Source organism: Gemmobacter sp. 24YEA27, from assembly GCF_030052995.1.
Lineage (GTDB): Bacteria > Pseudomonadota > Alphaproteobacteria > Rhodobacterales > Rhodobacteraceae > Pseudogemmobacter.
This window is the reverse complement of sequence record NZ_JASJPW010000003.1, coordinates 1-56,762: the sequence shown is the minus strand read 5'-3', so window position 1 is coordinate 56,762 and position 56,762 is coordinate 1. Positions and strand designations below refer to the sequence as shown.

General features: G+C 63.4%; 53 protein-coding genes and 8 pseudogenes (1 of these 61 running past the window's edge). 26 read left to right on the top strand and 35 right to left on the bottom strand.

What is annotated here, in order from left to right; genetic code table 11:
- Positions 1 to 286 carry the 3' portion of an amino acid ABC transporter ATP-binding protein gene (locus QNO18_RS20280; protein ID WP_283179337.1) on the top strand. It extends 473 nt beyond the left edge of the window, so 286 of the gene's 759 nt are visible here — the last part of the coding sequence; the start codon falls outside the window, past its left edge; its stop codon occupies positions 284 to 286.
- Positions 287 to 434: 148 nt separating this feature from the next.
- Complete coding sequence (locus QNO18_RS20275) at positions 435 to 1,103, top strand: GntR family transcriptional regulator (RefSeq protein ID WP_283179336.1); 669 nt, start codon at positions 435 to 437, stop codon at positions 1,101 to 1,103.
- Between the two features lie 545 nt (positions 1,104 to 1,648).
- Here QNO18_RS20275 and otnC read toward each other — a convergent pair.
- Positions 1,649 to 2,294: pseudogene (otnC, locus tag QNO18_RS20270) on the bottom strand (3-oxo-tetronate 4-phosphate decarboxylase).
- Complete coding sequence (otnK, locus tag QNO18_RS20265) at positions 2,291 to 3,553, bottom strand: 3-oxo-tetronate kinase (RefSeq protein ID WP_283179335.1); 1,263 nt, start codon at positions 3,551 to 3,553, stop codon at positions 2,291 to 2,293. The pseudogene otnC and the gene otnK overlap by 4 nt, the downstream one beginning before the upstream one ends.
- Before the next feature lie 419 nt (positions 3,554 to 3,972).
- Between otnK and QNO18_RS20260 the strand changes: the two genes are divergently transcribed.
- The 14 genes and pseudogenes from QNO18_RS20260 to QNO18_RS20195 all read left to right on the top strand — a co-directional run bounded on the left by QNO18_RS20260 (position 3,973) and on the right by QNO18_RS20195 (position 16,219).
- Positions 3,973 to 5,544: a sugar ABC transporter ATP-binding protein gene (locus tag QNO18_RS20260; RefSeq protein WP_283179334.1), complete on the top strand. Its 1,572-nt coding sequence runs from the start codon at positions 3,973 to 3,975 to the stop codon at positions 5,542 to 5,544.
- A 38-nt stretch (positions 5,545 to 5,582) separates the two neighbouring features.
- Positions 5,583 to 6,092: a hypothetical protein gene (locus QNO18_RS20255; RefSeq protein ID WP_283179333.1), complete on the top strand. Its 510-nt coding sequence runs from the start codon at positions 5,583 to 5,585 to the stop codon at positions 6,090 to 6,092.
- Positions 6,056 to 6,304 (top strand): hypothetical protein, encoded by a 249-nt coding sequence (locus QNO18_RS20250; RefSeq protein WP_283179332.1) that lies wholly within the window; start codon positions 6,056 to 6,058, stop codon positions 6,302 to 6,304. The genes QNO18_RS20255 and QNO18_RS20250 overlap by 37 nt, the downstream gene beginning before the upstream one ends.
- A 363-nt stretch (positions 6,305 to 6,667) precedes the next feature.
- Entirely contained in the window at positions 6,668 to 7,573 is a 906-nt protein-coding gene (locus tag QNO18_RS20245) for an ABC transporter permease (protein WP_283179331.1), read from the top strand.
- A 78-nt stretch (positions 7,574 to 7,651) separates the two neighbouring features.
- On the top strand, positions 7,652 to 8,866 hold the full coding sequence (locus QNO18_RS20240) for a sugar ABC transporter substrate-binding protein (protein WP_283179330.1): 1,215 nt from the start codon (positions 7,652 to 7,654) through the stop codon (positions 8,864 to 8,866).
- Between the two features lie 110 nt (positions 8,867 to 8,976).
- Positions 8,977 to 10,263, top strand: a complete 1,287-nt coding sequence (gene hisD, locus QNO18_RS20235; protein WP_283179329.1) for a histidinol dehydrogenase — start codon at positions 8,977 to 8,979, stop codon at positions 10,261 to 10,263.
- A gap of 17 nt (positions 10,264 to 10,280) precedes the next feature.
- A complete protein-coding gene (locus tag QNO18_RS20230; protein WP_283179328.1) occupies positions 10,281 to 11,321 on the top strand; it encodes a LacI family DNA-binding transcriptional regulator in 1,041 nt (346 codons plus the stop codon).
- The gene (locus QNO18_RS20225; RefSeq protein WP_283179327.1) at positions 11,318 to 11,896 is read left to right on the top strand and encodes a hypothetical protein; all 579 of its coding nucleotides are present in this window, start codon (positions 11,318 to 11,320) and stop codon (positions 11,894 to 11,896) included. Before QNO18_RS20230 ends, QNO18_RS20225 begins: the two co-directional genes overlap by 4 nt.
- 25 nt (positions 11,897 to 11,921) lie before the next feature.
- Complete coding sequence (locus tag QNO18_RS20220) at positions 11,922 to 12,152, top strand: hypothetical protein (RefSeq protein ID WP_283179326.1); 231 nt, start codon at positions 11,922 to 11,924, stop codon at positions 12,150 to 12,152.
- Entirely contained in the window at positions 12,085 to 12,810 is a 726-nt protein-coding gene (locus QNO18_RS20215; protein WP_283179325.1) for an MBL fold metallo-hydrolase, read from the top strand. The genes QNO18_RS20220 and QNO18_RS20215 overlap by 68 nt, the downstream gene beginning before the upstream one ends.
- Positions 12,810 to 13,751 carry a 3-hydroxyacyl-CoA dehydrogenase gene (locus QNO18_RS20210; protein ID WP_283179324.1) on the top strand — a complete coding sequence of 314 codons (942 nt, stop codon included), beginning with the start codon at positions 12,810 to 12,812 and terminating at the stop codon, positions 13,749 to 13,751. Before QNO18_RS20215 ends, QNO18_RS20210 begins: the two co-directional genes overlap by 1 nt.
- Positions 13,748 to 14,512 (top strand): SDR family oxidoreductase, encoded by a 765-nt coding sequence (locus QNO18_RS20205; protein WP_283179323.1) that lies wholly within the window; start codon positions 13,748 to 13,750, stop codon positions 14,510 to 14,512. Before QNO18_RS20210 ends, QNO18_RS20205 begins: the two co-directional genes overlap by 4 nt.
- Before the next feature lie 26 nt (positions 14,513 to 14,538).
- Positions 14,539 to 15,446 (top strand): annotated as a pseudogene (gene ltnD / locus QNO18_RS20200) (L-threonate dehydrogenase).
- Between the two features lie 5 nt (positions 15,447 to 15,451).
- Entirely contained in the window at positions 15,452 to 16,219 is a 768-nt protein-coding gene (locus QNO18_RS20195) for a TIM barrel protein (protein WP_283179322.1), read from the top strand.
- On the opposite strand, the gene QNO18_RS20190 is transcribed toward QNO18_RS20195, so the two are convergent.
- The 3 genes from QNO18_RS20190 to QNO18_RS20180 all read right to left on the bottom strand — a co-directional run bounded on the left by QNO18_RS20190 (position 16,209) and on the right by QNO18_RS20180 (position 17,976).
- Complete coding sequence (locus QNO18_RS20190; protein WP_283179321.1) at positions 16,209 to 16,490, bottom strand: nucleotide-binding domain containing protein; 282 nt, start codon at positions 16,488 to 16,490, stop codon at positions 16,209 to 16,211. The genes QNO18_RS20195 and QNO18_RS20190 overlap by 11 nt on opposite strands.
- Before the next feature lie 62 nt (positions 16,491 to 16,552).
- The gene (locus tag QNO18_RS20185; protein ID WP_283179320.1) at positions 16,553 to 17,203 is read right to left on the bottom strand and encodes a four-carbon acid sugar kinase family protein; all 651 of its coding nucleotides are present in this window, start codon (positions 17,201 to 17,203) and stop codon (positions 16,553 to 16,555) included.
- Positions 17,200 to 17,976, bottom strand: coding sequence for a DeoR/GlpR family DNA-binding transcription regulator (locus QNO18_RS20180; RefSeq protein WP_283179319.1), 777 nt, complete (start codon positions 17,974 to 17,976; stop codon positions 17,200 to 17,202). The genes QNO18_RS20185 and QNO18_RS20180 overlap by 4 nt, the downstream gene beginning before the upstream one ends.
- Before the next feature lie 147 nt (positions 17,977 to 18,123).
- On the opposite strand from QNO18_RS20180, the gene pdxA reads away from it, so the two are divergent.
- The gene (gene pdxA, locus QNO18_RS20175; RefSeq protein ID WP_283179318.1) at positions 18,124 to 19,137 is read left to right on the top strand and encodes a 4-hydroxythreonine-4-phosphate dehydrogenase PdxA; all 1,014 of its coding nucleotides are present in this window, start codon (positions 18,124 to 18,126) and stop codon (positions 19,135 to 19,137) included.
- Positions 19,138 to 19,179: 42 nt separating this feature from the next.
- Here pdxA and QNO18_RS20170 read toward each other — a convergent pair.
- Both QNO18_RS20170 and QNO18_RS20165 read right to left on the bottom strand, forming a co-directional pair.
- A pseudogene (locus QNO18_RS20170) lies at positions 19,180 to 19,278 on the bottom strand (IS110 family transposase); the annotation flags it as partial.
- A 229-nt stretch (positions 19,279 to 19,507) separates the two neighbouring features.
- Positions 19,508 to 21,067, bottom strand: coding sequence for an aldehyde dehydrogenase (locus tag QNO18_RS20165; RefSeq protein WP_283179317.1), 1,560 nt, complete (start codon positions 21,065 to 21,067; stop codon positions 19,508 to 19,510).
- Between the two features lie 280 nt (positions 21,068 to 21,347).
- Here QNO18_RS20165 and QNO18_RS20160 point away from each other — a divergent pair, with 280 nt between their 5' ends.
- From QNO18_RS20160 to QNO18_RS20135, 6 genes are all read left to right on the top strand, one after another.
- Positions 21,348 to 22,391: an extracellular solute-binding protein gene (locus QNO18_RS20160; protein WP_283179316.1), complete on the top strand. Its 1,044-nt coding sequence runs from the start codon at positions 21,348 to 21,350 to the stop codon at positions 22,389 to 22,391.
- Between the two features lie 73 nt (positions 22,392 to 22,464).
- Entirely contained in the window at positions 22,465 to 23,637 is a 1,173-nt protein-coding gene (locus QNO18_RS20155; protein WP_283179315.1) for an ABC transporter permease, read from the top strand.
- 3 nt (positions 23,638 to 23,640) lie between these two features.
- Positions 23,641 to 24,420, top strand: a complete 780-nt coding sequence (locus tag QNO18_RS20150) for an ABC transporter permease (RefSeq protein WP_283179314.1) — start codon at positions 23,641 to 23,643, stop codon at positions 24,418 to 24,420.
- A 39-nt stretch (positions 24,421 to 24,459) separates the two neighbouring features.
- Positions 24,460 to 25,569, top strand: coding sequence for an ABC transporter ATP-binding protein (locus QNO18_RS20145; protein ID WP_283179313.1), 1,110 nt, complete (start codon positions 24,460 to 24,462; stop codon positions 25,567 to 25,569).
- Entirely contained in the window at positions 25,570 to 25,830 is a 261-nt protein-coding gene (locus QNO18_RS20140; RefSeq protein ID WP_283179312.1) for a hypothetical protein, read from the top strand. It abuts the gene before it with no gap.
- Positions 25,831 to 26,125: 295 nt separating this feature from the next.
- A complete protein-coding gene (locus QNO18_RS20135) occupies positions 26,126 to 27,055 on the top strand; it encodes an aminotransferase class III-fold pyridoxal phosphate-dependent enzyme (protein WP_283179311.1) in 930 nt (309 codons plus the stop codon).
- Here the strand turns inward: QNO18_RS20135 and QNO18_RS20130 are convergent.
- The 11 genes and pseudogenes from QNO18_RS20130 to QNO18_RS20080 all read right to left on the bottom strand — a co-directional run bounded on the left by QNO18_RS20130 (position 26,961) and on the right by QNO18_RS20080 (position 36,639).
- A complete protein-coding gene (locus tag QNO18_RS20130; protein WP_283179310.1) occupies positions 26,961 to 27,674 on the bottom strand; it encodes an isochorismatase family protein in 714 nt (237 codons plus the stop codon). The two genes, QNO18_RS20135 and QNO18_RS20130, sit on opposite strands and share 95 nt — an antisense overlap.
- 1 nt (position 27,675) lies before the next feature.
- Positions 27,676 to 28,290, bottom strand: a complete 615-nt coding sequence (locus QNO18_RS20125; RefSeq protein ID WP_283179309.1) for an amidohydrolase family protein — start codon at positions 28,288 to 28,290, stop codon at positions 27,676 to 27,678.
- The gene (locus QNO18_RS20120) at positions 28,214 to 28,774 is read right to left on the bottom strand and encodes a hypothetical protein (protein WP_283179308.1); all 561 of its coding nucleotides are present in this window, start codon (positions 28,772 to 28,774) and stop codon (positions 28,214 to 28,216) included. The genes QNO18_RS20125 and QNO18_RS20120 overlap by 77 nt, the downstream gene beginning before the upstream one ends.
- Positions 28,775 to 28,782: 8 nt before the next feature.
- Positions 28,783 to 29,040: a hypothetical protein gene (locus tag QNO18_RS20115; RefSeq protein ID WP_283179307.1), complete on the bottom strand. Its 258-nt coding sequence runs from the start codon at positions 29,038 to 29,040 to the stop codon at positions 28,783 to 28,785.
- Between the two features lie 7 nt (positions 29,041 to 29,047).
- Positions 29,048 to 31,251: pseudogene (gene acnA, locus QNO18_RS20110) on the bottom strand (aconitate hydratase AcnA).
- 2 nt (positions 31,252 to 31,253) lie between these two features.
- Positions 31,254 to 31,667, bottom strand: a complete 414-nt coding sequence (locus QNO18_RS20105) for a hypothetical protein (RefSeq protein ID WP_283179306.1) — start codon at positions 31,665 to 31,667, stop codon at positions 31,254 to 31,256.
- A 303-nt stretch (positions 31,668 to 31,970) separates the two neighbouring features.
- The gene (locus QNO18_RS20100) at positions 31,971 to 32,744 is read right to left on the bottom strand and encodes a GntR family transcriptional regulator (RefSeq protein WP_283179305.1); all 774 of its coding nucleotides are present in this window, start codon (positions 32,742 to 32,744) and stop codon (positions 31,971 to 31,973) included.
- A 109-nt stretch (positions 32,745 to 32,853) separates the two neighbouring features.
- Complete coding sequence (locus QNO18_RS20095) at positions 32,854 to 33,594, bottom strand: hypothetical protein (protein ID WP_283179304.1); 741 nt, start codon at positions 33,592 to 33,594, stop codon at positions 32,854 to 32,856.
- On the bottom strand, positions 33,591 to 34,826 hold the full coding sequence (locus QNO18_RS20090; RefSeq protein ID WP_283179303.1) for an FAD-dependent oxidoreductase: 1,236 nt from the start codon (positions 34,824 to 34,826) through the stop codon (positions 33,591 to 33,593). Before QNO18_RS20090 ends, QNO18_RS20095 begins: the two co-directional genes overlap by 4 nt.
- A gap of 240 nt (positions 34,827 to 35,066) precedes the next feature.
- Positions 35,067 to 35,699, bottom strand: coding sequence for a GntR family transcriptional regulator (locus QNO18_RS20085; protein WP_283179302.1), 633 nt, complete (start codon positions 35,697 to 35,699; stop codon positions 35,067 to 35,069).
- A 34-nt stretch (positions 35,700 to 35,733) separates the two neighbouring features.
- On the bottom strand, positions 35,734 to 36,639 hold the full coding sequence (locus QNO18_RS20080; protein WP_283179301.1) for an isocitrate lyase/PEP mutase family protein: 906 nt from the start codon (positions 36,637 to 36,639) through the stop codon (positions 35,734 to 35,736).
- A gap of 202 nt (positions 36,640 to 36,841) precedes the next feature.
- Here QNO18_RS20080 and QNO18_RS20075 point away from each other — a divergent pair, with 202 nt between their 5' ends.
- Positions 36,842 to 37,084 carry a transposase gene (locus tag QNO18_RS20075; protein WP_283179300.1) on the top strand — a complete coding sequence of 81 codons (243 nt, stop codon included), beginning with the start codon at positions 36,842 to 36,844 and terminating at the stop codon, positions 37,082 to 37,084.
- Between the two features lie 26 nt (positions 37,085 to 37,110).
- A pseudogene (locus tag QNO18_RS20070) lies at positions 37,111 to 37,374 on the top strand (IS3 family transposase); the annotation flags it as partial.
- A 515-nt stretch (positions 37,375 to 37,889) separates the two neighbouring features.
- Here the strand turns inward: QNO18_RS20070 and QNO18_RS20065 are convergent.
- Together QNO18_RS20065 and QNO18_RS20060 are read right to left on the bottom strand one after the other, a co-directional pair.
- Entirely contained in the window at positions 37,890 to 40,976 is a 3,087-nt protein-coding gene (locus QNO18_RS20065) for a multidrug efflux RND transporter permease subunit (protein ID WP_283179299.1), read from the bottom strand.
- 4 nt (positions 40,977 to 40,980) lie between these two features.
- Positions 40,981 to 42,036 (bottom strand): efflux RND transporter periplasmic adaptor subunit, encoded by a 1,056-nt coding sequence (locus QNO18_RS20060; RefSeq protein WP_283179298.1) that lies wholly within the window; start codon positions 42,034 to 42,036, stop codon positions 40,981 to 40,983.
- A 415-nt stretch (positions 42,037 to 42,451) separates the two neighbouring features.
- On the opposite strand from QNO18_RS20060, the gene QNO18_RS20055 reads away from it, so the two are divergent.
- Positions 42,452 to 42,844, top strand: a complete 393-nt coding sequence (locus QNO18_RS20055) for a VanZ family protein (protein ID WP_283179297.1) — start codon at positions 42,452 to 42,454, stop codon at positions 42,842 to 42,844.
- 122 nt (positions 42,845 to 42,966) lie between these two features.
- On the opposite strand, the gene QNO18_RS20050 is transcribed toward QNO18_RS20055, so the two are convergent.
- From QNO18_RS20050 to QNO18_RS19980, 15 genes and pseudogenes are all read right to left on the bottom strand, one after another.
- Positions 42,967 to 44,298 (bottom strand): NtaA/DmoA family FMN-dependent monooxygenase, encoded by a 1,332-nt coding sequence (locus QNO18_RS20050; RefSeq protein ID WP_283179296.1) that lies wholly within the window; start codon positions 44,296 to 44,298, stop codon positions 42,967 to 42,969.
- A gap of 12 nt (positions 44,299 to 44,310) precedes the next feature.
- A complete protein-coding gene (locus tag QNO18_RS20045) occupies positions 44,311 to 45,330 on the bottom strand; it encodes a branched-chain amino acid ABC transporter permease (RefSeq protein ID WP_283179295.1) in 1,020 nt (339 codons plus the stop codon).
- A 3-nt stretch (positions 45,331 to 45,333) separates the two neighbouring features.
- Positions 45,334 to 46,245 (bottom strand): branched-chain amino acid ABC transporter permease, encoded by a 912-nt coding sequence (locus QNO18_RS20040; RefSeq protein WP_283179294.1) that lies wholly within the window; start codon positions 46,243 to 46,245, stop codon positions 45,334 to 45,336.
- Positions 46,242 to 46,946, bottom strand: a complete 705-nt coding sequence (locus QNO18_RS20035; protein WP_283179293.1) for an ABC transporter ATP-binding protein — start codon at positions 46,944 to 46,946, stop codon at positions 46,242 to 46,244. The genes QNO18_RS20040 and QNO18_RS20035 overlap by 4 nt, the downstream gene beginning before the upstream one ends.
- A gap of 42 nt (positions 46,947 to 46,988) precedes the next feature.
- Entirely contained in the window at positions 46,989 to 47,438 is a 450-nt protein-coding gene (locus QNO18_RS20030; protein ID WP_283179292.1) for an ATP-binding cassette domain-containing protein, read from the bottom strand.
- A complete protein-coding gene (locus tag QNO18_RS20025) occupies positions 47,404 to 47,676 on the bottom strand; it encodes an ATP-binding cassette domain-containing protein (protein WP_283179291.1) in 273 nt (90 codons plus the stop codon). Before QNO18_RS20025 ends, QNO18_RS20030 begins: the two co-directional genes overlap by 35 nt.
- Before the next feature lie 153 nt (positions 47,677 to 47,829).
- Positions 47,830 to 48,773, bottom strand: a pseudogene (locus tag QNO18_RS20020) (ABC transporter substrate-binding protein).
- Positions 48,774 to 48,928: 155 nt separating this feature from the next.
- The gene (locus QNO18_RS20015; protein ID WP_283179473.1) at positions 48,929 to 49,441 is read right to left on the bottom strand and encodes a hypothetical protein; all 513 of its coding nucleotides are present in this window, start codon (positions 49,439 to 49,441) and stop codon (positions 48,929 to 48,931) included.
- A pseudogene (locus QNO18_RS20010) lies at positions 49,438 to 50,999 on the bottom strand (hydantoinase/oxoprolinase family protein). Before QNO18_RS20010 ends, QNO18_RS20015 begins: the two are co-directional and overlap by 4 nt.
- Position 51,000: 1 nt before the next feature.
- On the bottom strand, positions 51,001 to 52,797 hold the full coding sequence (locus QNO18_RS20005; RefSeq protein WP_283179290.1) for a hydantoinase B/oxoprolinase family protein: 1,797 nt from the start codon (positions 52,795 to 52,797) through the stop codon (positions 51,001 to 51,003).
- A 318-nt stretch (positions 52,798 to 53,115) separates the two neighbouring features.
- Entirely contained in the window at positions 53,116 to 53,757 is a 642-nt protein-coding gene (locus QNO18_RS20000) for a PLP-dependent aminotransferase family protein (protein ID WP_283179289.1), read from the bottom strand.
- Positions 53,730 to 54,038, bottom strand: coding sequence for an aminotransferase class I/II-fold pyridoxal phosphate-dependent enzyme (locus QNO18_RS19995; protein ID WP_349293919.1), 309 nt, complete (start codon positions 54,036 to 54,038; stop codon positions 53,730 to 53,732). Before QNO18_RS19995 ends, QNO18_RS20000 begins: the two co-directional genes overlap by 28 nt.
- 82 nt (positions 54,039 to 54,120) lie before the next feature.
- Positions 54,121 to 54,606, bottom strand: coding sequence for a winged helix-turn-helix domain-containing protein (locus QNO18_RS19990; RefSeq protein WP_283179288.1), 486 nt, complete (start codon positions 54,604 to 54,606; stop codon positions 54,121 to 54,123).
- Positions 54,607 to 55,175: 569 nt separating this feature from the next.
- Positions 55,176 to 56,317, bottom strand: a pseudogene (locus tag QNO18_RS19985) (TRAP transporter large permease).
- A gap of 142 nt (positions 56,318 to 56,459) precedes the next feature.
- On the bottom strand, positions 56,460 to 56,762 hold a 303-nt coding region (locus tag QNO18_RS19980), incomplete at its 5' end, for a TRAP transporter small permease subunit (protein WP_283179287.1).

The window sequence follows — 56,762 nt, the reverse complement described above, 5'->3', positions numbered from 1 at the left end:
GAGGGCCCTGGCGATGGAGCCCAAGGCGATGCTCTTTGATGAGCCGACCTCCGCACTTGATCCCGAACTTGTGGGCGAGGTGCTGGAGGTTATGAAGGCGCTTGCGGCCGAGGGCATGACGATGCTGGTGGTCACCCATGAAATGGGTTTTGCCCGCCAGGTCGCCGATCGGGTGATCTTCATGGACCAGGGGCTAATCGTGGAAGAATCCCCACCGCAGGAGTTTTTCGACACCCCAAAAATGGAGCGGACGAAGGCTTTCCTGCGTGTGACACAACGCGAATAGAAGCAGGGTTTTGCGGTTTTTCAGGCTGCGCTTTTCATTTTGGTGCTGCCGCCGCATAAATGGCCCAAGAGTTCAGTACGTGTAACCTAGATATACTCAATGAGGGGTTCCCGGTTTGGAGACCAGAATTCGACCGCGAGATGCCCAGGTGACAGCCTCAGCGCGACCAAGCGCGCTTTCGGCCATTCCCCGGCCCCGAACCACCGCAGACGAGGTCGAGGAACGCATCGTTCTGGCCATTGCGCTTGGAGAGAAAAGCCCAGGCGACCGGATCACCGAAGCGGAGCTGGCAGCCACGCTGAATGTCAGCCGGATGCCCGCGCGTGAAGCGTTGCAGAAGCTTCATCTGCGGGGCGTATTGGTCGAGAGCGACCAGCGAGGCCTTAAGGTTGCCGATTACTCCGAAGCGTTCATTGATGATCTTTATGAAGTCCGCCATTCGATCGAACGGGTGGTATTGCGGCGCGTCATGTCTGAGAATTTCGACCGCTCTGAACTTTTGGAGGAACTGGAAGAGCATATTTCCATGATGCGTGACCTGGCGGGGTCTGACGATACTTTGCTGCTTGGGAAGACAGACCTTGCTTTCCACCGTGCCATTCTTAGGCATTCAGGCAACGAGCTGGCGGCAAAGATCTGGGAGGGCCTGGCCCAGCATTGCCTGATTGTCTTTCTGCGTGATTGGGCGCGTGTCGCAGATCGTACCAGCGAAGTTGCGCTCCACCGTCACTTTGCAGATTTCATCGCCAATGGCGAACTAGAGGATATCGATGGCCTTCTGAGGGAGCATTACACCCCGGCGCATGACCGGGACTAGAGGTTCTGCGGCACAAGCGCGGTTTCAGGGTCACCGACGAGACCAAGTGGTTCTGGTGGGGGCCATCGGCTTAGCCGGGCGTATCAGAGGAACACCACTTTTCAGATTATCTGGCAGTTACTCGAGCTTCCAGAATACGCAGGGCAACACGCCCAAGTCCTCAAGCAGCTTTATCCGGATGAGAGTCTGGACCGCTGCGCCTGGAGCTTCGCGGCTCTGCTCGCGGGGGGCGGGCTGGCTGTGCCACCGGGAATGTGCATGTAGATCGGCGGGTTGTAAGCGATCGCGCTGTGGGGCCGGACCTCGCTGTCGTAACTACGCCAAAGGGGCTTGCGACACGCCTCGCTGACGCACTGCGATCCTCAGGTGCGGCGCGGCGGCAAACACACCCATCCGCAAGAACGGGTAATGAGGGCGGGAGGACTGTCCCACCGCCAAGGCCCACAAGAGATCCTCAAAGCCACAGAATGCCTGGGGCGAGCGGCCTGAAAGCGCATGGACCGGCGCAGAAACACAGACCAACAGGAAACTCCCGAAGGTTGTCCTCAGTCGAGTTCGAGCCCGAAACGGCGCACGAGATCAGTGATCTGCGCCTCGGTCAGCAGGCGCGGCTGGCGGCCATGGGTCAGCAGGACCAGCTTCGCGGTCTCTTCCAGTTCCTCAATCGCATTCACGGCGGCGTCGAGATCCTTCCCGGCCACCACCGGCCCATGATGTGCAAGCAGCACCGCCGAGCGACGCCCGGCCAAGCTGCGCACCGCATCGCCCATCGCGGATCGCCGGGCGCAAAATAAGGCAGCAGCTTCACTTTGCCGAGTCGCATCACTGAATAGGCGGTGATCGGCGGCAACACATTGTCGGGTCGGTGTCGGGCAGCACGGAAAGCGCCACAGAATGCGTTGAATGCAGATGCACCACCGCGCCGGCGCCCTTTCTGGTGTCGTAAAACGCCTCGTGCAGGGCCATTTCTTTGGTCGGGGCATCGCCAGCTGTCTGGCGTCCATCGGCGTCGAAAAGCGCGAGACGGCCCGGCTCGAGCGATCCCATGCTGGAGCCGGTGGGCGTTACCAGCAATCTCCCATCCGACAGCCGGGCCGAGATGTTCCCCGAGGCGCCGCAGGTCAGGCCGCGCTCAAAGATCGAGCGGGCAAAGCGGCAGATGTCGTCGCGCAGGCGGGTTTCCTCGCTCATGTCGCGCCCAGGATTGTATCGGCTTCGGCAAAGAAATCGGGCCCCCCGAAATTCCCGGATTTGAGCGCGAGGGCAAGCGCGCTGCCATTTGGCAGGCCGCTGCGCAAAGCCGGTGCCCCGGGTGCGATTTCCGGTCCTATTTCCAGTGAATGCAGGCCCAGCCCCTCAACTACCGCTCCGGACGTCTCGCCGCCCGCGACGATCAGCCGGCCAATCCCGCCCGCAACCAACGCCCGGGCGATGGCCGCAAACAGCGCTTCGATCGCTCCGGCTGCGCGGTCGCGACTGTGTTTTTCCTGCGCCGCCCGCACCACTGCCGGATCGGCGGATGAGTAAATCAGCGGGCGATTGTCTTGCGCCAGTGCCCAGGCGGCGATTTCTTCGGGATTCAGTGCGCCGGCAACGGCGGCGTCGGCGCTGATCTCAAACACAGGAAGGCCCTGAGCCTGATGTCGCGCCACCTGGCCGCGCGTCGCGTTGGAGCATGATCCCGACAGTACCGCGCTTTTGCCGCTAACGCCCTGCCAGCCGTTCTGCCCGCCTGCCAGCAGCCCCCGGCGGCGGAAATTTCCCGGCAACCCCATCGCGACCCCCGAGCCGCCGGTAACCAGCGGAACCCCGTCCAGCGCGGTACCGATCTCGATCAGGTCCTGATCCGAGAGCGCATCGACGACGATCAGCCTGGCACCCGCCGCATCCGCGCGCGCCAGCGCAGCGGCGATCTCTGCCGCACCCTGGCGCACGCTGGCAAAGCCGATATGGCCGGTTTTCAGAACGGTCTGGGCTGCCATCCAGCGGCGAATATCGGGGTCAGTCATTGGGGTGAGGGGGTGGTTCTCCATCCCGCTTTCGCTCAGCAACCGGTCATTCACAAAGAGATGCCCCTGGTAGACCGTGCGGCCCGCTCCGGGAAAGGCAGGGCAGACCACCACCTTGCGGGCGGCCAGTGCCTCGGCCAGCGCGGCGGTGACGGGGCCGATATTGCCCTCGGGTGTAGAGTCAAAGGTTGAGCAATACTTGAACAGAAATTGCCGGCAGCCCTGCGCGCGCAGCCAGTCCAGTGCGGCGAGGCTTTGGGCAATCGCCGCATCAGCCGATATGGTGCGGGATTTCAGCGCAACCACACCGGCCTCGATACCGGGATCTGCGGGTCCTGCGGGCACGCCGCAGAATTGCGTCACCCGCATGCCCTGAAGGGCGAGGGTATTGGCGAGGTCGCCTGAGCCGGTGAAGTCGTCACCAATACAGCCAAGAAGCATATGGGCTTTCCGATGGAAGAGGGGTTGAGAGTGAGGGCGAGACAGGCACCTGCGGGGGGGACAGGCGCGGCGTTGGTCAGTGCCGGATCCCAGGCGGGGCGGGTTGCGCCGCGGAAGCAAGCTGCGGAGCCGGCATTTCTCCGGGCAGGCGGAAGGCAGGCCGCGACTCACCCGGTACGGATTTGTTAAGCCCGCGATCCGTTCTTCTGTAACACATGGAAAACATGTAATAATATTCCTCAGCACCCAGGTGTGCCGGATCTTGGCTTACGCGCTGTTCTGGCCCTGTGCCGTAGTCTGATCCGGGCACAAATTTAACAGCTTGACCCGAAGAATGGAATCATCCTTATATGCAAACGTTCCCAGAGAACGTTTGCATTAGTCTGACGCAAACGTCTCCGGGGCGAGGGAGGAGATCTATGTCTGATGCGACCGGCCGCGAAAGCGGCAGCCCTGCATTTGCGGGGGCGGTGGCGCTATGTGCCGAAAGCCTGCGTAAGGCTTACGGGGCGACCGTTGCGCTGGAACATGCCGATATTTCGCTGGCGGCGGGCCAGGTCCATGCGCTTCTGGGCGAGAATGGCGCTGGTAAATCGACGCTGGTTCGGATCCTGACCGGCGCGGTTCGCCCGGATCAGGGCGAGATGCAGATCGGCGCGGCGGCCTATGCGCCGGGCTCGATTCTTGCGGCCCAAAGCATGGGCGTGGCGACCGCGTTTCAGGAGCTGAGCCTCGTGCGCAACCTGACCGTGGCGCAGAACCTGCATTTGCCGCAGCAGCCAAAAGGTGGCTTTGGCATCAATTCCCGCCGCCTTGGCGAGGAAAAGGCGGCGGCCACCCTGGCTAAATACGATATGGGCCGCATCAGCCCGCGCAGTCTGATCGCCGATCTGCCGCTGGCCGAGCGCCAGCGCATCGAGATCCTGCGCGCGATGGAACATGCCTCAAAACTGCTTATTCTTGACGAGCCGACTGCTTCGCTGGCTGAGACCGACTGGCTGTTCGATCTGATCCGCAAGAGTACCGCGCGCGGCCTTGCGGTGCTCTATATCTCGCACCGCCTGCCGGAGGTGCGCGAACTGGCGACGCGGGCGACCGTTCTCCGGAACGGGCGTTCGATTGCGAGCGTCGATTTGGCGGCGGCGGATGATGACGATATTTTCGAGATGATGGTCGGCCACAAGGTCGATCACGCCCGCCCGGCCCGCGCGCCACGTGCGACAGCCACCCACCGGATTGAGGTGAAAGACGTAACCGGCCGGGGCGTGAACGGCGCCGGTTTCACGCTCGGCACGGGCGAGGTTCTGGGCGTCGCGGCGCTGGAGGGACAGGGCCAGCGCGGGCTCTTCCGGATGCTTGCCGGGCTGGAGCCGGTCAGCAGCGGTGAGATCCGTGTCGATGGCAAGCCCGTCACACTGCGCAGCCCGCGCCAGGCGCTGGCCGCCGGCAGCGGCATCGCCTTCCTGCCCGAAGAGCGCAAGACCGAGGGTATCCTGGCCGGCCTCTCCACCGCCTCGAATGTGGTGCTGCCTGTATTGGGCCGTATCTCGCGCGCGCTGATTGTCGGGCCGAAAGCAGAGGCAAAACATGCGCTTGAGACGGCCGCGAAGGTTGATCTGAGCCCGCGCTATCTGGGTTTTGCCATCGGAGACCTCTCGGGCGGCAATCAGCAGAAGGCGCTGATCGCGCGCACCATGGCGACGGGGGCCCGCACGCTGGTGCTTTACGACCCGACGCGGGGCGTCGATGTCGGCACCAAACAGGCGATCTATGACGCGATCCGGGCCTTTGCCGATGAGGGCGGCTCGGTGCTGTTCTACTCATCCGAACTGCCCGAGATCGTCCAGCTCGCCGACCGCGCGCTGGTGTTTTACGGCGGCCGCGTGAATGGCGTTTTCGAGGGCGAGGCGATCACCGAACAGCGCCTTGTCGCGTCCATGTTGGGCCAGGGAGCGGAACATGCTCCCCGCGCAAAAGGGGAGGCGGCATGAGTTCCGCGACTGAACAGAGACAAATGAAGCGAAAGCCGGTGCTCAAAAGCCTTCTGACCGAGGGCGCGGTGCTCATCGTGCTGATCTATGTCATCCTTTACGCGATCAATGTCTGGCAGCAGCCGCGCGCCTGGTCTCTGGGAGCCTTTGGCAATCTGGTGAACAATTCGGTGCCGCTGGCGCTTGCCGCCGCAGGCCAGACCCTGGTGGTATTGTCGCGGGGCTTTGACCTTTCGCTCGCCGGGGTGGTCTCGCTCACCAATGTGGTGATGGCGGTCTATCCCCTGCAGGGGCCAGCTGGGGCGCTGGCCTCGCTGGGGATCTGTCTTGGCATCGGCGCGGTGGTCGGCGCGGTCAATGGCTGGCTGGTGGCGGGGCTGCGGCTCCAGGCTATCGCGGCGACTTTGGCCACGATGATCATCTGCCAGGGCATCGCACTGGTGATCCTTGATGCGCCCGGCGGCCAGGTGGCCAACTGGGTGAGCTATGAGCTGACTGACCGGCTCTGGGGGTGGTGCCGGTTTCCGGGCTGGTCGTGCTGGCGGTGATCGTGATCTGGAGCCTCGCCCGCCGCACCGACTGGGGTGTCGCGCTTTACGCCATTGGCGAGGATGAACAGGCGGCGCGGCTTTCCGGCGTGCCGGTGGCGCGGGCGCGCTTCCTGACCTTTGTCGGCGCCGGAATGCTTTACGGGCTGGCGGTTATATGCTCTCGGCGCAGACCGCGACCGGCAACCCCAATGCCGGGACGCCACTGCTGATGCTGGCCTTTGCCGCCGTGGCGCTTGGCGGCACCGCTTTCACGGGCGGCAAGGGAGGGCTTTTCGCCTCGGTCATGGGGCGGGCACTCTGATGCTGTTGCAAAAGGTGCTGTTCTCCAGCGGCGTCGCCTCTTTCTATACCGGGATTTTCCAGGGCGCGGTGCTGATCCTCGCGTGGTCTTCAGCGGTGTGCTGGCGGGCATCGGGCGCGCAGGCCTTGGGAAGCGCTGAGATGAAACAGATGATTACTTCCACTTCAGCCGAAAAATCCTCAGGTTACGCAGCATCCCCGACCGGCGTGGCGCGGCCAGGATCTCACGCGAGACGATCTCGACGCTCGCGGTCTTTGCGATCTGCATCCTCATGCTGCTTGGCTCGCGCTTCATCAGCCCCAATCTCGGCTCATGGGCGCAGGTGCAGACCGTGATGGTGCTGGCCTCCTTCCTCGTGGTCCTTTCGTTCGGCCAGGGGCTGGTGATCCTGACCGGCGGGCTTGACCTGTCACTGCCGGCGCTGATCACCCTTGGCGGGGTGCTGGCGACCAGTCTCGTGGGGGCGGGTAATCCCGGTGCATGGTATCTCCTGCCGCTTGTCGTGGTGATCTGCGCCGGGGTGGGGCTTGCCACCGCCATCGGCGTCGTCTGGCTGAAAGTGCCGCCCTTCATCATGACCATGGCGACCTCGATTATCGTGGCATCGGTCGCGCTTGGCATGACCAAGGGGACGCCGCGCGGGGCCTCGCCCGAAGCGCTGACCTGGCTGATGAAATCGCATCTTGCCGGCGTGCCGCTGCCGGTGGTGTTCGTGATCCTCTTCGTGGCGTTCGGCTGGCTGGTGCAGTCGCGTTCCACGCTTGGCCGCTATCTCTACGCGCTTGGCACCAATCCCGAGGCCGCGCGCATCGCCGGCATCCCGATGCTGACCGCACAGGTGGCGCCCTATGTGATCAGCGCCGCCTGCGCCGGTTTCACCGGCATGATGCTGGCCGGCTATTCGAACGGCGCCACGCTGCGGATGGGTGACAATTACATGCTGCCCTCGATTGCGGCGGTGGTGATCGGCGGTTCGTCGATCCTTGGCGGCTCCGGCTCGTTCCTCGGCACCGTCGGCGGCGCGATCCTGCTGACGACGCTCGGCACCATCATCTCGGCGATCGGGCTGCAATTCGGCCTTCGCACGATCATCGAAGGCACCATCATCCTCGTCGCATTGCTGCTGCTGCGCGACGAGGTGTTCGAGAAGATCCGTGCCCTGGTCCGCAAGGGCTGAGGTCAGGGGAGGGCGGCGCCTGCCTGAGCGGGCGCCGGATGCAGAGACCAACAGATTTTCAGGAGGAGAAACGAAACCATGACCACCACATTCGCGAAACTCTCGCTTTCGGCGCTGGCTCTGGCCACTGCAGGTGTGCTTGCCGCCGGCCCGGCTGCGGCAGAGGGCAAGAAATACAAGATCTATCTCTCACTCTCCTATTCCGGCAACTCCTGGCAGTCGGAGGCGGCGAATATCGTTAAGGCCCTTGCGGCAACAGCGCCCTATAACGAGACGGTTGAGCTGATCGAGGTGATCTCGGGCACTGACCCCCAGGCGCAGATCTCGGCCTATGAGAGCATGATCGAGGATGGTGCCGATGGGATCATCACGTTCCCGATTTCCTCGACCGCGCTGAACCGCACCATCAAACGCGGTTGCGATGAGGGGGTCCTGTTCTTCACCTATGACGCCACCGTCACCGAGCCCTGCGCTTACAATGTCAGCTATATCACCTCGGGCTTTGGTGAGAATTCGGCTCAGGCGCTGGTCAACGAACTGGGCGGCAAGGGCAAGATCTTCCTGTCGCGCGGCGTGCCTGGCAATTCGGTCGACAAGCGCCATACCGATGGCGCGATGCATGTCTTCAACCAGTATCCCGGCATCGAAGTTGTGGCGGAATACTATTCCTACTGGGACGACCGCACCACGCAGCAGGAAACGGCCAAAGCGCTGGCCGCGCATCCGGATGTCGACGGCATCTGGGCCCAGGCCGGTGAATTCGGTGCTATCCAGGCGCTGCTTGATGCAGGCGCCCGTCTTGTCGCGATGACCGGTGAAAACTCGAATGGCTTCCGCCTCGCGCTGGCAGATCCCGACATGCAGGCCAAGGGCCTCAAAGGTGTCTCGGCTGGCTCGCCACCGGCGCAATCGGGCTATGCGTTCAAACTGATGATGGAGATCCTTGAAGGCAAGCGCGAGCTGGAGCCGATGAATATCGAATTCCCGCTGCCCTGGGTGCCGGCTGCCGATGTGAAGATCTGTGAAGGCGAGAAATTCGAGAATGGCTGCAATGCCTTCCCGGCCGACCGCGTGCCGTCTTCCTTCGTCACCCAGGTGCTGGACCCGGTGCTGCTGCCCGAGCTTTCCATCGACTCGGCGCTGAACGGCACCCCGGTTGAGGGCGCAACCATCCAGGCACTGCCCGCAGATGTGCCGGCAGGCGCCAACGAGCCGGGCATCAACTGCCAGGACTGCGAGCCGCCCGCTGATCTCTACAAGCTGACCAAGGTCGAGCCGACCGTTCAGCCCTGACCCTTGTCGCGCCGGCTGAGCCCGGCCCGCAACCCCTGCGCGCGGGGACCGCTCCCGTCCCCGCGCGTGATTTTCCCGACTGGCCACCACACAGGAACCGGACCACCATCATGAGATACCTCAAGCAGGGACAGACGGCCGAAGCGATCTCGGCGAATGATGCCGTCGTTAAGGAAACCGTCGAGACGATCCTTGCCGATATCGAGGCGCGCGGAGATGCCGCCGTGCGCGAGCTGGCAGGTAAATTTGACGGCTATGCGCCGGCAAGCTTCCGCCTCTCAGAGACTGAAATCCAGCAGGCGATTTCAGAAGTTTCGCCCCGCGATCTGGAGGATATCCATTTCGCGCAGACCCAGGTCCGCAACTTCGCAAAGGCGCAGCGCGATTGCCTGAAGGATCTGGAGGTCGAAACTCTGCCGGGCGTCTTCCTCGGCCATCGCAATGTGCCGGTCGAAGCCGTGGGCTGCTATGTGCCGGGTGGTAAATACCCGATGGTCGCCTCGGCGCATATGTCGGTTCTGACGGCCAAGGTTGCCGGCGTGAAGCGGGTGATCGCCTGCGCGCCGCCCTTCCATGGCAAACCGCATCCGGCCATCGTCGCGGCGATGCATTTCGCCGGCGCCGATGAGATCTATTGCCTCGGCGGCGTTCAGGCCATTGGCGCCATGGCGATCGGCACCGAGACCATCGCGCCAGTCGATATGCTGGTCGGCCCCGGCAATGCCTTTGTCGCCGAAGCAAAGCGTCAGCTTTACGGCCGCGTCGGCATCGACCTTTTCGCCGGCCCGACCGAGACGCTGGTGATCGCCGACGACACCGTTGATGGCGAGATCTGTGCGACCGACCTTCTGGGCCAGGCCGAACATGGCCCGACCAGCCCGGCGGCGCTGATCACCACCTCGGAAAAGCTTGCCAATGACACCCTGGCCGAGATCGAGCGCCAGCTTGGCGTGCTCCCGACCGCCGATATCGCGCGCAAGGCCTGGGAGGCTTACGGCCAGGTGATCCTGTGCGACAGTGAAGAGGAGATGCTGAAAGTCGCCGATGATCTGGCCTATGAGCATGTCCAGGTCATGACCCGCGACCCGGATTACTTCCTGAAAAACATGCAGAATTTCGGCGCGCTCTTCCTTGGCCCACGCACCAATGTTGCTTATGGTGACAAGGTGATCGGCACCAATCACACGCTGCCAACCAAAAAGGCCGCGCGCTATACCGGCGGGCTGTGGGTCGGCAAGTTCATCAAGACCTGCACCTATCAGCGCGTCACCACTGACGCCGCTTCGGCGATGATCGGCGAATATGCCTCGCGGCTTTGTATGCTTGAGGGCTTTGCGGGCCATGCAGAACAGGCGAATATCCGCGTTCGCCGCTATGGCGGTTCCAACGCAGCCTGAAGACCGGAGCAAGGGTTATGAGTGACGACAGCAATAAAGGTGGTTCGCGCAAGCGGGTGACGGTCAAGGATCTTGCCCGCTCGCTCGGGATGTCGGTTTCGACCGTCTCGCGCGCCTTCTATCCCGATGCCATCGTTGCCCCGGAAACCCGCCGCCAGGTTCTGGAAGCCGCGGAAGAGATGGGCTACCGGCCCAACCCTTTCGCACGGTCGATGATCACAAGGCGGACGCGAATCGTCGGCCTTGTGGTCGCGGGCATCACCAACCCTTTCTATCCGGAGGTGATGACCCGGCTGACCACAGCGCTCCAGGAGATCGGCATGAATGTCATGCTGGTCTCCGCCGAAGCGCCCGAGCGGATCGATGAGGCGGTGGAACAGGCGCTGACCTATCAGCCTGATCTGATCATCATCCTCGCCGCCACCATGTCCTCGCGCGCGGTGCAGGAATGTACCGCCGCCGGCACCGCCTGTATCTTTTTTAACCGGCTGTCCTCGGACCCGGCCGGGCATGGTGTCACCTGTGACAATATCACCGGCGCCCGCATGGCCGCCGATCACCTGATCGACAAGGGGCACAGGCGGCTTTGCTATGTCGCGGCTTTTCCCGATGCCTCGACCAATATCGAACGCTGGCAGGGCTTTCGCGACCGCGCGCTGGAGCGTGGCCTCTCTGAGCCGCAAAAGGTTGAGGTCGGGAATTTCAGCTATGAGGCCGGGTTCTCGGGCGCCGAGGCCTTCGCCGCGCTGTCGGAGCGCCCGGATGGCGTGTTCTGCGCCAATGATATCGTCGCCATCGGCTTTGTCGAAGGCGTGCGGGCGCGGCTGGGGATCGGGGCCCCGCTTGATATTTCAGTGGTCGGTTTCGATGATATCGCCATGGCCTCGTGGCCATCGCATTCTCTGACAACGATCCCGCAGCCGATTGACCAGATGCTGGCGGTCACCGTCGATCTGGCGGCGCGGCTGGCAGCTGATCCGGGGACGCCGGTCGAATTGCACCGTATCGCCCCGAAACCGCTGATCGAACGTGGCACCACCGCGGGGAGACAAGAATGAGCGGCCATCCCATCTCCCGCCCGCAGGGTGCCGCGCTGTTTGAGCGGCTCGCGGTGCTGCACCGCCCCGATTGCACCGCCCCGATGCAGCCGCCACCCGCTGAGAGCCTGCCTGACGAGGGCGAAATCGCGCGGGCGCTCGCCTCCGACGCTGCCGGGCGCTACGGCATCGCGGCCCGCGCCGTTTTCAACGATCTGCGTCGGCTGGTCGGGCAGCTGGCCGGACTTCTGATCCTCGCGCGGCTCACTTCGCGCCCCGATCACGCCGGTCTGCCCGAGGTGAAAGCCTGCCGCGAGCGCGAGGCGGAGATTGCCGCGCAGCTCGCCGCGCTTGTTGCCCCCGGTCCACTTGGCCCCCATCGCGACCGGCTTGCCGAAAGCGCCGGACTTTGCCGCGCGATCCTTGACGGGCTGGTCGCCTGGCGGGCGGATGCGCCGGGGGGAGACGCCACTTTCGACGCGCTCAATGCGCAGATCCGCCGCGCATATGCCGTGTTGGAAACCTGCGCCGAGACGCGCGCCGGACTGCAGATGATTGATTTCAGCCATGCCTGCTGCGCCTGCGGCGGGCATTGATCCGGGACAGTTCTGGGAGGAAATGATGTCCGACTATTCGATCTGGGTTTGTGAATATTCGTTCGTGAAAGACTATCACAAGAGCGGCGTACTCTATGGCGCCCATAACCAGGGCTATGTGAAGCTTCCCTATTGCTATGTCGTGATCAAGGGCAAGGATCACGTCGCCATGGTCGATGTCGGCTATAATGACAAGGCTTACGGCAAAACGCTGGGCGACCGCTTCAAGGTCGAGAAACTGGCGCAGCCCGCGTGAGGTTCTGGCCGGGATCGGGCTGACGCCGGAAGATGTCGATACCGTCTTCATCACCCATGCGCATTTCGACCATTTCGGCAATGTCGAAGACTTTCCCAACGCCAAATTCTACATCCAGGAGCGCGAGATCGCGAAATGGGTCTGGGCGATGTCGCTGCCCGAGCGGATGCGCTGGATGATGGTCGCGGTCGATCCCGGCGATATCGTGCGCGGGGTGGAGCTGGCACGCGACCGCCGGCTGATCACTGTCAATGGCGCCGTCGAGAATGTTCTGCCGGGGATCGATCTGCATCTGGCCGAAGACAGCCACACCTATGGCTCGATGTGGGTCACGGTCCGGAATGACGGTCAGACACAGACGGCAGACCCCTGGGTGCTGACCGGCGATCTGGTCTATGTCTTTGAAAACGTGAAAGGCCCGGGGGCTGCTGTCGATGCTGGCGAGATCTATGTGCCGGTCGGCCTCGCCGTCGGCAGTCAGACCAATCTGGTGCTGGCGACGGAAGAGATGATGAAGCAGGCCGGCTATGACGCTCATCGTGTGATCCCGGTCCATGAGGAGCGGCTGCGCGACACCTTCCCCTCGCGAATCACCAAAGACGGGCTGCGCATCTCGGAAATCTGCCTCGCCGATGGTGAGGCCTCGAAAGTCGCATGATGTCAGGAAAAGCTGTAATAGGGATTGTCGGGGCCGGGCTGGTCGGCTCCGGCTGGGCGGTGGTCTTCGCCCGCGCCGGGCATCAGGTGCTGGTGTTTGATCCGTCGCCCGAGGTCCGTGCGAAGGTGATCCCCTGGGCGCAGACCGCGCTGAACGACCTGGCTGAGGTTGGGCTGGCCGATGATGCAGGCGCCGCGCTGGCGAAGATCAGCGTGGTGGAAAGCCTGTCGCAAGCCGTCAGCCCCGCCGATTATATCCAGGAATCTGTCTTTGAGCGGGTGGATGTGAAGACAGAGGTCTGCCGTCAGATTGGCCCGCTGCTGAAGGCAGGCGCGGTGGTTGGCTCGTCCTCATCGGGGATCCCGGCCTCGGCTTTCACCGAAGACTGTGCGAACCGCAATCGCTTCCTGATCTCGCATCCGGTCAACCCGCCGCATCTGGTGCCGGTGGTGGAGCTGGTGCCGGCGCCCTGGACCGACGTGGATGCCGTCACCTCGACCCGCGCGCTGATGGAGGCGGTGGGTCAGGTCCCCGTCTCGCTGACGCGCGAGATTGAGGGCTTTGTGTTGAACCGCCTGCAAGGCGCGCTGCTGAACGAGGCCTGGGCGCTTTATGACGCGGGCTATGCGACGGCGGCGGATATTGATGCGACTGTGGCACATGGGCTCGGCCTGCGCTGGTCTTTCATGGGGCCGTTCGAGACCATCGACCTCAACGCGCCGGGCGGGGTGGTCGATTACGCAGCGCGGCTCGGGCCGCTCTATCATTCCATCGCTGAGTCCCGTCGCGACCCGCAGCCCTGGTCCGCTGACCTTATCGCCCGCATCTCCGCCGAGCGCCGTGCGGCGCTGCCGGAGGGCGAGCTTGCGGCCCGCAGGGCCTGGCGCGACGGGCGCCTGACGCGGCTCGCCGCTTTCAGGGCGCGGGAAGGCGCGAAATGAAGATCGACCTTACAGGCAAACGCGCCTTCGTCACCGGCGCGACCGGCGGGCTCGGGCGCGCCATCACCATCGGACTCGCAGCCTCGGGCGCGCGGGTGGCACTTGGCTATAACAGTGCCGCAGCCGGGGCGGAGGCGCTGGCGGCTTTGATGCCGGGCGAGGGGCATCTGCCTTTGCGCGCACCGGTCACCGACAGCGCCGCGCTGGCAGAGGCGGCGGCAGAGATCCGCGCGGCGTTTGGCGGGCTGGATATTCTGGTGAACTGCGCCGGCATCACGCGTTTCGTGCCGCATGACGATCTTGACGCGCTGGAGGATCAGATCATCGACGATATCCTTGCGGTGAATGTGCGCGGTGTGGTCGCCACCACCCGCGCCATGCGACCGATGCTGGATGCGTCCGACCGGGGCGCGGGCGGCAAGGCAGTGATCGTCAACATCTCCTCGATCGCGGCCCGGACGGGGATGGGATCGAACATCGTCTATTGCGCGTCAAAGGCGGCGGTCGACAATATGACGCTGTCGCTCGCGCGGGCGTTGTCGCCGAAGATCCGGGTGCTTTCGGTGGCGCCGGGGCTGGTCGATACCGATTTCGTCAAATCACTGAGCCAGGACTGGCGCGACGAGCAGGCCGCGCGCACGCCGCTTGGCGCTCTGGCGCAGCCGGAGCATATCGCCGATGCAGTGGTCGCGGCGGCGGGGCTTCTGACCTATTCGACCGGCGCGGTGATCGCCGTGGATGGCGGCAGACCGCTCGGCTGAGGCCGGGCCTTTTAACGGAGAAGATGATGACCCGGACGGGTGCTGTGGCCGTGATCGGTCTTGGCTCTATGGGGCGTGGCGCGGCTTTGTCGCTCTTGCGCGCCGGGCTGGAAACCCATGCCTTTGATATCCGCCCCGAGGCGCGGGCGGATTTCGCCGCGCAGGGCGGTTGCGCCCATGAGACCGCTGTTGCGGCAGTCGCGGCGGCGGAGGTGGTCTTCCTTTTCGTCGTCAATGCCGATCAGGCCGAAGACGTGCTGTTCGGCACCGGCCAGGCGGTCGCGGCGGCACAGTCTGGTACCGTCTTCGCGGTCTCGGTGACGCAGGACCCGGCGCGGGCCGAAGATCAGGCGCGCCGGTTGCGCGAGGCCGGGATGCTGCCGCTGGACGCCCCGGTTTCAGGTGGTTCCGCGAAGGCGCTGGCGGGCGAGATGAGCGTGATGGCTTCTGGCCCCGAAGCGGCGTTCCTCAAGGCCGGCCCGGCGCTTGACGCGATTGCGGGCAGGGTCTTCCGGCTGGGCGCGGCACCAGGGGCCGCGTCAAAGATGAAGATGATCAACCAGTTGCTGGCTGGGGTGCATATTGCGGCTGCGGCCGAGGCGATGGTGCTGGCGCGCGCCGCCGGCCTCGATCTGCATGAGGTGATCGGGGTGATCGGCGATTGCGCCGGGATGAGCTGGATGTTTGGCAACCGCGCGCCGCATATCGCCGATGGCGATTATACGCCGCATTCGGCGGTGGATATTTTCGTCAAGGATCTCGGCATCGTGACCGGCGCGGCTTTGGGCTTGGGGCCAGCGTGCCGCTTTCCGACAGCGCACTTGCCCTGTTCCGTGAAGCCGCAGGTGCCGGGCTCGGGCGTGAGGATGATGCGGCAGTGGCGAAGGTGCTCGCCGCGCGGGCCGGAATCACGCTGCCCGGCAGCGGGGGCTGATCGGGATGCGCTTTTCTGCCAATCTCGGGTTTCTCTGGGCCGATCTGCCACTCCCCGAGGCGATCCGCGCCGCCGCACAGGCCGGCTTCGACGCGGTCGAATGCCACTGGCCTTATGAGACACCGTCGGCCCAGGTGAAGGCGGCGCTGGAGGAGACCGGGCTGCCGATGCTCGGCCTCAACACGCGGCGCGGGGCGTCGGGTGAGAACGGGCTGGCGGCGCTTCCCGGGCGCGAGGCAGAGCGCGCGGATGCGATCCTCGAAGCGCTCGCCTATGCCGATGCGATTGGCGCCGGGGCGGTACATGTGATGGCCGGGATCGCTTCCGGGCCGGAGGCCGATGCTGCGTTCCGCGCCAATCTTGCCTTTGCCTGCGCGCGGGCAGGCGGTCGTACCATTCTGATCGAGCCGCTGAACCCCTATGATGCGCCGGGGTATTTCCTCAACAGCGCCGAACAGGCAGCGTCTATCATTGAAGGCCTCGGCCATCCGCCGCTGAAACTGATGTTCGACTGCTATCACCTGCAGATCTGCGGCGGTGATATCTGCCGGCGGTTCGAGCGCCTGCTGCCGCTGATTGGTCATGTCCAGATCGCCTCGGTCCCTGACCGGGGCGCACCTGATCATGGCGAGCTGGATTATCGCGCGGTGCTCGCGCGGATCGGCGCGCTTGGCTGGACGGCACCCATCGGGGCGGAATACCGGCCCGGCAGGACGACTGCTGAGACGCTGTGCTGGCTGCCCGCCTTCCGCGAAATCCCCGTCAGCGCCTGAGAAAGCCTGTCAGCAGATCGGCGCCGCCGAAACCGCCGGATTTCGAGACCAGCAAACGCCCGTCGAACCGGCCGCCGATGACGCGCGAAACAGGGATGCCCGGACCGGCCTCGCCGATACAGTCGAGGGCTTCGGTGCCGGTCTGAGCAAGAACAAGGCTCAGACAATCTCCGCCGGTCACGAAAATCGCGCCGGCGCCGCCGGGCTGCAGACGCGAGAGGCTGTCGCGCAGCCGCGCATGGGTCTCGCGCGCATCAGCGCTGAGCTGCACCGGGTCCAGCAGGACAGGTCTCGCGCTGTCGGCGTCGAGCCCGGCCCCTGATGCGGGACGGATCAGGGGGCAAGCGCTGCCGCCTGCGCGCGGGTGGCGGGATGCGCTGTCCCGAGGATGAAAAGCCCGACCTCTGGGCGCGGCAGGGGCGATGAGGGGGCGGCCAGCGCCTCGGCCAGCCCCCGGCTTCCTGCCCAGAGCGTGCCTTGCATCCCGGTCCAGGGGCGGATGGCTGCGCGCAGTTCCGCCGCGTTCTGCGCATCCGGCACATGGATTTCGCGCTCGGGCGCCAGCCTGGCAAAAGCCGCGCGCAGATCGCCTTGTGCGGTCTCGCGCCAGGTCCCGCCGTCCAGCACCAGCTGGCGCCCTTCCCTGGTGATCCGGCCCATTTCGGGGAAGGCCGGCGCAAAGATGCAACGCGCGAAACCGCCGGCTGCCATCATCGCCAGCGTCTCGGCCAGCGGGTGGCCGCGCAGCACGCTGTCGACCTTCTTGAACCAGAGCGCCGACGGGTCCGCCATCCGGCGCGCGGCATCGCGCACCAGCCCACAGGCGAGCGGTTCCGCCAGATCGCGGCTTTCGGTGCTGTGGCTCAGCGCAGGCGTATCGCCGCCGGCTGACAGCGTCAGCCGCACCGGCGCGGCCTCGCGTGCAAAGGGCGCCGCCGCATCCAGCGCGCCGGTCAGATCATCCGCGATCAGCCGCAGCCTCACGGCAGTGCCGCCAGATCGACCTGGGGAATAGCATGTTGCAGCACCGCCAGCTGATCAAGCCCCAGCCGGTCATCCGTCACCAGCCGGTCCAGCTGTCGCAGCAGACCAAAGCTGCAAAAGGCGCGTGAGAAGATCTTCGAGCTGTCCGCCAGCAGCACTGGCCGGTCGGCGGCGGCAAGGATCACGCGTTTGAGCTGTGCCAGCTCGACCGAAGTGTCCGACATCTCGGTCTCGCTGACCGCATGGGCACCGACGAAAGCCAGATCGGCGCGCAGCCGCCGCATCAGATCGAGCGTATCCGCCCCCATCAGCGTGCCGGAACCGGGGCGCAGCTCTCCCCCGGCGACGATCAGGCGGATCTGCGGCGCCTCCGCCAGCGTCGCGGCGATTGCGAGATCATTGGTGACGGCGGTAAAGGCCGTGCCGCTGTCGCGCGCCGCCCGCGCCGCCGATGCCGTGGTGGAGCCGCTGTCAAAGATCGCGGTCATGCCGGGGCGGATCAGCTGCGCGGCCTCGCGCCCGATTGCTGCCTTTGCCCCGCTTTCCAGCTCGGAAGCGATGGCGCGGCCGAGCTCTGGCCCGGCACGCAGACTGCCGGTCAGCAGGGCGCCGCCGCGTGTGCGTTCCAGATGCCCGGCCTCAAAAAGCATGTCGACATCGCGGCGCAGCGTCGAGACGGAGACCCCGAGCGCGGCTGACATCTCTTTCAGCCCCGCTGCCCCGTCACGGCGCAGGAATTCGATGATCCGGGCCTGGCGCAGGGCTGGCAGCATGGGCTTCTTTCCGGTGCGGTTGGGTTGCGGGCTATTCTGGAATGGCCCGGCGAATATTTCAATACATTCCACATTGTGCCGGAAAATACTTCCAATATCTTTCATATGATGTCAAAAGATTTCAGTTCGATGCAGCCCGAGGTTCCAATGTCCCGCCCGCTTCTTGCTATCACGCTTGGCGATCCCGCCGGAATCGGCCCGGAAATCACGCTGCGCACGCTGGCGCATCTGCAGGACAGGCTGGATCAGGGCGCCTTCGCACTGGTGGTGATCGGCGATCCCGGCGCGCTCGCCCTGGCGGCGGAGGTCACCGGATTGCAGCCACCGCCGGTGATCAGCGAGGCGCAGCTTGCCGGGCTGCAAGGGGCCGCGATCCTGCCGACCCCGGCGCCGGACGCTGAGATCCGCTGGGGTGAGATCACGGCTGCGGCGGGGGAGCAGGCCTATCAGGCCATCGCCATCGCAGTGCGCCTCGCCATGGCGGGTCGGATTGACGGCATCGTTACCGCGCCGCTGAACAAAGAGGCGCTGAACCTCGCCGGGCGCCACTATGCCGGACATACCGAGATGCTCGCCGATCTGACCGGAGTGAAGGGCAGTGTGATGATGCTGGCGCATGGTGGCATGCGGGTCAGCCATGTTTCGACCCATTGCGCACTGGAGGAGGTGCCGGGACGCGCCACGGCGGCCCGCATCTGCCATGTAACGGATCTGACGCTGGCGACGCTGAGGCGGATGGGGATGACGGCGCCCCGCGTGGCCATCGCCGCGCTGAACCCGCATGCCGGCGAAGGAGGGATCTTCGGGCGTCATGATATCGACGTGACGGCGCCGCTGGTTGCGGAATACCAGGCGAAGGGCGAGAAAGTCTTCGGGCCGGTCCCCGGCGATACGGTCTTCGTGCGGCTGCGCGGCGGGGATTTCGACGCGGTCGTGGCGATGTATCACGACCAGGGCCATATCCCGGTGAAGCTCTTAGGCTTCGCGGTTGACCCGGCCACCGGGCGCTGGACGGCGCTGAACGGGGTGAATGTGACCCTCGGCCTGCCGGTGATCCGCACCTCGGTCGACCACGGCACTGCCTTTGACATTGCCGGCAAGGGCATCGCCGAGGCATCAAGCCTGATCGAGGCGGTGGATTACGCCCTCACGATGATATGAGCAATATCGTCCTGGAAACCCGTTTTCGGGGTTGGTTTCCGCCTGACCTGTTTTTGTGATCCGTCCCAATCGCTCCTGCTCTCCGAAGGAGTGCTGACGTGGAACAGGTCCAGGCCAGACGGCGAAGCCGCAGCCTCGCCGGCAGGGTCTGCGAGCGCTTCGCCGTTTCGGCGCCACCAGCAGGCCGATATCTCGTGCCGGTCACAACGCCCGGATTGAAGGGGGTTGCAGCGTCCGCGGCCTGGTCTCAGCTGGCAACGCATGATTTCGAACAGTCATCAGTGAAGGCTCCACGCGCCTGAGCAAACCATGCGGTTTGCCCAGGCGGTGCCTGTCGAAATATGTCGATCCGGCGGGCGGGCTGACCGGATCAGCGGCGGATGAAGGGGTTCGGGATTTCAACCCCCGTCGAGAGCCAGACACTTTTCAGTTCAACATATTCCATGATGCCGGTCATGCCCCCCTCGCGACCGATGCCGCTCATCCCAAAGCCACCAAAGGGCGAGGTGATCGAGGTGGAGCGGTAGTTGTTCACCCAGACCGTGCCGGCACGGATCTTTTCCGTCATGCGCAGACCGCGGGCGAGGTCGCGGGTCCAGACCCCTGCGGCCAGACCGAAGATGGTGTCATTGGCGATCTGCACTGCCTCTTCCTCATCTTCAAACGGGATGATCGAAAGGACGGGGCCGAAGACTTCTTCCTGCGCGATCCGCATCGAATTTTTCACGTCGGTGAAAATCGTGGGTTCATAGAACAGCCCGTTGGGCCAGTCTGCGACAGCGGCACGTTTTCCGCCGCGCACCAGCTTTGCGCCCTCGGCGGTGGCGATGGCGACATATTCCTCGATCTTTGCCAGCTGCGGCGCGGTTGAGATCGGCGCGATCTGGGTGTCGGGGTTCGATGGGTGGCCGAAGCGGATATCCTTCAGGAAGTCCACCAGCCTTTCCACAAAGCGATCATGGATGGACCGCTGCAGCAACAGGCGCGAACCTGCCACGCAGGTCTGGCCTGAGGCCGCAAAGATCCCTGCAACCGCACCTTTGATCGCCTGATCCAGATCGGCATCCTCGAAGATGATGTTCGGAGATTTGCCGCCCAGCTCCAGCGTGACCCGTTTCATGGCGCGGGCGGCCTGTTCGTTGATGATCCGCCCTGCGACCGGCCCACCGGTAAAGGCGATGCGCTCGACCTTCGGATGCGCGACAAGGGCCTCGCCCATCTCGTGGCCATAGCCGGTCACCACATTGACCACACCTTTCGGGAAGCCGGCCAGCTCTACCAGTTTCGCGAATTCCAGCGTCGAGGCCGAGGTGAATTCCGACGGTTTCAGCACCACAGTATTCCCCGCCGCAAGCGCCGCCGCGAGCTTAAAGCTCATCAGGGGCAGGGGCGAGTTCCAGGGCATTATACAGGCTACGACGCCCAGGGGTTCATAGCGCGTGTAGTTGATTACCCCGGGCTTGTCGGTCGGGATGGTTGCGCCCTGCAATTTGTCCGCCATGCCGCCATAGTAATAGTAGTAATTCGGCAGGTAGCTCATCTGGACGGTCAGCTCGGCAATCAGCTTGCCGTTATCCTTCATCTCCAACTGGGCAAGCCAGGCGGCGTTTTCAGCAATCAGATCGCCGAGCTTGCGCAGCAGCGCGCCGCGCGCCGTGGCAGAAAGTCCACGCCAGGCGGGATCGTTGAACGCGCGATGGGCGGCCATGACGGCGCGGTCGACATCCTCATTCTGGGCGCGGGCGATGGTGGACCAGACTTTGCCAGAGACCGGATCGGTCGATTCGATTCGGCCGCCCGAAGCTGCGGGCGTGAAGGCGCCGTCGATATAGAGCTGGTATTCGACAATGCCATCGCGGGCCGGGGTCGGACGGATGGCGGGATTGGCGGCCTGCGGCTGGAAGGGCCCGGTCGGGTCGGAGAGAGGCATGGCAACCGTCCTGTTTTGCGTGGCAAATGTATTATAGTGGCTACAATATAGCTTAAGATATATCTGCCCTGCAAGATGCTGTCTCTGCTGTCATGGCCGCTTCCGCAGGCTGGCGACATGCCCGAAGCAAAATCTGCTTGCCAAATACATAAATGTATTATTATTGCTACTATATAAACTATCCGGCGCCATGCGACCTGATGACCGCAGAAAGCGCCTGATTCCGGATAGCGATAATGGGCCGGTGTGTCGCCTGCCCTCTGACAGGAGAGTGACCAAAATGAGAGAAAAGAGGCTCCGGAACTCCGTCCTGCTGGCATTGCCGCTGGCACTCGGCTTTGCTGCAGGGGCGCAGGCGCGCGACCTTGTGATCATCGGGCCGGGCGGTGGCTATCAGGATGCGGCGCGCGAGACGCTGTTCAAGAGCTTTACCGAGGCGACGGGAATCAAGGTCAAGGATGATGCGTCCGATGGCGAGCTGGCCAAGATCTATTCCATGGTCGAAGCCGGTCAGGTCACCGAAGACATCCAGATGATCGGCGAGCCGGAACTGTTGCGCGGCTGTGAAGACGGGATCTTCGAGGCCGTCGACTATGATATTGTTAAAAAAGATAAGTTCATCGACGGAACCGCACTGGAATGTGGGGTTGGCGGCGCGGGCTGGGGCGCGGCTGTCTTCTATGACAAGTCGAAACATGCCGCCGGACCGCAAAGCTTCGCGGAGTTCTTCGATGTTGAGAAATTCCCCGGCAAGCGTTCACTGCGCTCTACCGCTCAGATGACGCTTGAGGCGGCGCTGCTCGCGGATGGCGTGCCGTCTGCCGAAGTCTACGAGGTTCTCGCCACGGAAGAGGGCGTGGCCCGTGCTTTCGCCAGGCTTGATACGCTGAAAGGCCATGTCGTCTGGTGGAATACCGGCGCGCAGCCTTTGCAATTCGTCGGCAGCGGCGAGGTCGACTTCGCGCTGGCCTTCACCGGTCGTATCCTGCGTGCGATGAGCGAAGACAAGAAAGACTACCAGCTCGACTGGAACACGCTGATCTATTCGGTCGATTACTGGGCAGTGGTCGCCGGTTCGCCGAAGAAAGATGAGGCGATGAAGATGCTGGACTGGATCACAGATGTCGGCCCGTTGCGCGAACAGGCGAAAATCTGGCCAATCTCGCCGGCGAACAAAGAGGTGAACGAGGATCCGGTCATCCGCGAAAGCAATCCGGGTATGGTTCTGAACCACACCGATGAAGGCCTTCGGATCAATACCGAATTCTGGGTTATCCATGGTGAGGATCTGGAAGCGCGGTTCGCGGCCTGGGCTGCGCGCTGAACACTGAATGAACCGGCAGGCGCGCGCTTCAGGACGCGCCTGCCAGAACTGACTGCGGGGCGCGGGTGGCGAAGTGAACAAAACGACCGTTTCATGGCTGCTGATTGCGCCACTTTTATTGCTGATCCTGATCGGCTTCGTCATTCCGATCGGGGTTTCGATCAAACGGGCCTTTGACAGCCCCGAAATAAGCATCGCCCTGCCGCGCACGACTCTGGCGCTTGACGCCTGGGACGGTGAGGGGATGCCCTCCGAAGAGGCCTTCGCGGCGCTTGTCGCCGATATGGGGGCAGGGCTCGACAATCGCGCTTTCGGGGCGTTAACGCGGCGGCTGAATTTTGAATCGACCGGGCTGCGGTCGACGCTGACAAAGACCCGGTCCGGGGCGGATAAGCTGGAGGCGCCTTTCGCGACCTCGCTTCCTGAAATTGCCCCGGAATGGGGGAAGCCACAGATCTGGCGGCTGCTGAAACTCCATGGCAGCCCCTATACCGCCACTTATGTGCTGCGGGCGCTGGATCTGCGCTATAATGACAACGGCGCCATAGTGCCGGTCAGCGAGGATCAGGCAATCTTTCGCAGCCTGTTTCTGCGCACCTTCCTCATCAGCGCGGCGGTGACCCTGATTACCGTGGTGATTGGCTATCCCGCCGCCTGGTATCTCTCGACCCTCACGGGGCGTGGCAAGGCGATAGCGATGATGTGCGTGCTGATCCCGTTCTGGATCTCGATCCTCGTGCGCTCGACCGCATGGTTCATCCTGTTGCAGCGCGAGGGCGTGATTAACGGTCTGCTGAGCGCGGCCAGTCTGATCTCGGAGCCGAAGGCGATCATTTTCACAAGGCCAGCGGTCTATATCGCGATGGTCCATGTGCTGCTGCCCTTCTTCATCCTGCCGCTGCTGAGCGTCATGGCGCGGATCAAAGGTGACTATGTTCGGGCGGGTGCCTCGCTCGGGGCGAAGCCCTGGCAACAGTTTCTGCTGATCTACCTGCCGTTGACGCTGCCTGGTCTCAGTGCCGGTGCGCTGATCGTCTTCATGCTCTCCGTGGGCTTTTACATCACACCCGCGCTGGTCGGCGGCATCACTGATCAGATGATTGGCTACTATATCGACTATTTCACCAATAACACGATCAACCAGGGCATGGCGGCGGCGCTTTCCTTCCTGCTTTTGCTCTTTACCGGGCTGATCCTGCTGGTGGCAGGGCGGCTGATGCCCTCGCTGGGCAAGGGAAAGAGCTGAGCCATGATGCTTGCAATCCGTATCTTCGCGATCTTCGTCTTTGCCTTTCTGGTGCTGCCGATCCTCGTGATTTTCCCGCTTTCCTTTTCATCGGGCGAGGTGCTGACGCTGCCGACCCCGGGCTGGTCGCTGCGCTGGTACGAGGATTTCTTCCATTCGCCGCGCTGGCTGCTTGCAACATGGAACAGCTTTGTCATCGGCATCGCCACCATGTTCCTCGCCACCACGCTGGGCACTCTGGCGGCCTTCGGCCTGCATATGTCCGAGTTTCGCGGCAAGAAAATCGTGATCGCAACGCTGTCTTTGCCGATGGTGGTGCCGACCATCGTCATCGCCTCATCGCTGTTCTTCGGCTTTGCCACGGTGGGGCTGACCAACTCGCGCACGGGTCTGATCATCGCCCATACAATCATCGCAGCGCCCTATGTGGTGATCACCGTGCTGGCGGCCGTACAGACCTTCGACAACTCGCTGTTGCGCGCAGCAATGTCGCTCGGCGCTGGCCCTTTCACGGCCTTTGTCGAGGTGGTGCTGCCGATGATCATGCCGGGTGTCATTGCCGGGGCGATCTTTGCTTTCGCCACGTCGTTTGACGAACTGATCATCGCGATCTTCCTTTCCGGGCCGGAACAGCTCACCCTGCCGCGCCAGATGTTCTCTGGTCTGCGCGAAATGCTCAGCCCGACCATCGCGGCGGCAGCGGTGCTGATGATCCTCTTCTCAACCGCCATGCTGATCGTTGCGGAAGTCGTTCGCGCCCGCAGCGAAAGCATCCGCCGCTAGTTCTTCGTTCTCACCGGCCACAGCCGTCAGGAAATGCCTATGTCTTCCCAAGACCCCTCTCAGCCGTTCGTCCGTTTTCGTGATGTGTGCAAGAGCTATGACGGCTCTGTCCAGGTGGTCGATCACCTGAATCTCGACATTGCCGAAGGCGAGTTTCTGACGTTGCTCGGCCCTTCGGGATCGGGCAAGACAACCACCCTGATGATGCTTGCGGGCTTTGAGAAACCGTCCTCGGGCGAAGTGATCTTTGACGGCAAGCGCATCAACGAAACCCCGACCTATGCCCGCAATTTCGGCATGGTCTTCCAGAATTATGCGCTGTTTCCGCATATGACCGTGGCGCAAAACCTGGCCTTTCCGCTCCGGATGCACAAATTCGCAAAGCATGAGATCGAGGCGCGGGTGAACCGGGCGCTGGATATGATCCGGCTCGACAAGGTGGCGGATCGCCGTCCGGTGCAGCTTTCGGGCGGCCAGCAGCAAAGGGTTGCCCTCGCGCGCGCGCTGGTGTTCGAGCCGAAGATGGTCTTGCTGGATGAGCCGCTGGGCGCGCTTGACAAGCAACTGCGCGAACATATGCAGCTTGAGATCCGCGAGCTGCATGAAAAGCTGGGCCTCACCATGCTTTACGTGACGCATGACCAGTCCGAGGCGCTGACAATGTCGGACCGGGTCGCGATCTTCAATGAGGGCCGCATTCAGCATATCGGCCCGCCGGATGAGGTCTATGACCGGCCCCAGACCGCTTTTGTCGCCCGGTTCATGGGCGAGAATAACGTCATCACCGGCAAGGTCAGCGGCAGAGATGCTGATACCGTGACGGTGCGGACAGCGGCAGGCACCGAAATCCTGACAACCGCGACCGGATCCCAGTCGGACGGCGCGGATGTGCAGGTGCTGGTGCGCCCCGAACATATCCGGCTTGGGGCGGAAGAGGGCGCCCCGAACCGCTTCGCCGCCCATATCCGCGATGTGATTTACCACGGCGACCATTTCCGCGCGGTGATGGAGGTCGCAGGGATCGGCCCCATGACCGCCTATGTGCCGCGTGGTCTTGGCAAGAAACGTCCGGCAGCGGGTGATGACGTTGCAATCAGCTGGAAAGCCATTCGTGCGCTGACTTTCGCGACAGATGAGAAGGTGCGGTAAATGAATATTCGAAACGAGGTGACCATGGCAGAGCCCGCTTTTGTAACCGCTGCCCGTGAACACCGCGCCCGCGCGCTGAAAACTGTTGCCTTTGGCTGCTCCTCGACCCCGAGAGGACGCCAGTTGCCGGCGCCACTGGTGGCGGCCCGCGCCGAAGGCGCGCATCTGTGGGATATTTCCGGTGCGCGTTTCATCGATTACGCGCTTGGCTATGGGCCGCTGATCCTCGGGCACAGTCCGCAAGGGGTGATCGGGCGGTAAAGTCTTCGCTAGATCTCGGGCTCAGGACCGCGACCATCCACCAGGGCGAGGCGGAGCTGGGTGAGCTGATCGCACAGACGCTCCCCTCGGCTGAAGTCAGCGCCTTTGCCAGCTCGGGTTCTGAGGCGATCCAGCTGGCGCTGAGGATTGCCCGCGCTGCGACTGGGCGCACGCGGATCGTGAAGTTTCGCGGCAATTATCATGGCTGGTTCGATACGATCCAGATTGCGGGTATGCGGGCAATGACGGGCCGGATACGCTGGGCCAGGACCCGGCAGCGGCCGCTTCGGTCACGGTGCTGGACTGGGGCAATCTGGATCAGCTGCGCGCGGTGCTGGATGACACATTCGCCGCCGTTATCCTTGAGCCTGTTGCGATCAATGGCGGCTGTTTCATGCCGCCGGCCGGCTACCTTGAGGGGCTGCGCGACCTGACACGCGAAAAGGGCGTGGCGCTGATTTTCGACGAGGTGATTTCGGGGTACCGGCTGGGGACCGGCGGCGCGCAGGCGCTGGTAGGTGTGACGCCTGATCTCTCAGTGATCGGCAAGGCGATGGGGGCGGGGTTCCCGATCAGCGCTGTCGCCGGCAGCCGCGCTGCGATGGAGCCGGTGGCCTCGGGCCGGATGCTGCATCGTGGCACCTTCAATGGCAATCCGGTGTCAGTTGCGGCCGCTGTGGCCTGTATCCGCGAACTGATCGCGCGCCAGGATGAAATATTCCCGCGCATGGAAGCGCAGGGCGCGGATCTCGAAGCCCATATCCGCGAGACCGCCCGCGAGGCGGGATTGCCGCTTTCGGTGGCGCGTACCGGCTCTGCGTTGCAGATCTTCCTCGGGATTGATCAGGTCTCGGGCCTTGGTGATCTGCGCGGATCGACCGCGCCGCGACCGCAGCTTTCTGTGGCGAGCTGTTGCTTGCAGGTGTGCAGACCATCTCGCGAGGGCTTCTTTATCTTTCGGCGACGCATTCGGATGACGACATTGCCCTCACCAAAGCGGCTGTTACCAGGGCCATTGCCTTTGCCTCCGGTCGAACCGCCTGAACACGCGGCCTGCACCGCGACAAGCAAGAAAAAAGGCGGCCTGTATCAGGGCCGCCTTTCGTGTTTTAAGCGCGGACGCGCAGCCATCAGACCTCGCGGCGGGGCAGACCCTTCATATAGTCCAGCACCTCGGCGGTGGGGATCACATCGGCATATTTGCAGTTCATGTCGAAGAGGTTGATCGCATGGCTCGCCTCGAAACGGTCGAAGGCGGTTTCCTCCGGTATGATCACCTTGAAATTGTAGGAATACGCGTCAACCGTGGTCGCCCGCAGACAGCCAGATGTCGTGCAGCCGGTCATGATCAGCGTATCGACATCAAGGAAATTCAGGTGGCTCATGAAGAGCGTGCCGAAAAAGGCCGAGGGTTTGCGCTTGCCGATCAGGATATCCTGCGGCTGCGGCGCAAGCGGCGCGACGGTCTGGGTCGCATGGCTGCCTTCGGTCGAGGTCTTTTCGCCACCACGGTGGTTCTTGCCGACCTGAACACCGCTGTCGAGCATATCGGGGCGCCGCTCTGACTGCGTATAGAACACCGGCAGGTTCTTTTCGCGCGCCATCTTCAGCAGCGGCTCGATCCGGTTTACCGCTTCCCAGCCCGCCGGGCCGCAATGGGTGCGGTATTTCTTCACGCCCTCAATCTGCGATTCACCGGGTTCGTCGCCACAGAAATTATACTGCACGTCGATGATGAAAAGCGCGGGCCGTTTGCCAAATCCGCCGCGCTTGCCATATCCGGCGAGCTGGTAGATTTCCTTGTCATGTTCGGTGAGGAATTTATCCCAGACCCGTTCCGTCATTTCACGCTTTCCCTGCAGTTCTGAAAATGTATTCACCGCCGGCCTCGATGCCGGGCAGGACCTTGCCGCCCTCGGCAATCAGCCGGCCTTTCAGGACGGTTGCGGTTACCGCCCCTTTCAGTTTGCGCCCGGCCCAGGGCGTATAGTCGGAATGCGATTCCAGCTGGTCCGGATCGACCAGCGTCTCGCCATCCAGATTGACAATTGCGAAATCGGCGCTGTAACCCGGTGCGATACGGCCCCGGCCCGCCAGATTGTAAAGATCCGCCACATTCGCGCTGGTTGCCGCCGCCAGCACGTCCAGACCGACGCCGCGCCGGTGCCAGCCCTCGTCCAGCAAGACCGGCAAGAGCGTCGCGATCCCCGGGAAACCTGCGCTCGCAGTCCAGATGCCGCCGTCTTTGGTCGCGGCTTTGCGGGGCACATGGTCAGATCCGATGGTGCTGATCTCGCCCAGCCGCACCCCTTCCCAAAGCGCGTCGATATCGGCCTGCGACCGCAGGGGCGGGTTCACCTTGGCCAGGGCTCCGCTGGCATCGTCATGCGAGAGCGAGAGGTAATGCGCGCAGGTCTCGACATGGATCGGTGCCCTGTCGGGCCGGCGCAGACGGCGCACGATGTCGAGGCTTTCCCGGCAGACATATGCACGATATTGACCGGGCAGCCGGTTTTCTCGCCAAACCAGCAGACGCGGAAGACGTTCTCGGTTTCCAGAAAGCCGGGGCTCTGTTCATCCAGGCTCTCAGATCGTCGCGCCCGGCCTCGCGCAGCGGTTCGCGGAAGACGGGAATGACTTCGGTATTCTCGCAATGCACGCCTACCACGGCGCCAGGGATCTTTGCCCCGGCCTGCAGCGCGCGGAACAGCAATGCGTCATCGACCTCGCCAAAGCCTTTGGCGGCCCCGGCGGCGCCCTTATACATCAGATAGACCTTGATCGAGGTCACCCCGAACCGCGCCGCATTCTCTGCCAGCGTCTCGACATGGGCGCGGCTGGTGACCCCGAAATGAAACCCGAAATCAATGATCGAGCGCGCTTCACCCGCCTCGCGCCACGGTCCGGTCGACTGCGCCAGATCGTCCGAGCGGTGGAAGGTCATCATCCCGGTCACCCGCCAAGCGCGGCGGACCGGCTCTCGGTCAGGAAGTCGGCTTCTTTTGCGCCAAAGCCGATATGGGTATGGGGGTCGATCACGCCGGGGAAGACGTGTTTTCCCTTGCAGTCGATCACACGGACGGCCGTCGCGCTCTCGCCCGGCGCCAGCAGCGCGGCAATGCGCCCGCCGGTGACCGCGACCGAGGCGTCGACAAGGCCGGTGCCGGGGATCACGAGGGTTCCGTTTTTCAGGATCAGGTCAAAATGCATCGAAACCTCAGGAGACAGGGGCAAGCAGGCGGTCAAACAGCCGCGGGAAGATACCACCGGCGGCCAGTAGCGCCCGCTCATCGGCACCGTGAAGATCGGCGGTCAGGCTGAAGCGGATCTCGCTGCCATCCGGCGCGGTGGCGGTGACGCGGATCGGATCTCCGGTCCTGATCGCCGCGTGAAGGCCGTCAATGGCAAAGCTTTCCTCACCGCTCAGCCCGAGGCTTTCATGGCTCTCGCCCTCCTGGAACAGCGCGGGAAGGATCCCCATGCCGATCAGGTTAGAGCGGTGAATGCGTTCGTAATTCTGTGCCATCACCAGCGAGACCCCAGCAAAGCCGGGCCTTTCGCGGCCCAGTCGCGGCTGGACCCCATGCCATAATCGCGCCCGGCGAGGATGATCGTTGGAACCGAAGCCGCGCGGTAGCGCATGGCAGCGGTATGGATCGGCATCTCTGCGCCTTCGGGCAGGTGACGGGTCCAGCCGCCCGGACGGCTGACAAGGCGGTTGCGGATGCGCGGATTGGCAAAGGTCGCCCGGGCCATAACCTCATGATTGCCGCGCCGCTGCGTATAGGCGTTGAAGGCGCTGACCGGCACGCCCAGGCTGGCCAGATACTCACCGGCAAGCGTATCTGCGGTGATCTCGCCCGATGGGGTCACATGGTCCGTGGTCAGGCTGTCGCCAAAAACCGCCAGTGCGCGGGCCGCATCGAGACGGTCCGGAACTGAGCGACGGGTTTCCAGGAAATCCGCGTCAAAGAAGGGTGGGCGGGAGATATAGGCCGATGCCTTATCCCAGTGGAAGAACGGGCCCTCCGGTGTCTCCAGCGCCTGCCATTCCTCGGTGCCCTGCGCGATCGTTGCGTAGTTCTGACGATAATCATCCGGGCGGAGCGCCGTTGCACTGAGCGCCGCCAGTTCCTCTTCGCCCGGCCAGATATCGGCAAGATAAACCGGCTTACCCGCCTGATCGTGGCCCAGCGGCTCACGCGTCAGGTCAATGTCGATCCGTCCTGCCAGCGCATAGGCCACAACCAGCGGCGGCGAGGCGAGATAGGCGGCCTGGACGGCCTTATGGGTGCGGCCTTCAAAATTGCGGTTGCCGGACAGCACTGCAGTGGCGACCATGCCCTCCGCGCTGACCTGGTGCTGGATGCCGGGGTCAATCGGGCCAGACTTGCCGGAACAGGTGGTGCAGCCAAAGCCGACCGTATGAAAGCCCAGCTCATCCAGCGGTTTGAGAAGCCCGGCCGCTCCGAGGTAGCTGAGCGCGACCCGCGAGCCCGGCGCCATCGAGGTCTTCACGCCTTTTGCGGTTCTCAGCCCGCGCGCGACCGCGGCACGGGCCAGAAGCCCTGCGCCCAGCATCAGCGTCGGGTTGGACGTATTGGTGCAGGAGGTGATCGCCGCAATGGCCAGGCGGCCATGATCGGGATGCGGCCCGGCCTCGAACCCGCCCGCCGATGCGGGGAGAGAAAGCCCCGCACGAAACGCATCCGCGACCTGTGACAGAGCCAGTCTGTCCTGCGGGCGGCGCGGTCCCGCAAGCGAGGGCTCGACCTCGGACAGATCAATCTCAAGCAGGTCGGAAAATTCCGGCTCCGGCGCCCCGTTGTCGCGAAACAGGCCGAGGCGGCGCGCAACGGCTTCGACCTGAGCGATATGCTCCTCGTCGCGGCCCGTCTGACGCAGATAGTCGAGGGTCAGGCGGTCGATCGGAAAATAGCCGCAGGTCGCCCCATATTCCGGCGCCATATTGCACAGGGTCGCGCGTTCCGGGACCGCGAGGTGATCAAGCCCCTGGCCGGTAAATTCGACAAAGGCCCCTACGACATTCAACGCGCGAAGGCGCTGCGTCAGGGTCAGAACCAGGTCGGTCGTGGTGACACCCGGCCTCAGCGCGCCGGTCAGCTTCACACCGGTGACGCGCGGGATCGTGACGCGGTAGCGTTCGCCGACAAGGGCGGCCTCGGCATCAATACCGCCAACGCCCCAGCCAAGCACGCCGAGGGCATTGATCATCGGGGTGTGGGAATCGCAGCCCAGCACGAATTCCGGATGCCCGTCCTCCGTGACGACCCGCGCGAGATGTTCCAGATGCACCTGGTGGATGATGCCCATACCAGGCGGGATAACCCGCAGCTTTTCAAAGGCCCGCTGCGCCCAGCGAAAGACCGTGTAGCGCTCGGCATTGCGGCGGAATTCCATCTTCAGATTATGCTGCATCGCCCCGGGTGCCCGGCCTGATCGACGATCAGCGAATGATCCACCACAAGGTCGCACTGGATCTGTGGCTCGGCGCGGGCCGGGTCGCCGCCCTCGCGCAACAGCGCATCGCGTAAGGCGGCGAAGTCCATCAGCACCGGCAAGCCGCTGGAATCGGGCAGCACCACCCGGTCGACCGCCAGAGGCACCACGAGACCCGGGGCCCCCGGTCTCCAGGCGGCGACCTCAAGGATCAGGGCACGCTCGTCGGTCGGGCTGTTGCGGATCAGGTTCTCAAGGACGATCCGCAATGAATAGGGCAGCGGTGCGGTTCGTGTGGCGACGAGCCTCGCCAGTTCTGCTGCAACAGAGGCCTGTCGCCCATCGGCGCGGTCCTCGGAAATCTGGGTAATGCTCATGCCTCTGCTCTCCTGACGCCATTATGGTGCAGATCGCGAAAACTGTCAAGAAAGTTGTATTATAAAGAATACAATAAAACAAATATGGCCAAAGAGAACGGCGCGACATCTGGTATGCTGCATCCGGATCACAGGGGAAGAAGCCGGGCACACCGTCTGGCAACGAGCAGGCCCCTGTCTGGGGGCCTGGCACATCTGTTCGGTTTCGCATGTGGGGGTGTGCGGCCTGGCGCAAGGGCGGGGCTACCGGGCGCCGCTGAGACCGGAAATTCGCGGGATGTCAGGAAGAAGCAGAAGAGCCCGTCAGGATGCGAAGTCCTGGCCACGCCGGACCCATTGCGGCGTCTGGCTTTCGCCCTGTTCGCGCGACAGGCTTACCCGGTATTCAAACAGCTCGGGATTGTAGAAGATCCGCAGAAATTCCACGAGGCGCCCGGTACTGTCGAAAACGGTGCGGCGCATACAGATCAGCGGCGCGCCGGGTGCCATGCCAAGATGGCCGGCCAGTTCTGGATCGGCGGCAACGGCAGTCAGGCGTTGTTCTGCATGGGAAAAGACAAAACCCTGTTCTTCCAGCGCTGCAACCACCGTGCGGTTTCCAAGCGATTCTTCGGAAAGCAGGTCCGATTCCGGGGGGAAAACATAGACGACGGAATGTGAAAACGGCACCTCGCCGCGGCGACGGGTGCGCCGGATCCTGAGCGCGGGACCGTTCAGCGCCTGACCGGTTTCCCGGGCCAGATCATTCGGAATATCCACTTTGGCGAATTCATGCAGTTCAACCGCCGTGGTTTCCTCAAACTCCCGAATATTGTCTTTGAAGCCGCTGATGCCGTCTCCGGGGCCACGGTCCAGCACCTCCGGATTGACAAAGGTGCCGCGCCCGCGATGGCGGGTGATCAGACTGGCCTCTTCGAGAAGGGCCATGGTCTTGCGCACCGTCACCCGCGAGACGCCATATTCAGCTGCAAGCTCCTGTTCGGAGGGCATGACCTCGCCCTCGCCCCAGGTTCCGGCGCGAATCTGCTGATCCAGCACCAGGAAGATCCGGAAATACAGCGGAATGATGTCCTGCAAATCCCTGCTTTGTCGGGCTTGTGTCATCATTGCTTTACTGTGGATCCTGCACCGCGTTGCCAGAAGCTATAGGCCGCACAGGGGCTTGCGTCCAGTCTGGTGTGGCCGTTCAGCCAATGGTTTGCGCAAGCTCGGGGGCAGCGCGCTTCATGTTTTCACCCGGCGCGATATTGAGCGTCTTCAGCAACCACCATGCGGTGCAGAGGTTGGAAGACAGGAAGGGCAGGCCGCTGTCAGCGACCGCAAGCCCGGCGGGCACGGTGATCATGCCGGTGCCGCTCATCACCACGGCATCCGCGCCGCTGTGATCCACCCGGCCAAGGGCGGCCGCGACCTCATCTGTCGTCAGCTCGTAAGCGCGGAACTCTTCCGAGATCGGGACAATCTGGGTCACCTCGCAGCCAAAGGCCGTCCAGAAGGCGGTGGCCTTTTCCGTGAGCCAGGCAGGATAAGGCGAGACGAGGGCGATCCGCTTTGCCTTCAGGGCCTCAAGTGCGCGCAGGATCGCGAGGCTGGCCGTCGCGACCGGATGACCTGCCTGGGCCGAAAGGCGGTCACATTGCGCGATATCGCCCTCGGGCAACAGCCGGTAAGACGGGCCGGTCAGGCCAATGGCTGTCGCGCCCAGCGTGATCGAGCCGAAATCGCCCAGACGCTGCGGATACTGGTCAAGATAGGCCTGGTTGCGCTCTTCGAGCGTCGTGCCGGGGCGCACGGGAAAGCGGGTCACATGCAGGCCGACGGTTTCGGGAAGCAGGAAGCGCAGCTCGGGTTCAACCGTCGGATTGGCGGGGGGCACCATCACGCCAACACGGGCGGCGGGGGCGAGAAGATCGGCTGCGACGGTCATTTTGCGGTCTCCGGCTGGATGGTCTGTGCGGGTGTCATCCGGGTGTCCGGCTGAAGGTTTTGGGCGTCACGCGGTGGTGCCATGTCGAGCATGGTGGTTCGCACCAGCATTTCCCGCGCGTTTTCCGGGCTGGCGGCACGGCGGCGCACTTCGTCAAGCCATCCTGGGCCGCCCGCGACATTGCGGTCGGTGCGGGGCAGCAGTTCTTCTTCCGCGACGCGGCGCCTCGCAATCGCTGCCGCTTCGGCAAGCCCCGGCTGGCCGCTTTCCAGCGCATCGGCAATCGCATGTCCCAGCACCCAGGCATCATGGATGCCGCAATTCATATTCATGCCACCGCGTGTATTGGTCAGATGCAGCGCATCGCCAATCAGGAAAACCCGGTCATTGCCATGGCTGGAGGCCAGCATCTTCCGCGCGCCATAGATATCATGGCTGCGCAGGGTGAGACGCTCGGGCAGCATCGGCAGGAAATGGTGCAATTCTTCCATATACCATTCCGGTCTGACCACTTCATCCTCGTCAAACCCGGCAGGCAGGCGGATGATGAGCCGCCAGCAATCGGGCATTTGCAAGAGGCTGACCGAGCGGTTGTCACGGTCGAAAACATAGCTGATCTGACCGATCCCGGGGAGGTAGTCTTCAATCGGGTCGGTGCTGACAAGCCGCAGCACCCGGCCCGGATAGTGGATACCCTCCAGCTCCAGACCCAGAAGATCGCGCACCGTGCTGCTGGCGCCATCGGCCCCCACCACGAAGTCACAGTCATGATGATGAACGGCGCCATCCGCATCAGACCAGCCGACGCGCACCCCGTCTTCCAGCGTTTCAAGACTTTGCAGCTCTGCACCGAAGCGGATTTCGCCATGGCCCGAGCCGCGCACGATATCCGCCATCAGTGGCGTGATCGCCGATTGCTCCAGATGCAGGCGGAAAGGATAGGGGGTGTCGGCCTCCAGCAGCGCGTGGTCGAATTCGGCAAACACACCGTCGGGATCGCGATACTGGATATGGGTCGCCTTGCGCCCCTTCTCGAGCATTGGCCCGAGAACCCCGAAGTTTCCAAAGATTTCCAGCGTCGGCGGGTGGAAGGTCGACGCTTTTGACACGGTGCTGAGGCCGTCGCGCTTTTCGAGCAGAAGACAATCTGTGCCGCGGCGGCTGAGCACGACCGCAATCGCCAGCCCTACCGGCCCGGCTCCGATTACCGTTACTCGTGCAGCATCGGCCATCCGAACTCTCCTCAGTCTTGTGGTTGCGGGCAAACGGACAGCCTGGGCTCCGGAAAGTTCTATCGCATAGCTTTATGTCTCATACAAGATACATTTGATGCGGTGTGATGTCTCACATCAGGCCATTGCGCGGTGGGCAGATATTGCCGCCGCACGTCTGAACGCTGTTCCGGCAGGTGGCTGCAACGAACAGGACAGGTGCCGTTTGCGGCGCTGAAGAAATCCGAAATGAAACAGCCCTCAGGCGCCGCCGTCCGGCAATGCGCGCAGCTGATCCAGCGCCAGGCGGATATGGGCGCGCATCAGGGCTTCGGCCTGATCCCCTTCTCCGGCGGCAATCGCGGCGGCGATGGCGCGATGCTCATCAGCGGCCTGGGATTTGCGCTCGGGCACCGCGCCGGATTGGCGGCGATAGAGCTTGAGCAGGTGATAAAGATCGCCGCAAAGCGTCCGCACCAGCCGCTCATTGCCGCTGGAAACTGCGACCAGCTCATGAAAATCCAGATCCGGGCCATCAATCAGCGGCTCAAACTGCGCGAGCAGCGCCTGTGCAGAGGAAGGCTGCATCCGTTCCGCCGCAAGCCGGGCGGCGCATCCTTCCAGCGCTTCGCGCAGCTGAAAGAGATCAATCATCGCCGCACGCGACAGCCGAACCACCCGCGCCCTTTGCCAGGATTCGCGGGTGATCAGTTCAAGGCCCTGAAGGCGGCGCACCGCCTCCCGCACCGGGCCGCGGCTGACGCCCATCTCGGCCGCAATCCGTGCCTCGCGGATTTCGGTGCCGGGAGGAATGGCGCCGGAATGGATCTGCTCAAGAAGAGCATGAAACACCCGGTCGCCAAGCGCCGCTGCTTTCGGTTCTGGCTCTGTCATAAGGTCCCAGTCCGGCTTGTGATCCGGTTCGCGGTCAGTATGTGACCCCGTCAAGGTCCATATAGCGCGCTTCCAGACCGGCGACATCATTCTCGCCCATCAGATCCCACAAATCATCGATATCGGTGAGGAGGTCCGGTCGTTCTGTCGGCTCAAAGCTGTCGAGCGAGTCCTTCATCGCCACCAGCGCCCGCCGCATCGCCAGCACGGCCGCCGCAGGCAGCATCCGGGGCAGGGTGACCCGCTTCACCCCAAGCTCTGCCAGCCGCGCCACCGGAATCAGCGGCGTCGTCGGGCGCGAACGGAGGCCAAAGCCCATATTGACCGAGACCGGCACATCCACCGATTCGACCAGGCGGCGGATCTGGTCCTCTCCCTTGATCGCATCGGCAAAGATCAGATCCGCCCCCGCCTTTACATATAGCTGCGCCCGGCGGATCGCCTCATCCAGCCCCTCGACGGCAATCGCATCCGTGCGGGCGAGGATAACGAAGTCATCATCCCTGCGGGCATTGCAGGCGGCCTCGATCTTGCGGGCCATCTCGCGCGCATCGATCACATCCTTGCCTGCCATATGGCCGCATCGCTTGGGGCTGACCTGATCTTCGATGTTGATGCCGACAACGCCGGCTTCCTCGAAAAGCTTCGTGACATGGAAGACGGTGACCGGGTTTCCATAGCCCGTATCGGCATCGGCCATCAGCGGGATCGAGATCGAGCGCGCCAGAATGCGGACCGCTTCGAGATTGTCCGTCAGGCTCATGATGCCCGTATCAGGCACACCGAGCCGCGCATTGGCGAGGCCCGCGCCGGTGGTGCAGGCGGTTTTGTAGCCCATCTGCTCGACCAGCTTTGCGGAATATCCATCGAAGACGCCCGGAGAGACGAGAACGGGCTCTGACTTCAGAAGCTCCCTGAAAACACGCGCCTTAGTGATCATTTTCTTCCCTTACCGTGATCGAGTTCGTTGGGTGGCAAGATTGTGGAGGAGCAAGAAACTGTCAACACTTTGAATGCAGGCCACCGCCTTATGCCTGGCCCATGTGTTTTTGTGACGCCTTTTGTGATGACCATGAGGTGACGTTGCCCCCTGTGGCTGATCCAGTCTGACCTCGGCTCTGGCCGAACCGAAAGGGCCCGAGATGACGCGCAGCAGGTTCACCGAAGACCAGATTATCGGCATTCTGACTGAGCACGATGCCGGGGTTTCTGCGGTCGAACTGTGCCGCAAGCACAGCGTCAGCGATTCGACCCTCTGCAAGGGGAAGGCCAGGTATGGCGCTATGGATGTCAGCGAGGCGAAGCGGCTGAAGGGGCCAGAGGTGGAGGAGGGTCAGGAGACGATCCGGGGGATCGTTTTCCCGACGAACGGAATGCCCGTCTGAAGCGGATGCTGGCGGGCCACGGGATGGGCGACCGTCGGGCGTGTCGGGTGATCGGCACACGGGCACCGATGGCGCTGTCGCTCATGCCGGACCAGATCTGGTCGCTCGATTTTGTCTCGGACCAGCTGACCGATGGCCGCCGCGTCCGGGTCATCACCCTGGCCGATGACTGCAGGCGGAAATGCGTCGCCCTGATCGCCGACGCCTCCTTGTCCGGAGCCAGGGTGGCGCGGGAACTGGCCACGCTGTTCGAGGTGCGTGCCAGGCCTCTGACAATGGTCAGTGACAACGTCCTGGCTCGGGAAGGAAACGCGGTTTCAGGCGTCAGATCACGGGGCATCCGAGCGAAGGAGCGCCTTAAGAACAGATACCCAGGCGGGTTTCGCCGTCGGGAAGTGGCCTTTGCTATAGCAAATACAGGGTCGGCCAGGTTGCCGCCCTTACCGTCCTTAAGACCAGATCCTAAACCCCCGGGCGGAAGGCCAGAACATTGTCTGCGAGGTCAGGAAGCTGCCCCCACGCCTCTACAGAGAGGGGTCCTTCCTGCGCCGTGACCTGCATCTTGTGCCTGCCAGGTATGGTGATGACTGCGCGCGGCGGGCCGGATGTTCTTCACAACCTGCCCGGCGGGCGCTTTCATCGTGACGGCTTTCCTCACCATCTTCTCAACTTCATCCGGCTCTGGATGAGCCAGAAGCGCTCCACTGCGCAATCACGCCAGACTGTTCCATGGGGCTGCCGGCGGACAATCCTGTCCCCCTTACGTGGAAAAAACCGGGTAAGGACCCTGTAAATCCAGGGGCCATTACGTGCGACCACTCAGCCGCAGCACCAGCACGTAAAGCGCGGGGACCATGAAGAGGGCGATCACCGTTGAGGCGACCATACCGCCCAATACCCCGATTCCAATGGCATGCTGCGCTGCCGCACCTGCGCCGGAGGCGAGCGCAAGGGGCAGCACCCCAAGGGCAAAGGCGAAAGAGGTCATCAGGATCGGCCGCAGCCGCGCCTCGGCGGCAGAGCGGGTGGCGGCCAGCAGCTCCATCCCCTGTTTTCGTCGCGCCTCGGCGAATTCGACGATCAGGATCGCGTTGCGCGCGGCAAGGCCGATGGTCGTTAAGAGACCCACTTTGAAATAGACATCGTTCGACTGCCCGAACCCCCAGGCCGCAACAAGCGCGCCAAGAATGCCCACCGGCACCGCCAGCATCACCGAAAACGGGACCGACCAGCTTTCATAAAGGGCCGCCAGCGACAGGAACACCACGAGTGCCGACATGGCGAAGAGGATCGGCGCCTGGTTGCCCGAAAGCCGCTCCTGATAGGAAAGGCCGGTCCAGGCGATGCTGTAGCCGGGAATATCTTCCAGCAGGGCCTCGAGCCCCGCCATCGCCTCGCCGGTCGAAATTCCCTCACCCGGATTGGCAGAGACCGAGATCGCCCGTGTGCCGCCATAGCGGTTCAGTGTGGGCGAGTTTTCGGACCAGGTCTGGGTCATGAAACTGGCAAAGGGCACCATCTCGCCGGCGCGGTTCCTTGCATGCCAGACAGTCACGTCTTCGGGCTGCATCCGCCATTCGGCGGCCCCCTGGACGATCACCGGTCGCAGCTCGGCCCCGAGTTCGAAATCGTTCACCTCCCGGCCCGAGAAGATCACCGAGAGCATGGCATTCACCTCGGACACCGTGAGCCCCATTGCCCGGGCACGGCTTTGGTCGACATCGAGGCGCAAAGCGGGGCGCCGGCTTGGCTCATGGCCGCGAAAGCCCGAGGCGATACCGGCCTCCTGGGCGCGCGTGGCCAGAAGCATTGCGGCCTCTTCCATTGCGGCCTGGCCCTGACCTGCCTGGTCGATCAGATAGAAGGAAATACCGGCGGAACTGCCGACCCCCTGGATCGCCGGTGGCTGGGAAAAGGTGATATTGCCGGCGCGATGGCCGTTGAAATGGGCATTGGCGACGCGCTCCAGCCGGGAGGCAGACAGGCCGGGGCGTTCGGCAAAAGGTTTCAGCCTGATATAAAGCATGGCGGTATTCGGCCCGCCTCCGCCCCAGGTAAAGCCAAGCGCGGTCATCACGGTGTCAACGGTCGCGCCTTCTTCCTCCATCAGCCAGTCAACGACTTCTTCGGTCACGGCACGGGTCTGCGAGGTGGTCGAGCCTTCGACAAGGCGCAGCTGCACCATCATCACGCCCTGATCCTCTTGCGGGACAAAAGACGACGGCAGCTGGCGAAACAGCTGGAACGAGCCCCAGCTGATCGCGCAAAGCACAAGCAGGACAAGAAAGGGCCAGCGCATGGCCAGCCCGGCGGCATGGCCATAGCCGCGCGTCACTTTGGCCATTCCGCGGTTGAACTGGCGGGCAAACCAGTTGCCGCCGTCATGCGCGCGCGGCTTCAGAAGTGCCGCACACATTGTGGGAGACAGGATCAGGGCCACTGCCAGCGACAGGACCATGGCCGAAATGATCGTGATCGAAAACTGCCGGTAGATCACCCCGGTCGAACCCGTCATGAAGGCCATCGGCAGAAAGACCGAAGACAGGACCAACACGATCCCGACCAGGGCCGATGAAATCTGCCCCATCGACCGGCGCGTGGCGCTGACCGCATCCAGCCCCGGCTCATGTTCCAGCTGGCTTTCGACATTCTCGACCACCACGATCGCGTCATCGACCAGGAGACCGATCGCCAGCACCATGGCGAACATGGTCAGCGTGTTGATCGAATAGCCAAGCCCCGAGAGCACCCCGAAGGTGCCCAGCAGCACCACCGGAATGGCGATCACCGGGATGATGGTTGCGCGCCAGCTTTGCAGGAAGATCAGAATGACGATGAACACAAGCGCCACTGCTTCGGCCAGCGTCTTCCAGACGGTCTGGATCGATTCCTCGATGAAGGGCGAGGTGTCGAACGGATAGGCAACCTCGACCCCTTCGGGCAGGGCGCTTTGCAGGCCCGAAAGCGTCTCTCGCACCCGTTTCGCGGTCTCGACGGCATTCGCCCCCGTGGCGAGCGTCACCGAAAAGCCGGCCGCATTGGCGCCGTTGAAAAGCGCCGAACGGCCATAGCTCGTCTGGCCGATCTCGATTGTGGCAACATCGCCCAGCAGCACTTCGCCGCCGCCTTCTTCGACCCTGAGCCGGATCTGCGCGAACTGATCGACCCCGGTAAGCTGGGTCTGCGACGAGAGCGCCACAGTCAGCTGCTGCCCCGGCACCGCCGGATCCGCGCCAAGCGCTCCGACCGAGACGGTGGAATTCTGATCGGCAATCGCGGCGGTGACATCGCCGGGGGTGATCTGGAATTCGGCCATCTTCATCGGGTCCAGCCAGACCCGCATCGCAAAGCCCGATGAGAAACTGTCGATCGATCCGACCCCGTCGACCCGGAGCACTGCGTCCTCGACCATCTGCGTCGTCAGATCGCCCAGTTGCAGCGTCGAATAGCGGTTGTCGCGCGAGACCAGCGCCCCCACCATCAGCGAGCTTTCCCCGGCGCGCTGAACTTCGGTGCCGCGTTCGCGCACGACCAGTGGCAGACCGGATTCCGCCAGCGCGACCTTGTTCTGCACCTGGTTCTGCGCCTGATCCGCCGTCACCGTGTCGTTGAAAACCAGTTCGACCCGGCTGCGACCGCTGGCGGAAGAGCTTGAGGTCATGAACAAAAGCCCGTCGAGCCCGGTCATCGCATCTTCGATCACCGAGGTGACGGAATTCTCGGTCGCCTCGGCCGAGGCGCCGGGATAGGTCGCGGTCACACTGATACGGATCGGCGCGATATCGGGATATTGCTCGATGGGCAGGTTCCAGAGCGACCAGCTGCCGAACAGCATGGTGATGATCGCGAGAACCCAGGCGAAGACCGGGCGGGTGATGAAAAACTGTGCCATCAGATCAGTTCCCCGCGCCGCCTTCGGTGGCGGGCGCAAGGTCGCGCACCACCCCTTGCGCATCTATGGTCACCGGGACGGGGGTGATCTCGCGCCCCTCACGCATGGTGTTGATCCCGTCAAGCAGCAGCCAGTCGCCCGGTTCCAGCCCGGCCTGTACGATCCAGGCCGCCTCCCAGGTGCCGGTTTCGGTCAGATAGCGTTTGGCGACTTTTCCATCCACGGCGATCCAGGCCGATAGCCGCCCGTCGCGTTCGCGCTGTGTGGCACGCTGCGGCACAAGGATCGCCTGCTGCCGCGCCAGCGTCAGCTCGGCCTGGAGGAACATGCCCGGCGCAATCATGCCGCCCGGATTGAGAACCTCGAACCTGAGCGTGCGGGTGCCGGTGGAAGACGACACAGTTGCCGCCGAAGAAATCAGCGCCGCCTGGCCCGCGATGCGCCGCCCGCCATCGAGAACCAGGACCAGTTCGGGTGTGATCAGCTCGATCTCGCCTCTTTCGGCCCGGGCCTCGATGGCAAGCCGCGTCTGATAGGGTTCCGACAGATCGACCAGCACCGGATCGACCTGGACGATTTCGGCCAGTGCCTGGGCCTGGCCCTGGGTCACCAGATCCCCGACCGAGACCTGGGCCACACCGACAATCCCGGTGATCGGTGCCCGGATCGTCGTCCAGTCCAGCTGGGCGCGGGCCAGATCCACGCCGGATTCCGCCTCGGCCAGCCCGGCCTGGGCTTTCAGAAGGTCGGTTTCGGCAATATCCAGCGCCGCCTGGCTGGCTGATGAGCCGCGCAGGGCAGAGACCCGGCCATAGCTGGTTTCCGCCGCCTTCAGATCCGCCGAGGCCCGCGCTAGGCTCGCCTCTGCCGAGGCCAGCGCGGCACGATAGGTCAGCGGGTCAATGGTGAAAAGCGGGGTCCCGGCCTCGACCTGCGCCCCCGGGGTATAGAGGATCGCGGTGATCTCGCCCCCGACCCTTGGCCGGAGCTGCGTCGCACTGCGCGCCACCGCCCGCCCGGTCAGCAGTTGCTGCACCGGCACCGAGGCCCGTTCCAGCACGACATATCCGGCCTTGGGGGTGGAGACGGGGCCTCCTGTGCCAGCGCGGGGCGCAGGAGCGGCAGCGGCAGCCAGGAGATTGCGGGCGGGAGAAAAGCGGGATGGCCGGGCTCCGGTGGATCGCAACTGAGTTCGCATCGGGAAGTCTCCGGCCTGTAGCTGCCTGTTCGGCTGTTGTTATGGTACGGATCCGCAGCCGGACCCATGGACTGACACGTCAGCCGCAGAATTTTCCGGCGTTTATGTCGCGACAAGGCTCTGATAAAGGCCCATGGCGCTGATCTGCCTGAACTTATGGCACTGTTTCGTGACTTTTCCTCTCTCGCCAGCGGAACTTCGCCCCTGGATGGTAAATCCGCCGTGAACCACGCCTCCTGAGGTGGACTTCTCTCCCCCTGGCCCGGATAAATGGCTGATGTCTTCCAGATCCCTCCTGACCCTGATCATCGCGGCTTTGCTGCTTATTGCCATCGGTATCGGCACCCTGATGCCTGGCGGCGCACTGCCACAGATGCCTGGTTCTGACAAAATGCAGCATTTTGGGGCCTTTGCCCTTGTTGCTCTTGTTGTCACCCTGCTGCGGCCGGGCTGGGTCCTGCCGGTCGCGCTGATCCTGGTGGCCTATGGCGGGCTGATCGAGCTGATCCAGCCGCTGGTCGGGCGCGCGCGCGAGCTTGCGGATTTCGTGGCGGACAGTCTCGGCGTGGCGGCAGGCAGCCTCACGGGGCTGATCGTCCACCAGGCTATTCAGCGCCTCCAGCGCGGAACCAGCGACACCGTCGTAAACCAGACCGCCGATAACCGCTGACCCAGAGGGCTTCCGGCTGGACGACCTGGGCCGGATCCCTGGCCCCACCCCAGGCAGAGCCGAGTGGATTCAGGCCGCCATTGAATGGGGCGCCTAAAACCTGCACCCGCTGATCCTGACGATCAATTGGCCGGTCTGGTCTGATTAAGATGCTCCCGAAGGGTCGTCCCGGTATATGCCTCGCGATAGATCCCCCGCGCCTGGAGATGCGGCACGACTTCCCTCGCGAAGTCTGAAAAGCTTCCAGGCAGAAAAGCCGGGGTTACCACAAACCCGTCGCAGCAGCCGCTCTCGAACAGCTCAGCTAACCTGGCAGCGATTTCCGCGCCGGTGTCAGCAATCTGTGGGACCCGGATGCTCGCGGCCCAGATCCGGCCAATGTCACCCAGGGTCTCATACGGGGCATGGATCGAGGGCAGCTTCTCACGGACATAGGCTGGGACCTCGGGGCGCTCCAGCAGGGCCTCAACCGTCAGGTCCAGCGGATAGGGCCCAAGGTCGAAATTCAGCTGCCCCGAAAGCGTGACAAGACCCAGTTCCGGCCTCGCGAGGCTGTTGTGAAAGCGCAGCTTGTCCTCTGCCTCGGCCCGGGTCGCGCCGATAAAGGGCATCACCGCCGTGAGGATCTTGCAGTCCTCCGGCTGACGCCCGGCCAGTCGCATCTCTTCATGCACGGATTTGCGGAACCGGCGCATTTCTTCCGGCTGCCGGTGGATCGTGAAAATCACCTCGGCCCAGCGGGCACCAAAGCGCCGACCGCGGCCGGAGGAGCCTGCCTGGATGATCACCGGGTGACCCTGCGGCCCTGGCGGAATGTTCAGCGTGCCATTTACCCTGATCCATTTTCCTTCATAGGATACCGGGCGGATACGGGACGGATCGGCGAAAATCCCGGCCTCTTTGTCATGGATAAGTGCATCCGGAGCCCAGCTCTTCCACAATGCCAGCGTGGCCTCGACAAATTCATCGGCGCGGTCATAGCGCAGATCATGGGCCAGATGCTGATCCGCCCCGAAAATCCGGCCCTCGCTGTCATTCATTGAGGTGACGATATTCCAGGCAGCCCGACCCTTTGAGATATGGTCGAGCGTCGCGAAGGAACGTGCAACGTGGTTCGGCTCGAAATAAGTGGTCGAACGTGTGCCACCGAGGCCGATCCTGCTGGTCTGTGCGGCAAGATAGGACAGCATCGGCACCGGATCGAGACGCGCAGCATCCTGGGCCCCATAGCGAAAACTGGTCTCGCGCCCCTCTGTCAGCTGCTCCGAGACCGCCAGGCGATCCGCGAAGAACAGGAAGTCAAAAAGACCTTCTTCCAGCGCATGGGCCGTTGCTGTGTAGAGCGCGGGATCCAGGAAACTGCCCCTGGTTTCGGGATGACGCCAGAGCGCATGGCTGTGGGCCACGGGACCTGCAATCAGAAAAGCGGCGAGATGGATCTGGGGTTTGCCCATGGTGTTCTCCTGTCAGCGTGGCGCTCTGAGCGGCCAGGTCAGTTCTCTGCTCCGGGTCAGGCCGCCTGGACGCCGGGTCAGAACAACAAGAATGATTATGGCAAGAAGCAGTTCCTGGCTGCCGGAGGGGAGGCTGAACCGGCTTTCTCCAAGCGTGACGCCGGATTCCAGGAGCCGAAAGCCCGAGATGACGCTGCGGATCAGTACCGCGCCCAGCACAGCGCCGGTCACGCTGGCGCGGCCACCAAAGATCAGCATGGCCAGCATCAGGAAGGTGAGATCCAGCCAGAAGGTCCGCACCGAAAGCGCGCCAAGGAAATGGCCAAGCAGCACGCCGCCGACCCCGACAAAGAACGCGCTCAGCGACAGCGCGAGGATGCGCAGCAGCAGAACCGGTACGCCCGAGGCCCGGGCCGCGATCAGGTCATCCTGTGAGGCGCGCAGCATCAGGCCATAGCGGCTTTCGCGAAACAGCACCGCTGCGGCCACTGTCACCACAGCCCAGGCGGCGGCAGTGCCCGCTGAGACGTCAAGCGGCAGGCCGATCAGCGTGCTGGCCCCGGCCGTCCAGCTGGTCCAGCTCTCATAGATCGCGCGCATCATCGCAAGGAACGCAAAGAGCGCGATAGAGGCCCCGATACCGCTCAGCCGCATCAGGATCAGCCCGATCAGCGCCGCGACAAGGGCCGCAAGGCTGGCCGCGATCAGGGTTGCGGGCAGCAAAGGCACCGTGTTTTGCAAAAGAAAGTCCGGCAGTCCGGGAAGGTAGACCGGTTTCAGCCCCGGGCAGCATGTCTGCCAGGCCGAGGCATAGGCCGCGATCAGCATGAAAGCGGAATGCCCGAATGAAACGATCCCCGAATTGCCGATGAAGATCTGCAGGCCGACCACCGCGACGACATAGATGAACATCTCGGTCAGGAAGCGGTTCAGCGCGGGCGGGCCAAAGCTCTGGCCCAGAACCCAGATCAGTCCGATGGCCAGTGACAGGTTGACCGCAGTGGCAAAGCGGAAGGCGGGACGTGCGGCCATGGGTCAGACCCTCTCAATATGGGATTTGGCGCGGATCAGCCCGCCTGGCGCAATCACCAGCAGGATGAGGGCAAAGCCGAAGACGAAGGCGTCGCGCGCCTCGCGCAGGTGATCGGGCAGAAAGGCCTGGAGGGCGGTGGTGGCGATCCCGATCAGGAAACCGGCCAGAACCGGGCCCAGCAGGCCCCCCATGCCGCCGATCACCGTGGCCATAAAGCCCATCAGCGTGATCGGAACGCCCATCCGGTAATCCAGGGTACCTGTCTTCACGACAAGCAGCAGGGCCGTCAGCGCCGTCAGAGCGCCGCCGATTGCGAAAGCCGTGCCGATCACCCGGTCCGCCCGGATGCCCAGCAATTGCGCCATACGAAAATTCTCAGATGCGGCCCGCATCTCGGCGCCAAATCGGGTGCGTTTAAGAAACAGCGCCACCACTGCCAGCGCGGAAAAACAGGTGGCGATGGTCACCAGATCGATGATCGGAGCCTGCCCCCCGGCAAAGCGCGCCGGGGCCATCAGTTCCGGCCAGAGATTGATCGATTTCGGCCGCCCGCCATGCACCAGCAGGATCAGGTTCTGCAAGGCATAGCTTACCGCGAAAGAGGAGATCAGCAGCGTCGCGGGCTCGGCATTGCGCAATGGGCGGAAGGCCAGCCATTCCGTCGCAAGCGCCAGCAGCACGATCAGTGCGATTACCGCGAGGATGAGAAGCGGTGCCGGCCAGGTGCCGATAAACGGCGTTGCCACCTGGGCCGCCGATGGCACCACCAGCGCATAGGCGGCCCAGGTGATGTAATCGCCACTGGCGAAATTGATCAGCCGCATCACGCCAAAGATCAGCGCCACACCAAGCGCCACCAGCGCATAAAGCCCGCCAAGCGAAAGGGCATCAATCACATATTGCATGAGGCTCATAATGCGGCTTCCCCGAAATAGGCCTGGTGCAGGCTCTCGGCTGAGAGGATCTCCGCACGCGGGGCGGAAAAGGTGATGCGCCCGTTTCGCAGGACGCAGATATGATCCGCGATGCTGAGCGCGCGTTCGGCGCTTTGCTCGACAACCAGCGCCGCGACACCGCGCGCTTTCAGCCCCCGGATCGCGCCCAGCACCAGCGCTGTCATTTTTGGTGAGAGACCCAGCGAGGGTTCATCCACCAGCAAAAGCCTGGGCCGGGTCAGCAGGGCGCGGGCGATGACCAGCTGTTGTTGCTCGCCCCCCGAAAGCCTGCCTGCCGGTGTGGCAAGGCGGGTCTCCAGCGCCGGAAACTGCGCGAGTGTCTCGGCGATGGCATCGTCGAGCTTCTGGCCCGGGCGCAGCCCGAGCCCGAGGTTTTCCGTCACGCTGAGCGTGGAAAAGACGCCGCGTCCCTCGGGCACCAGCGAAAGGCCGCGCCGCGCGACGAGATCGGCGCGCAGCCCCAGGATCTCTTCGCCCTCGAACCGGACCGAGCCGGTCACCTGGCGCAACGCGCCGGCAATCGCCAGCATGGCAGAGGATTTTCCCGCCCCGTTCGGGCCGACAAGGCAGGTCACCTGGCCGGCTGCCGCCGTCAGGCTTATACCGCGCAGGGCCTCGATCCGGCCGTAGCTGACCCGCAGATCGCTGAGTTCAAGCATCTTCCCCGCCCCCCTCATGACCAACCCCCAGATAGGCGGCGATCACGGTTTCATCCCGGCGGACAAGGTCGGCGGGGCCGCCAGCGATCTTATGGCCCGGTCCAGCACCACCAGCTGCGGACAGGTCGCAAGGACCACATCCATATTATGTTCGATCAGCAGCAGCCCGCAGCCAAAGCGGGCAGGGATCGCGCGGATTCGCCCGGAAAGGGCGGCGCATTCCACCTCATTCAGTCCGGCGGCGGGTTCATCCAGCAGCAGGAAACGCGGCTGCGAGCCAAGCGTGCGTGCAATGCCGACAAGACGCTCTTCTCCGAAAGAAAGGTCTCCGGCGCGCAGATTGGCCCGGTGACCAAGATCCATCCAGTCCAGCAGCTCCCGCGCTGCAGGCCCGGCTGCTCTGCGGCTGCGCCCGGCCGCGCAGAGCGCGACCTCGACGTTTTCAGCGACCGTCAGGTCATGGAAAAGCCGCGCGGCCTGAAAGCTGCGCACCACCCCGGCCCGGACCGCGCCGCGCGGCCGCCCCTGGTGATGTTCTGGCCATTGACCAGCACATCCCCCGATCGGGCCGCTGAAAGCCGGTCAGAACGTTCACAAGCGTGGTCTTGCCCGCACCATTCGGGCCGATCACCCCCAGAATACCGCCCTGATCCAGGCTGATATCGACGGAACTCAGCGCTTTGATGCCGCCGAAACCAACCGAAAGGCCAGTTCCGACGAGCTTTGTCACCGGGGACGGCGCCGTTTCGGGCTTAGTCCCACCATTGGATGTAATCGCGTTTGGCGGGGCTGTAATAGCCGATGGAAGCGGGTTCACCATTGGTATAGCCGACGGCCAGCATCGGACGGCCCGCAGTGATATGCAGATCGGCGGTGAAGGTGGTCAGACCGGCCAGCAGCGGCTCATCCCGGAACTTTTCCAGTCCGCCAGAACTGCGTCAGACTCGAAGGTGCCGGCCCGTTCGACGGCCCGTGCCCAGGCGGTGACGGCTGAATCGCCGGTGACAGCCTGACCGGTCTGCGGGCGCTCGCCTGTCGCGGCCAGGAAATCAGCGTTGAAGGCACCGATTTCCGGGCGCGGGTCATCGCCGCGCGCCGAGGAATAGGAGAAGTAATAGAAGTCGCTCAGATTTTCCGCCGGAACGGAATCGCGCCAGCCGTCGCCATCCGCATTGGTCCCGGTGACGAAGGGCGCAGTGATGCCCGCCGCGCGGAACTGGCGCACGATGGCCGGGAAGCCGGCGTGACGCCTGCAAGGGCGATGACATCGGGTTGCTCGGGCAGCGCCTTGATGCGGGTGATCTGCGCCGAGAAAGAGGCATCGTCATTGCGGAAGGTATCGCTGCCGATCAGCGTGCCTTCGCCCGCTTCGGCGGCCCAGCCTGCCTCAAATCCACGCCCGAGGCTCTTGGTATATTCAAAGCTGCTGTCGGTCAGCAGATAGGCGGTTTTCCAGCCCTGTTTATGCACCGACCAGCTGGCGAGCAGGCTGCCATTGGCCTCGGCCTCGCTGGCGAGGGAAAAGACATAGCGGCCGATCGCATGATTGCCGAGCTTGGCATCCGCGCCGCAGGTCGAGAAGGAGATCACGCCTTTCTGGTTTGCAACCAGCGCCGTCGGTGCGCCCATGTCGAAATCGCAGGAGATGATCAGAACCTGGGCACCGGCATCCAGAAGCTGCGCCCCGGCCTGGGCGGCTCCGGCGACTTCGGTCTTGGTATCGGCCTTTTCCAGCACCAGCGTCTTGCCAAGCAGGCCGCCATTCGCATTGATCTTTTCAACGGCGAGTTTGACCGCGTTATAGGGGCCCTCGTCATAGGGGGCCATCCAGCCGCTTTCGGCAATGGCCGCCCCGATGACGACGCTGCTGTCGTCAGCCTGGGCTGCCAAAGGCATGAGCGAGAGCGTGGCCGCTGCCGACGAGGCAAGCAACCTTTTGATATGTACAGACAATTTATTCTCCTTGGGGGTTATGGCCTGTTTCAGGCTGTCTCGGTTGTGACGAGATAGTCACCGCCAGGCCTGACCTCTGCCACCGTTTGCGGCAGCAAAAGAAGCGTGGTGGTGCTTTCCTCGATGATGCCCGGGCCGGGGATCCGGTCGCCGGGTCGAAGCCGGTTGCCGTCATAGACCGGCACGCGGCGCAGACTGCGATGGGCAGGCGACCAGACCTCGCGCCAGCCGGTGGGTCCGGTGTTGCCACCCGCCTCGCCTGGTGCACCAGTCTGGTTCAGATCGACGTCATTCAGAGGGTTGCGTCCGAGGGCCGCGACCTTCCAGGTGGTGAATTCAACGATATCCGCCTCTTCGCGCACCCCGTAGATCCGCTCATGCGTTTCGTGGAAACTGTGGATCAGCGCAGGAATATCCGCCTCGGTGAGCACCCCGTTTTCAGGGGTGAAATGCACCTCGATTTCCCAGGACTGGTATTTGTAGCGCCCGAGAAACGCATATTCGAGATCGATCCGCCCGACGCTGGTTTCGGCCTCTTTCAGCCGGCCAGCGCCTGTTGCCGCAGGGCTGACAGCAGATCGTTCACCTTTGCAAGATCGAAGCCCGCCGATGAGGTCTGGCCGGTGCCGGTCTCATTAAAACGCAGATCCGAGACGAGGCCGCCAAAGGCGCTGAGGCCGGCGGTCAGCTTTGGTACCAGAACGCTGTGGATGCCCAGAACCTCGGCCATTTCGGCGATATGGCAGGCGGTTGCGCCGCCGCCCGAGACCAGCACGCTCTCGCGCGGGTCGATCCCCTCATTGATGGTGATATTCTGGATCGCGCCGACCATATTATGATTGCAGGTGGTGCAGATCGCCCAGGCCGCTTCGTGCAGCCCGATGCCCAGGGCCCCGGCAATCGAGCTGACGGCGGCTTCGGCGGCTTTGCGGTCCAGCTTCATCCGGCCGCCAAGGAAATTATCGGGATCAATGACCCCAAGTACCACATTGGCGTCTGTCACGGTCGGCAAAGTGCCGCCCCGGCCATAACAGGCCGGCCCGGGTGCCGCCCCGCGCTTTGCGGCCCGACCCGCAGGAGCCCGCCCGGATCAACCCAGGCGATGCTGCCGCCCCCGGCGCCGATCGAGCGCACGTCGATTTTCGGCACGCCCAGCATGTCAAAGCCGATCAGGGCCTCGGGGGTGATGATCAGCTGGCCATCCCGGACCACTGAGACATCCAGCGTGGTGCCGCCCATATCGGCGATGATCAGATCCGCCCCCGGCAGAAGGCGGCGCGCGGCAATCGGTGCCAGCGTCGGGCCGGACATGGTGCTGAAGATCGGCTTTTCGGCGATCACCCGCGCGGGCATCATGCCGCCGACGCAATTGGCGATCAGCAGTTCACGGCGGTAGCCCGCCGCGCGCAGGGCCGTCTCCAGCCCTTCGACATAAGAGCGGACCACGGGCAGGAGCGCGGCATTGAAGGCCGTGGCGATGGTGCGGCGATATTCGCGCTGGATCGGGTTCAGCTCATGGCCAAGGGTGACCGGCACTTCCGGCCATTCCGCGGCAAAGATCTCACGGATCCGGCGTTCATGGCTGCCATTCACCACCGACCAGAGCAGGCTGACCGCCACCGCCTCGACACCAAGGGCGCGGAAACGGGCAATGGCCTGATGCACATCCTCTTCGGCCAGCGGCTGGTGCTCGCGGCCCCTGGCGTCGATGCGGCCGCCGATCTCCTGCGTCAGATGTGGCGGGATGAAGGCATCGGGATAGGGCACGGACCAGTCAAAGGTCCGCTTGCGCGGGCCCTCGCGCAGCAGAAGAATATCGGGATGGCCGGCGGTCAGCAAAAGCCCCGCACGGCCAACCTTGTTTTCGACCAGGGCATTGGTCGAGACTGTGGTGCCATGCACGATGCTTTCCGTCCTGGACAGGAAATCCTCCAGCGACAGCTGATAGGATTGCGCCGCCAGCTCCAGCGCCGCCATGAAGCCATGCTCAAATGCCGGCGGTGTCGAAGAGGCCTTGAAGATGCGCGGCAGGCCACCCAGCTGCAGCACAACGGCATCGGTGAAGGTTCCACCGATATCAATACAGATGCGGAAGCTCATATTACTTGCCTCCCGCTGCGAGGGGCGTGGCGCGCAGCTGACCCGTGCGGGCCAGGTCGGTGACGACAAGGCCTGGCAGCTCGCCGGGGCGCACTGCGACACCATATACCGTTTCGGCGGCCTCGGGGCTCAGCCAGCCGCGATTGATATCCTGCGTCACGCGGTCGGGGGCACGTTGCCATGGATCGCCATAGCCTCCGCCGCCGTTATTGATCCAGACCAGCGCCTCACCCCGGCGCAAAGTTTCGCTGTTAAAGCCCGGCAGGTCGATGATCTCACCGCTGGCAAGCCGTTTCATGTTTCGCGCGGCCGCTCCGGCACCGCCGCCAAGAACGCCCTTCGGCGGGTTCACACAGCCGTCGCTGCAATAGATCGCGGTCAGCTCATCGCCGAGCGGGATCATGGTGCCCGTCATCCCCGGCGCGCCATTCCACTCGCCCGCGCCCATCGTGCCGGGGGCGACTTTGCGCTCTTCGATCAGGATCGGATACATGCCCTCATCGATCTCGACACTGTCGAGCACGATCACCCCGGCATTGACCGAACCAAGATAGGTCAGCCAGCCATCGGTGCCATGTTTGGCCGGGCCACCGCCATAGGTGACGAAAAGCTGGTTCACATAGGGCTGGTTGCCGTTATCGGCATCAATCCCCGAAATCACCGACTCGCCGGCCTGTTGCTGCACCGCGCCTTCACCAAGGCCGAAGGGGCGGCCCATCTGCGCGAAACAGGCCTGAACCGCATTGATCAGCCGTTCATTGACATTGGTTGTGGCAATCGAAGTGCCGGCGGGAAATTTCGGTCGCCCCACCACCGCGCCATCGCGCAGCAGCACCCGGATCCGGCTGTCGCTGCCCGCATTATGCGGCAGGGTCGGGTCAAGATTGAAATAGACCCCGATCCGGCAGGAGCCGAGCGCACAGGCTTCGGAAAGGTTAAAGCCGCCGGGAATATTGTCCTCATTGTCGCGCGCATCGATGGTGATCAGGCCGTTTTCCGGATCGGTGATCACGGTCACCCGCACCGGGACACCCTGATCGGCAACGCCCGGGATAGGGTCGTGACGGGTCTCATAGCTCCACTCTCCGGCGGGAAGGCGTTTCAGTTCCTGGATCATGCGGCGCTCGCCATAGGCGGTCCATTCGTCGAAAAAGCGACGGATCGTCTCAATGCCGTATTTCGCGACCAGATCCTTCAGGCGGCGCTCGCCGACACGGCAGGCCCCCACCTGCGCCCGGTAATCGCCATACCAGATATTGCTGACGCGGATGTTATACATCGCGTAGCGGATCCAGTCTTTCTTATCGGTGAAATCCTCCTGGATGCGGATGCAGGGGAAGTTCAGGCCTTCCTCATAGATTGTGGCCGCTTCGGGCAGATAGGTGGTCGGCAGCGGTGCCCCCATATCGGCGTGATGCGAGCGCGCAAGTGCCCAGAACAAGAGCTCTCCCTCATAGAAAACCGGGATCACCACTGTCAGATCGGCGTGATGGGTTCCGCCGGTATAGGAGCAGTTGTTCAGAAAGGCGTCGCCCTCTTTCACATCATCGAAAAGATCGGTGATCGCGCGGGTGGTCAGATCCAGCGCCGAGATATGGATAGGGATCCCCTCTTCGACGCAAAGCTGGCGATGATCGGCGGTCAATACGCCACAGGACAGATCGCGCGCATTCTTGATCACAGCCGAGCGGCTGGCCTTTGACACGGTATTGATCATTTCGCGGATGATGGTTTCGATCCGTGCTGACAGAACGGACAGCAGCACGGGATCGAAATCCGGGGCGGTTGGGGCAGACATAGTTCTCCTTCCGGCCGGAGGAGGGAAGGCTGCCCCCCGCGAAGATCCGGCCGTGTTCCTGACGTTCCGCGCACCTTAGAAATGGGCCGCTTTCAGTCAATTCTCTCACCAGACGGCAAACAGAGGGTTTGTTTTCCGCCACTGGCCCCAAAGAGAATGAAGAATAAAATATCTATAATTCTTAGATAGATATGCCGATCTTCTGTAGAAATTTTGCCCGGGCCAGTGCGACCACTGGTCCATTCTGGATCCCTCCATTCGGAATAACTGGATCCTTCTCTTCGCTGCAATTCATCGCCCTGTCCCGGGCTGATGAGATTATTTGCGCAGGGCGCTGACCTCTTCGGCGATGATTTCTATCCCCCGCGGGATGAGCTGCGCCCTGATCGAGGAGTAGCCGAGCCGCAGACAGGAACGTTCGGGCGGCGCCACGAAGAAGGCATCTCCGTTCTCGACAAAGACACCCCGGGCCAGCAGGTTTTCATAGAGCGGCGCCGCGCGGATTCCCTCGGGCAGCGTCAGCCAGACAGAGGTGCCGCCCCGCACCGGCAGGAACCCTGCATCCGGCAGCAGATGGCGCAGGGTTGTGGTCAGCGCCTTATAGCGGCCGTGATAGGTGCTGCGCAGTTTCTGCAGATGGGCATTGTAATAGCCGCTGCGGATAAACCTTCCGATCGCCGCCTGAATATAGGTAGAGGGATTGCGCATGATCAGCCGGCGCAAAAGCCGCAATTCGGCAATGATCTCACGCGAGGCAACCACATAGCCCGCCCGCAGCCCTGGGGCCAGCGTCTTGGAGAAACTGCCGACATGAATCATCCGTTCGCCCGGAGCCATGGCCCGCAGGCAGGGCAGGATATTGCCCTGGAACGGCAGTTCTGAATCGTAGCCATCCTCGATCACGTAAAAGCCTTCGCGCGTGGCCCGTTCGATCAGCGCTTCGCGGCGGCGCAAAGACATGCGGACAGACGTGGGAAACTGCCGCTCGGGGTGCAGTAGATCAGATCGCTGCCGGCCGGGATGGCTTCGGTGATCAGGCCTTCCTGATCGACCGGCACAAAGGCAACTTCGGCCCCGTTCATCCGCAGGATCGAGGTCATATCGGTATAGCCCGGATCCTCGACCACCGCCTTTTGCCCGCCAGAGGCCAGCAGACGGGTGATCATAAAGAGCGCATTCTGCGCCCCGCCGGTGATCAGGATCTCATCATCCTGCGCCCAGAGCCCCTGTTGCGGGAGGATGACCCGTCGCAGCGCGTCAATCAGTTCGGGTCATCCTCGTCATAGACTTCGCGGGTCCAGACAGAAATACCGTTCAGCGAGTTCAGGTCCCGCAGAACAGAGCGCCAGTTTGCGGTCGGGAATGTCGCGGGGTCGCACTGACCATAGATGAACGGATATTCAGCGCTACGCCAGTTCTTATCCTTATGGATGCGCGGCAGAGAGCTGACCGATCCCGGGAGGCCTGGCTTTCCCTTATCCGGCTCAGGCGGCAAGGCCCCGGGACCACCCGCCTTCGGCATTTGCCGGGGCGCACCATCTCGCTGACCCGAAAGACAGACCGCTCTTCGCTGCTGGCCAGACCGTCGAGCACAAGCCGTCGATAGGCGGATATAACCGTATTGCGCGAAAGCGAAAGCTGCTCTGCCAGCTGGCGCGTCGAAGGCAGCGCGTCGCCAGAAGAAAACATGCCCTCATTGATCAGCGCTACAAGAGCGGCATAGAGGCTGTCGCGTCTGGTGGTGCCACGCGCGACCTGCAGGCTTTGGAGCGTCGCAAAGTTGCGGGGGACCGCAGTGGGTCTGGCCATAGGAACCACCTGATTGTTAATGCCCACCCGCCACCGCGCCGGGCAGGCACGAAATCTCCACGCGGAACTGAGCCACGTGAACATTCCCCCGAAGCGGCGAGCGGTGGTGGCAATGCAGTTCTCCACATGGGGCTTTTGAACATCATTCGCCAGATGCACTTACGACAGCAGCCGTCGATCTGCGAGATCGCCAGGCGCAGGGGTTTGTCGCGCAAATACTGTGACCGAGCATCTTGCGGCTCCTACCGCTGAACCGACGCCCCGCACCATATCCCACAACCGCTACGGTTGCCTGGCGATGGACCTATCTTTCGCGGCCAGTTTCGTGGCACGGCCTGGGGCACGGGTGAGATCAACCGCGACAATCGGCTCGCTGCGGCTTTCTTTCACGGCATGATGGAGGATACACAGTGCGGCTACTGCGCCGGGTGCCTTTTTGCAGAACCGCGCATCCGGATCTGTTGTCGGGGCGTGGGTCGTATTGGAACACTTCCCGCCCCTGAAGCCGAGTTCGCCCGGGGCAAACACTGGCCTCGCGTCGCCATGGCCGGCGACGCGAGGCTGATTTGTCAGAGGCCCATCACCTTTGGCAGCCAGAGCACGGTTGCCGGAACGAAGGTCACCAGCATCAGGATCACCAGCATAATGCCCAGAAGCGGGAGGCTTTCCTTCAGGATAGCCCCCATCGGCTCTTTCGCGATGGATTGGGTGATCAGAAGGTTGAGCCCCATCGGCGGATGGATCAGGCCGATCATCAGATTGACCACCACGACCAGCCCGAAATGCACCGGATCGATCCCGAGCGCGATGGCCGAGGGCAGCACGATCGGCACGATGATGATGGTGGCCGGGGTGGAGTCCAGGAAGGCCCCGGCGATCAGCAGGATCAGGTTGATCAGAAGCAGGAACACCACCGGCGAAAGCTGTGCCTCCTGGATCCAGCGCGACAGATCCTTGGGCACGCCATGCACCACCATCAGATAAGCGACGAAGGAAGAGGTCGCGACCACCAGCATGATATTTGCCGTCTGCATCCCGGCGTCAGACAGGATCGCGGGCAGCTTGCCCCAGCGGAACTCGCGGTGGATCACCCAGCCGACAAAGATCGCATAGACGACCAGAACGGCGCCAATCTCGGTGATGGTGAAATAGCCGCCCCGCGCGCCAATGATCAAAAGGATCGGCATCGACATGGCCCAGACCGAGACGCGGAATTTCTGCCAGATCACCGCGCCCCCCTGGCGGCCCCGGCGCGGCAGGTCATGCTTTTTCGCGTGGTGATTGACGAAGATCACCAGCGCCACGACGATCATCAGCGCCGGGATGTAACCGCCGATGAAGAGCTTGACGATCGAGACCTCGGCGATCACGCCATAGATCACCAGCGGGATCGAAGGCGGCAGGATCGGGCCGAGCAGTGCCGCCGTGGCCGTCAGCGCGGCGGCGAAAGCGCCCGAATAGCCCTCTTTCTTCATCTCGGGGATCAAAAGCGCGCCGGTGGCCGAGGCATCCGCCACAGACGAGCCGGAAATCCCGGCGAGAAACAGGTTCGTCCCGATATTCACCTGGCCCGAACTGCCGCGCAGGCGCCCATGGCCGAGCCCAGCAGATCCACGATACGGGTGGTGATGCCGCCTGCATTCATGATGGAGGCGGCGAGGATGAAGAAGGGCACCGCGAGCAGCGGGAAGCTGTCGATCCCGTTCAGCATCTTTTGCGCCAGCACAAAGCCGGGCGTGTCCCAGATCAGGATGATGACAAGCGAGGCGATGCCCCAGCGAAATCGCAATCGGCACGGCAAGAAACATCAGCGCGAACAGAACCAGCGCAAGGGTCAGAAGCATCAGCATGGATCAGGCCCTCTTGCCGCTGTCGGCGGTGCTCGCCGCGAAGAGGCGCGTCTTCACCGCGCGCTCAAAGATGAAATAAAGCCCCGCCACGCAGAAGGTCGGCAGCGCCAGATAGACCCAGCCATAGGGAATGCCGGTCGCCGGGGCGCGCTTGATCGCCACCACATCCAGCAGCTTCTGCGAATAGATCAGCAGGGCCACCATGAGAGCGGCGGTGCATATTTCGACAAAGATCATCTGAACGCGTTTTGCCTTCGGACCCATCTGGACCGAGAAGAAGTCAATCGAGATCAAATCCCCGCGTGA

Bases quoted from the DNA above. Each gene is read 5' to 3' on its own strand.
- otnK (WP_283179335.1), bottom strand. From the start codon at position 3,553: ATGCTTCTTGGCTGTATTGGTGACGACTTCACCGGCTCAGGCGACCTC.
- QNO18_RS20260 (WP_283179334.1), top strand. From the start codon at position 3,973: ATGTCTGATGCGACCGGCCGCGAAAGCGGCAGCCCTGCATTTGCGGGG.
- QNO18_RS20245 (WP_283179331.1), top strand. From the start codon at position 6,668: ATGCTGCTTGGCTCGCGCTTCATCAGCCCCAATCTCGGCTCATGGGCG.
- QNO18_RS20240 (WP_283179330.1), top strand. From the start codon at position 7,652: ATGACCACCACATTCGCGAAACTCTCGCTTTCGGCGCTGGCTCTGGCC.
- hisD (WP_283179329.1), top strand. From the start codon at position 8,977: ATGAGATACCTCAAGCAGGGACAGACGGCCGAAGCGATCTCGGCGAAT.
- QNO18_RS20230 (WP_283179328.1), top strand. From the start codon at position 10,281: ATGAGTGACGACAGCAATAAAGGTGGTTCGCGCAAGCGGGTGACGGTC.
- QNO18_RS20225 (WP_283179327.1), top strand. From the start codon at position 11,318: ATGAGCGGCCATCCCATCTCCCGCCCGCAGGGTGCCGCGCTGTTTGAG.
- QNO18_RS20220 (WP_283179326.1), top strand. From the start codon at position 11,922: ATGTCCGACTATTCGATCTGGGTTTGTGAATATTCGTTCGTGAAAGAC.
- QNO18_RS20215 (WP_283179325.1), top strand. From the start codon at position 12,085: ATGACAAGGCTTACGGCAAAACGCTGGGCGACCGCTTCAAGGTCGAGA.
- QNO18_RS20210 (WP_283179324.1), top strand. From the start codon at position 12,810: ATGTCAGGAAAAGCTGTAATAGGGATTGTCGGGGCCGGGCTGGTCGGC.
- QNO18_RS20205 (WP_283179323.1), top strand. From the start codon at position 13,748: ATGAAGATCGACCTTACAGGCAAACGCGCCTTCGTCACCGGCGCGACC.
- QNO18_RS20195 (WP_283179322.1), top strand. From the start codon at position 15,452: ATGCGCTTTTCTGCCAATCTCGGGTTTCTCTGGGCCGATCTGCCACTC.
- QNO18_RS20180 (WP_283179319.1), bottom strand. From the start codon at position 17,976: ATGCTGCCAGCCCTGCGCCAGGCCCGGATCATCGAATTCCTGCGCCGT.
- pdxA (WP_283179318.1), top strand. From the start codon at position 18,124: ATGTCCCGCCCGCTTCTTGCTATCACGCTTGGCGATCCCGCCGGAATC.
- QNO18_RS20165 (WP_283179317.1), bottom strand. From the start codon at position 21,067: ATGCCTCTCTCCGACCCGACCGGGCCCTTCCAGCCGCAGGCCGCCAAT.
- QNO18_RS20160 (WP_283179316.1), top strand. From the start codon at position 21,348: ATGAGAGAAAAGAGGCTCCGGAACTCCGTCCTGCTGGCATTGCCGCTG.
- QNO18_RS20150 (WP_283179314.1), top strand. From the start codon at position 23,641: ATGATGCTTGCAATCCGTATCTTCGCGATCTTCGTCTTTGCCTTTCTG.
- QNO18_RS20145 (WP_283179313.1), top strand. From the start codon at position 24,460: ATGTCTTCCCAAGACCCCTCTCAGCCGTTCGTCCGTTTTCGTGATGTG.
- QNO18_RS20140 (WP_283179312.1), top strand. From the start codon at position 25,570: ATGAATATTCGAAACGAGGTGACCATGGCAGAGCCCGCTTTTGTAACC.
- QNO18_RS20130 (WP_283179310.1), bottom strand. From the start codon at position 27,674: ATGACGGAACGGGTCTGGGATAAATTCCTCACCGAACATGACAAGGAA.
- QNO18_RS20120 (WP_283179308.1), bottom strand. From the start codon at position 28,774: ATGACCTTCCACCGCTCGGACGATCTGGCGCAGTCGACCGGACCGTGG.
- QNO18_RS20115 (WP_283179307.1), bottom strand. From the start codon at position 29,040: ATGCATTTTGACCTGATCCTGAAAAACGGAACCCTCGTGATCCCCGGC.
- QNO18_RS20105 (WP_283179306.1), bottom strand. From the start codon at position 31,667: ATGAGCATTACCCAGATTTCCGAGGACCGCGCCGATGGGCGACAGGCC.
- QNO18_RS20095 (WP_283179304.1), bottom strand. From the start codon at position 33,594: ATGACCGTCGCAGCCGATCTTCTCGCCCCCGCCGCCCGTGTTGGCGTG.
- QNO18_RS20090 (WP_283179303.1), bottom strand. From the start codon at position 34,826: ATGGCCGATGCTGCACGAGTAACGGTAATCGGAGCCGGGCCGGTAGGG.
- QNO18_RS20085 (WP_283179302.1), bottom strand. From the start codon at position 35,699: ATGACAGAGCCAGAACCGAAAGCAGCGGCGCTTGGCGACCGGGTGTTT.
- QNO18_RS20080 (WP_283179301.1), bottom strand. From the start codon at position 36,639: ATGATCACTAAGGCGCGTGTTTTCAGGGAGCTTCTGAAGTCAGAGCCC.
- QNO18_RS20075 (WP_283179300.1), top strand. From the start codon at position 36,842: ATGACGCGCAGCAGGTTCACCGAAGACCAGATTATCGGCATTCTGACT.
- QNO18_RS20065 (WP_283179299.1), bottom strand. From the start codon at position 40,976: ATGGCACAGTTTTTCATCACCCGCCCGGTCTTCGCCTGGGTTCTCGCG.
- QNO18_RS20055 (WP_283179297.1), top strand. From the start codon at position 42,452: ATGTCTTCCAGATCCCTCCTGACCCTGATCATCGCGGCTTTGCTGCTT.
- QNO18_RS20050 (WP_283179296.1), bottom strand. From the start codon at position 44,298: ATGGGCAAACCCCAGATCCATCTCGCCGCTTTTCTGATTGCAGGTCCC.
- QNO18_RS20045 (WP_283179295.1), bottom strand. From the start codon at position 45,330: ATGGCCGCACGTCCCGCCTTCCGCTTTGCCACTGCGGTCAACCTGTCA.
- QNO18_RS20040 (WP_283179294.1), bottom strand. From the start codon at position 46,245: ATGAGCCTCATGCAATATGTGATTGATGCCCTTTCGCTTGGCGGGCTT.
- QNO18_RS20035 (WP_283179293.1), bottom strand. From the start codon at position 46,946: ATGCTTGAACTCAGCGATCTGCGGGTCAGCTACGGCCGGATCGAGGCC.
- QNO18_RS20005 (WP_283179290.1), bottom strand. From the start codon at position 52,797: ATGTCTGCCCCAACCGCCCCGGATTTCGATCCCGTGCTGCTGTCCGTT.
- QNO18_RS20000 (WP_283179289.1), bottom strand. From the start codon at position 53,757: ATGTCTTTGCGCCGCCGCGAAGCGCTGATCGAACGGGCCACGCGCGAA.
- QNO18_RS19990 (WP_283179288.1), bottom strand. From the start codon at position 54,606: ATGGCCAGACCCACTGCGGTCCCCCGCAACTTTGCGACGCTCCAAAGC.